At 32.2% G+C, this 57,671-nt stretch carries 42 protein-coding genes (1 of these 42 running past the window's edge); 36 read left to right on the forward strand and 6 right to left on the reverse strand.

The genetic code is table 11. From position 1 onward, the window contains the following. The 6 genes from N4A31_03310 to N4A31_03335 form a co-directional block, all read left to right on the forward strand. The coding region (locus N4A31_03310) for a PT domain-containing protein (protein MCT4635261.1) at nucleotides 1-5,257 on the forward strand (5,257 nt) is incomplete at its 5' end. A 20-nt stretch (nucleotides 5,258-5,277) separates the two neighbouring features. Continuing rightward, complete coding sequence (locus tag N4A31_03315; GenBank protein MCT4635262.1) at nucleotides 5,278-6,090, forward strand: helix-turn-helix transcriptional regulator; 813 nt, start codon at nucleotides 5,278-5,280, stop codon at nucleotides 6,088-6,090. A 362-nt stretch (nucleotides 6,091-6,452) separates the two neighbouring features. Then, nucleotides 6,453-8,147, forward strand: coding sequence for a hypothetical protein (locus N4A31_03320; protein ID MCT4635263.1), 1,695 nt, complete (start codon nucleotides 6,453-6,455; stop codon nucleotides 8,145-8,147). Beyond that, the gene (locus N4A31_03325) at nucleotides 8,131-9,558 is read left to right on the forward strand and encodes a hypothetical protein (protein MCT4635264.1); all 1,428 of its coding nucleotides are present in this window, start codon (nucleotides 8,131-8,133) and stop codon (nucleotides 9,556-9,558) included. Before N4A31_03320 ends, N4A31_03325 begins: the two co-directional genes overlap by 17 nt. Nucleotides 9,559-9,944: 386 nt before the next feature. Continuing rightward, nucleotides 9,945-10,883, forward strand: a complete 939-nt coding sequence (locus N4A31_03330; protein ID MCT4635265.1) for a hypothetical protein — start codon at nucleotides 9,945-9,947, stop codon at nucleotides 10,881-10,883. 23 nt (nucleotides 10,884-10,906) lie between these two features. Then, the gene (locus N4A31_03335; protein ID MCT4635266.1) at nucleotides 10,907-11,401 is read left to right on the forward strand and encodes a hypothetical protein; all 495 of its coding nucleotides are present in this window, start codon (nucleotides 10,907-10,909) and stop codon (nucleotides 11,399-11,401) included. A gap of 255 nt (nucleotides 11,402-11,656) precedes the next feature. Here N4A31_03335 and N4A31_03340 read toward each other — a convergent pair whose 3' ends face one another. From N4A31_03340 to N4A31_03355, 4 genes are all read right to left on the reverse strand, one after another. Next, a complete protein-coding gene (locus tag N4A31_03340; protein ID MCT4635267.1) occupies nucleotides 11,657-11,971 on the reverse strand; it encodes an integrase core domain-containing protein in 315 nt (104 codons plus the stop codon). 661 nt (nucleotides 11,972-12,632) lie between these two features. Next, on the reverse strand, nucleotides 12,633-21,401 hold the full coding sequence (locus tag N4A31_03345; protein MCT4635268.1) for an NACHT domain-containing protein: 8,769 nt from the start codon (nucleotides 21,399-21,401) through the stop codon (nucleotides 12,633-12,635). A gap of 53 nt (nucleotides 21,402-21,454) precedes the next feature. Beyond that, nucleotides 21,455-24,199: a tetratricopeptide repeat protein gene (locus N4A31_03350; GenBank protein MCT4635269.1), complete on the reverse strand. Its 2,745-nt coding sequence runs from the start codon at nucleotides 24,197-24,199 to the stop codon at nucleotides 21,455-21,457. A 172-nt stretch (nucleotides 24,200-24,371) separates the two neighbouring features. After that, entirely contained in the window at nucleotides 24,372-25,736 is a 1,365-nt protein-coding gene (locus N4A31_03355) for a hypothetical protein (protein ID MCT4635270.1), read from the reverse strand. A 477-nt stretch (nucleotides 25,737-26,213) separates the two neighbouring features. On the opposite strand from N4A31_03355, the gene N4A31_03360 reads away from it, so the two are divergent. Continuing rightward, nucleotides 26,214-27,596, forward strand: coding sequence for a glycosyltransferase (locus N4A31_03360; GenBank protein ID MCT4635271.1), 1,383 nt, complete (start codon nucleotides 26,214-26,216; stop codon nucleotides 27,594-27,596). A gap of 93 nt (nucleotides 27,597-27,689) precedes the next feature. Here N4A31_03360 and N4A31_03365 read toward each other — a convergent pair whose 3' ends face one another. After that, entirely contained in the window at nucleotides 27,690-28,391 is a 702-nt protein-coding gene (locus N4A31_03365; protein ID MCT4635272.1) for an IS30 family transposase, read from the reverse strand. Between N4A31_03365 and N4A31_03370 the strand changes: the two genes are divergently transcribed. Continuing rightward, a complete protein-coding gene (locus N4A31_03370; protein MCT4635273.1) occupies nucleotides 28,324-28,485 on the forward strand; it encodes a hypothetical protein in 162 nt (53 codons plus the stop codon). The genes N4A31_03365 and N4A31_03370 overlap by 68 nt on opposite strands. Nucleotides 28,486-28,820: 335 nt before the next feature. Continuing rightward, nucleotides 28,821-29,051, forward strand: a complete 231-nt coding sequence (locus N4A31_03375) for a hypothetical protein (protein MCT4635274.1) — start codon at nucleotides 28,821-28,823, stop codon at nucleotides 29,049-29,051. A gap of 21 nt (nucleotides 29,052-29,072) precedes the next feature. Here the strand turns inward: N4A31_03375 and N4A31_03380 are convergent, their stop codons facing one another. After that, nucleotides 29,073-29,507 carry an XRE family transcriptional regulator gene (locus tag N4A31_03380; GenBank protein MCT4635275.1) on the reverse strand — a complete coding sequence of 145 codons (435 nt, stop codon included), beginning with the start codon at nucleotides 29,505-29,507 and terminating at the stop codon, nucleotides 29,073-29,075. Between the two features lie 239 nt (nucleotides 29,508-29,746). Between N4A31_03380 and N4A31_03385 the strand changes: the two genes are divergently transcribed. The 27 genes from N4A31_03385 to N4A31_03515 all read left to right on the forward strand — a co-directional run. Then, nucleotides 29,747-30,043, forward strand: coding sequence for a hypothetical protein (locus N4A31_03385; GenBank protein MCT4635276.1), 297 nt, complete (start codon nucleotides 29,747-29,749; stop codon nucleotides 30,041-30,043). 299 nt (nucleotides 30,044-30,342) lie between these two features. Beyond that, the gene (locus N4A31_03390; GenBank protein ID MCT4635277.1) at nucleotides 30,343-30,921 is read left to right on the forward strand and encodes a type IV conjugative transfer system protein TraE; all 579 of its coding nucleotides are present in this window, start codon (nucleotides 30,343-30,345) and stop codon (nucleotides 30,919-30,921) included. 19 nt (nucleotides 30,922-30,940) lie between these two features. Further along, nucleotides 30,941-31,705, forward strand: a complete 765-nt coding sequence (locus N4A31_03395; protein ID MCT4635278.1) for a type-F conjugative transfer system secretin TraK — start codon at nucleotides 30,941-30,943, stop codon at nucleotides 31,703-31,705. Beyond that, nucleotides 31,695-33,005 carry a TraB/VirB10 family protein gene (locus tag N4A31_03400; GenBank protein MCT4635279.1) on the forward strand — a complete coding sequence of 437 codons (1,311 nt, stop codon included), beginning with the start codon at nucleotides 31,695-31,697 and terminating at the stop codon, nucleotides 33,003-33,005. Before N4A31_03395 ends, N4A31_03400 begins: the two co-directional genes overlap by 11 nt. Nucleotides 33,006-33,048: 43 nt before the next feature. Beyond that, nucleotides 33,049-33,540 carry a type IV conjugative transfer system lipoprotein TraV gene (traV, locus tag N4A31_03405; protein ID MCT4635280.1) on the forward strand — a complete coding sequence of 164 codons (492 nt, stop codon included), beginning with the start codon at nucleotides 33,049-33,051 and terminating at the stop codon, nucleotides 33,538-33,540. Between the two features lie 81 nt (nucleotides 33,541-33,621). Then, on the forward strand, nucleotides 33,622-35,952 hold the full coding sequence (gene traC, locus N4A31_03410; protein MCT4635281.1) for a type IV secretion system protein TraC: 2,331 nt from the start codon (nucleotides 33,622-33,624) through the stop codon (nucleotides 35,950-35,952). Then, complete coding sequence (locus tag N4A31_03415) at nucleotides 35,936-36,328, forward strand: hypothetical protein (GenBank protein MCT4635282.1); 393 nt, start codon at nucleotides 35,936-35,938, stop codon at nucleotides 36,326-36,328. Before traC ends, N4A31_03415 begins: the two co-directional genes overlap by 17 nt. Further along, complete coding sequence (locus tag N4A31_03420) at nucleotides 36,325-37,032, forward strand: hypothetical protein (GenBank protein ID MCT4635283.1); 708 nt, start codon at nucleotides 36,325-36,327, stop codon at nucleotides 37,030-37,032. The genes N4A31_03415 and N4A31_03420 overlap by 4 nt, the downstream gene beginning before the upstream one ends. 2 nt (nucleotides 37,033-37,034) lie before the next feature. Then, on the forward strand, nucleotides 37,035-38,045 hold the full coding sequence (locus N4A31_03425; GenBank protein MCT4635284.1) for a TraU family protein: 1,011 nt from the start codon (nucleotides 37,035-37,037) through the stop codon (nucleotides 38,043-38,045). After that, nucleotides 38,015-38,584, forward strand: coding sequence for a type-F conjugative transfer system pilin assembly protein TrbC (gene trbC, locus N4A31_03430; protein MCT4635285.1), 570 nt, complete (start codon nucleotides 38,015-38,017; stop codon nucleotides 38,582-38,584). Before N4A31_03425 ends, trbC begins: the two co-directional genes overlap by 31 nt. Next, nucleotides 38,568-39,707, forward strand: coding sequence for a hypothetical protein (locus N4A31_03435; GenBank protein MCT4635286.1), 1,140 nt, complete (start codon nucleotides 38,568-38,570; stop codon nucleotides 39,705-39,707). Before trbC ends, N4A31_03435 begins: the two co-directional genes overlap by 17 nt. Continuing rightward, nucleotides 39,700-40,887, forward strand: coding sequence for a conjugal transfer protein TraN (gene traN, locus N4A31_03440; protein ID MCT4635287.1), 1,188 nt, complete (start codon nucleotides 39,700-39,702; stop codon nucleotides 40,885-40,887). Before N4A31_03435 ends, traN begins: the two co-directional genes overlap by 8 nt. 2 nt (nucleotides 40,888-40,889) lie before the next feature. Then, on the forward strand, nucleotides 40,890-41,696 hold the full coding sequence (locus N4A31_03445) for a conjugal transfer protein TraF (protein MCT4635288.1): 807 nt from the start codon (nucleotides 40,890-40,892) through the stop codon (nucleotides 41,694-41,696). Next, entirely contained in the window at nucleotides 41,693-43,087 is a 1,395-nt protein-coding gene (locus tag N4A31_03450; GenBank protein ID MCT4635289.1) for a conjugal transfer protein TraH, read from the forward strand. Before N4A31_03445 ends, N4A31_03450 begins: the two co-directional genes overlap by 4 nt. 25 nt (nucleotides 43,088-43,112) lie before the next feature. After that, entirely contained in the window at nucleotides 43,113-45,878 is a 2,766-nt protein-coding gene (locus tag N4A31_03455; GenBank protein MCT4635290.1) for a conjugal transfer protein TraG N-terminal domain-containing protein, read from the forward strand. 318 nt (nucleotides 45,879-46,196) lie between these two features. Then, nucleotides 46,197-47,075, forward strand: coding sequence for a transglycosylase SLT domain-containing protein (locus N4A31_03460; GenBank protein ID MCT4635291.1), 879 nt, complete (start codon nucleotides 46,197-46,199; stop codon nucleotides 47,073-47,075). Between the two features lie 5 nt (nucleotides 47,076-47,080). Further along, the gene (locus N4A31_03465) at nucleotides 47,081-48,940 is read left to right on the forward strand and encodes a type IV secretion system DNA-binding domain-containing protein (GenBank protein ID MCT4635292.1); all 1,860 of its coding nucleotides are present in this window, start codon (nucleotides 47,081-47,083) and stop codon (nucleotides 48,938-48,940) included. Beyond that, a complete protein-coding gene (locus N4A31_03470; GenBank protein MCT4635293.1) occupies nucleotides 48,924-49,406 on the forward strand; it encodes a hypothetical protein in 483 nt (160 codons plus the stop codon). Before N4A31_03465 ends, N4A31_03470 begins: the two co-directional genes overlap by 17 nt. An 8-nt stretch (nucleotides 49,407-49,414) precedes the next feature. Next, nucleotides 49,415-50,806 (forward strand): hypothetical protein, encoded by a 1,392-nt coding sequence (locus tag N4A31_03475; GenBank protein ID MCT4635294.1) that lies wholly within the window; start codon nucleotides 49,415-49,417, stop codon nucleotides 50,804-50,806. A 62-nt stretch (nucleotides 50,807-50,868) separates the two neighbouring features. Next, nucleotides 50,869-51,972, forward strand: coding sequence for a Fic family protein (locus tag N4A31_03480; GenBank protein ID MCT4635295.1), 1,104 nt, complete (start codon nucleotides 50,869-50,871; stop codon nucleotides 51,970-51,972). A gap of 246 nt (nucleotides 51,973-52,218) precedes the next feature. After that, nucleotides 52,219-52,494 (forward strand): HU family DNA-binding protein, encoded by a 276-nt coding sequence (locus N4A31_03485; GenBank protein MCT4635296.1) that lies wholly within the window; start codon nucleotides 52,219-52,221, stop codon nucleotides 52,492-52,494. A 91-nt stretch (nucleotides 52,495-52,585) separates the two neighbouring features. Beyond that, nucleotides 52,586-53,506 carry a 3'-5' exonuclease gene (locus N4A31_03490; protein MCT4635297.1) on the forward strand — a complete coding sequence of 307 codons (921 nt, stop codon included), beginning with the start codon at nucleotides 52,586-52,588 and terminating at the stop codon, nucleotides 53,504-53,506. Between the two features lie 148 nt (nucleotides 53,507-53,654). Further along, nucleotides 53,655-53,975: a division plane positioning ATPase MipZ gene (locus N4A31_03495; GenBank protein MCT4635298.1), complete on the forward strand. Its 321-nt coding sequence runs from the start codon at nucleotides 53,655-53,657 to the stop codon at nucleotides 53,973-53,975. 285 nt (nucleotides 53,976-54,260) lie between these two features. Next, nucleotides 54,261-54,923, forward strand: coding sequence for a M48 family metallopeptidase (locus N4A31_03500; protein MCT4635299.1), 663 nt, complete (start codon nucleotides 54,261-54,263; stop codon nucleotides 54,921-54,923). Nucleotides 54,924-55,465: 542 nt separating this feature from the next. Then, complete coding sequence (locus tag N4A31_03505) at nucleotides 55,466-56,203, forward strand: Bax inhibitor-1/YccA family protein (protein MCT4635300.1); 738 nt, start codon at nucleotides 55,466-55,468, stop codon at nucleotides 56,201-56,203. A 650-nt stretch (nucleotides 56,204-56,853) separates the two neighbouring features. Further along, complete coding sequence (locus N4A31_03510; protein MCT4635301.1) at nucleotides 56,854-57,078, forward strand: SWIM zinc finger family protein; 225 nt, start codon at nucleotides 56,854-56,856, stop codon at nucleotides 57,076-57,078. A gap of 308 nt (nucleotides 57,079-57,386) precedes the next feature. After that, nucleotides 57,387-57,671 carry the beginning of an ATP-binding protein gene (locus tag N4A31_03515; GenBank protein ID MCT4635302.1) on the forward strand. It continues 924 nt past the right edge of the window, so 285 of the gene's 1,209 nt are visible here — the first part of the coding sequence; it begins with the start codon at nucleotides 57,387-57,389; the stop codon falls past the right edge of the window.

The raw sequence follows: 57,671 nt of genomic DNA on the forward strand, positions 1-57,671 counted from the left end.
GCCAAGTACACACCCGAGCTCGCAAACATCTGGTCAGCCATCAAATCAACCAAGCGATCAACCATCAACTCAACCAAGTAAGCAGCCTAGTGGTCAACCTACTGGACAACCGAGCGGTCAGCCAAGTATGCAACCTAGTGATCATCCTTCAGGGCAACCGAGTAGTCAACCAAGTACTCAACCAAGTGTACAACCTAGTGATCAGCCAAGTGATCAACCATCAGCTCAGCCAAGTACACAGCCGAGCTCGCAACCATCTGGTCAGCCATCAAATCAACCAAGCGATCAACCATCAACTCAACCAAGTATGCAGCCTAGTGGTCAACCTACTGGACAACCGAGCGGTCAGCCAAGTATACAACCTAGTGATCAGCCAAGTGATCAACCATCAGCTCAGCCAAGTACACAGCCTAGTGGTCAACCTACAGTTCAGCCAAGTGGGCAGCCAAGCGTGCAGCCGTCAGATCAACCTAGCGCGCAACCAAGTGACCAACCTACGGGTCAACCTACTGGACAGCCGAGCGGACAACCAACGGCTCAACCCAGTGTGCAACCTACAGGACAACCGAGTAGTCAGCCAAGTACGCAGCCCAGTGGTCAACCTACTGAACAACCGAGCGGTCAGCCAAGTGAGCAACCTAGTACACAGCCATCAGCTCAGCCAAGTACGCAGCCTAGTGATCGTCCTTCAGGGCAACCGAGTAGTCAACCAAGCAATCAACCATCAGCTCAGCCAAGTATGCAGCCTAGTGGTCAACCTACTGCGCAACCAAGTATACAACCAAGTACTCAACCAACCAATCAACCTTCAACTCGGCCAAGCTCTAAGCCTAGTTTACAACCTTCAGGTGAGCCGAGTAGTGTACCATCAGTAGAACCTACATTCTATCCTACATTTGCTCCTACTATGAGAGAATTAGAAGATATCGACGTTAATTCTCTAGGTAGGCGTGGAGTAACCTTTTCTGGATCCTTTACTGGTAACAGAATAGCCAGTAGTTTTACTTCGATTGGTGATTTAAATGGAGATAAAATTCCTGATCTATTAATTGCCACATCTGATAAAAGCGCCTGTATTATTTATAATATTGAAAATCCACAAAGCAATAAATTAGACGATATAAATCATAAATTCTGTATATATTCTGATAATCCTCTTAATTACGCTTTAGTTGGTGACATTAATGGAGATGGAATCGATGATCTTGCTGTAGCCATTCCTTATCATGACAACCAAAAAGGCCGAGTTAGAGTTATTTATGGCAGAAACACTCCTTTTGAGGATATTGATTTAGATAATGATTTTTCTATAGATGGCTTCAACATTGATGGAACAAATAGTTATGGCCATTTAGGTAAAAAGATTGTTGGTATAAGAGATACTAATAATGATGGTTATAATGATATCTTAATAGCTTCAGATAGATTAGATATAATCTATGTGGTTTTAGGTAGTAATGACAATATAGATATTACTGTTCCCAGCTTCTTAGATAGAGTATTTAGCATAAGTGGTTCAAATTATAAATCGTTATCAAGTAATTCTATTGAGTATATAGGTGATGCTAATGGAGATGGAACCCTTGATTTTGCAATACTATATAATTCCATTGAATATATAGGTGATATTAATGGAGATGGAATTTCCGATTTCGCGATAGCTATTCCAAATGCAGAATCTAAAAGAGGAATAGTTTATGTATTATATGGAAGTAATACTAATAATTTAGACATAGATTTAGATCATCTATCTTTATCTCAAGGATTTAAAATAATAGGAGCTAACATTGGTGATAGAATAGGATGTAGTATCGCCAAGCTTGGTAAAGTCAATGGAGATGATATTGATGACTTTCTATTAGGTTCTTATTATATAGATTCATTTGCGGGTAAAGATTATGTATTTTATGGCCAGACAGAATGGTTTGAAAATAAAACTTTATCAAGTTTTACTATTAGTGATGGATTTACTATTTCAGGAACTACAAATAGCTATATAGGACATTCAGATGCTGGGGGGTTCGATGCTAGCAAAGATGGTAGAGGTGATATTATAATAGGCTCCTTTAGAGGAAGAGATTATTTGATTTATGGTAGCAGAAAATTAATTATACCAGATATATATTTAAATGACTTAAAGCCTGAACAAGGGATCTCTGTCATTGTTTCTAGTGGTTATAAAGGAGGCTATGTTGTAGGTAATATTGGAGATATAGATAATGATGGCTTTGAAGATTTTGCTACAGCATTTCACTATGCTACAGTTGAAGGTATTACATCTTCAGGGGCTGTTTATGCAATTACTAATATTTATGCTAATTCAGCAGATTCTCCTTCTAATTCACCAATTCATACAAATGAGCCAGTTTTAGATCCTAGTATTGCTCCAACGATTCAGTTTTTAAGCGCCTCTCCTACAAATACACCAAGCCATGTTCCCAATGCAACCCCGAGGCCTACTTCTCCAAGTGTTAAACCCAGCTTTAACCCAACTGATTTATCTCCAACTAATCAACCAAGCTCTTTACCATCTAAGCAACCGATTGCTAGTCCTAGTGCTTTACCATCTGTTTTACCAAGTAGAAATCCAACTCCTAACCCTAGCATATTGCCATCTACTCTACCAAGCGGTAAACCAACCACTAGTCCTAGTAATTATCCAAGCATAATGCCAACAATTATATCTACAAATAATTTTGTAAATACAGTCATTACTAAAAATGGTACCTTTTATGGCTCAATTGAAAATGAGCGTTTTATTGTAAACGCTCCTGGAGATATAGTTATCAATTCTAATGGAGGCAAAGATGCTTATATAATAAAGAACTCTATATCTAAAGTAACTATAGTTGGCTTCTTGCCAAAATATCAAACAATAGACCTAACAAAGTTTCATCATATTCATGACATCTTTTACTTTATTGAAGGGCGTAATAGAGATGCTAATATAGTTAGTTATTCGAATCAAAGAAATAAGCAATGTGTTTTAAACTTAAACTCTAATCAGACTATTATAATAAATGATGTAAACATGAATGAATTATCTCAGGATAATTTTATTTTTTACACACCAAGAATTGAAGAAACTATATATAAGAAAGTATCTTTTGCCTTTATAGCTGCTGGGGCTATTTTCGTAACATTATTAGGGCGTAGAATTTACCTAGATCGTGATGATATAAAGAAATATTTTTATAAATCACATAAAATTGGTATTGATGTATTTGTTGATGTGCCTGAAGGTTTATTTGAAGACGTATTATTTAGCAATAAAATACCTAAAAAAGATTTATATAGCTATTACTCCAGAAAAATATCTTCAATATATCCAATTGCAGATAACTCTATAGAAGATAATAATTTAATAAAACAATTATTTAGTTTTGATAAAGGAAGAACAGAAGCTTTTGCAGCTATGAGTAGACTTCAAAATCACCCAAACTTATTTAACCTAAAAAATATCTACGCTCTTTTTAAACTACTTAGTGACAAAAAACATTCAATAAGAGAAGAAGCTTTTAACACACTTGAAGCTTTAATAAATAATAGATCTGATTTGCTTTCAGCACAATTCATAAACTTAATAAAGATACAATTAAGTAGTCCTTCTGGGGAGGTGGTTAATTATGCAATTTCCCTATTCTCATCTGTGTGGGAAAAGAATCCAGATTTAATTACAAATAATATAGAAAGGAAACTAAATAGATTAGCCAATCGATATTATAATAAAAAATTATATAGTCTAATTGGAGATATTGAAGCCAAAAAAGATGAATTGAGAAAAAATGATTTAGAAGCCAATCTTTTATGCAACGAATATAGTTCATCAGAGGAAGATAATGATTTACCAAATAATGAAATGCCATTGGAAGTTTTAAATGAGATCTATGGTTATTTTGTACCCAGTGATGAGGACTCAGATGAATCATCAGAGGAAGATAGTAGCTTATTAGAGGAAGAGAGTAACTCATCAGAGGAAGATAGTGATTCACAAAATAATAATATAATTCCATTAGATGTTTTAAATGAGATCAAGAATATAAATAGCGGTTTTTTATTAAGTGATAATAAGTTCTCAGATGAGTCATCAGATTCAGATTCAACAATTGTTGTAAAATTAGATGGAACTCCTATAAGTGGAGGAGATTTACCAAATGATGATTTATTTAATTTAGAACATACAAGTACAGGTTCTAAGAAGTCAGAAGCTTCTGTTAGCACAACTTTACTCTCTATAGATGCTTCTGGAGAATTAGCACAATTGCATAATTTTGAGCGGTTTGGATTGGAGATCATAGACGTTACAAAAGAAATATATAAAGATATAAAGTATATAAATACTATAAAATATGAACGCTTTACAGGAACTAATAATGATAATTACGTTGAAACAGAAGATTTTATAGGTTTATATGATTCTACAATATTCTTTCTAAATACAAGACAATTCATTGAATATCTACCATTAATGAAATATATAACTCAAGCTACAGGGAACACCTTAGGCTATAACATAACTATGCCTAAAATATTAGATAATAGTGCAGCATTATTGGGAAGTCATATAATCCTTGGCTATACAGGAGTTTATCTTCTACCAAATGGGGATATTTCATGCACTTACGCTTTAACATTATCTTCTGCGGGTAGTGCAAGTTATGCTGTAAGGATAATGTCTATTGATTATCTCAAGCAACAAAAATCAGACATTGCAGATAATTCAACAGAGTTTACATATAAATGCAGTGGAATTATGTTGGCCTATACAATTCCAACACTTGCCAATAATTTAATAAATAAAATGTTAATGCCAGAAGCTGAGATAGAGCTAAACAGCTATAACCTAATGATAAATACAGGCATTGGTGGAGCTGAATGCTACAAATTATATAAATCTTCAATAGAACAAGATTATGAGCAGATCCCAACAACTTCAAATATAGCCATACCTTATATAGCAGATAGCATAGCCCTCCTTCTTATAGTTAGGAGCACGCAATTTGAATATAGTGATAGCAGAAGCAGCATATCTACAATAATGATGGGAGTAAAACAAGCAGTTGCAGTTGCTAGTACAGTAATCACGACTGACTATATGAGCAGAATGACCATGGATCTGATAGCAAATGAGATCAAAGAAGAATATATAGATCCAGTATTTGATTACACTGTGGATGCTTATGAATCAGGGATAGATATAATTTATAATATGGCAGGAGAAATGAAAGATTATTTAAAACAAACTGAGGAACTATAATTTTATAACAAAGGTAAGTGATGAATTGTAACAATAACACTGAAGCCTGGAACAAAATAACTCAAACCCATGATCTCTTCAAGAAGATCATCGCCCCACTAAAGCAACATCTCAACATCAACTTCGGCTATATGATAGTGTTTAATGATGGTCGCTACTACCAGATAATTGAAGATCTAGAATGCCTTAAGAAATGGGTTACCAATGTAGAAACCAGCCACATATTCTGCGCTAGGAATGTTACCACCTATTTTGATCAACCCTACAACTTCACTATTTGGCCAGAAGAGCCAACTTGTCCTGCAATGGAGATATACAAAGAGCATGGTATTTGGAACGGGATAACTGTATCTAAGACCAACAAAGATTATACAGAACTATACTGGTTCACCAAACAAAATGCAGAAGATGGGTGGCATAAGTGGTTCATTAGGAACAAGCAGATTTTATTAGAAGCAATTAAATTTTTTGAAATGAATAGAAATGGTTTATCTATCCCAAATAAGAACCATTCAAATCTATTTCAATTTATTCAAGAATTTAATCTTGCTATGCTTACGTCAGAATATATAAAAAAAGAATCATTAGCTGCTAACAGAGTATTGAGGTTATTTCATTCAAATTCTGCAACTCAATTGAAAAAATTTCTTTCAATACAAGAGTTAAAAGTATTAGCAATGATTTATGAAGGACATACAATAAAAACTGTAGCCCAAAAGTTATGTATTTCTATCAACACAGTATACAGCTACCTTGAACGGATTAGGAATAAAACAGGTTTGAACTACAAATCAGATATGATTCAATTTTATAAAAACAGATTACTTGGATAAATAACTTTGTGGTGATTTTTTACTACAGACAAGCAGTTCTATTACCGTAATATAGTTATGTAGATGCAAGTTTGGCATATCACAAGCTGAGTAAGCTTACTTTAGTTTTGAAATTTTGTATTAATCATTTGTGGATGAGGAAAATTATGAGCGGGATGCAAAGACTAGAGAGTTATGATTACTCTTCAGATGAATAACAAATTACTACGAACAAATTGTTTTAAAGCTACTAATGATGGGGTTATTGATAATATCGTGTCTATACAGGACAGTTAATGGTTATGCTTCAGTTGGCTTTGCGAGTAGTAGTCAACACGCCAAAATTTGCAGTATTATTTATTAAAAATCAATAGGAGGAATTTATGTCAACTTTATCAGTTATTAAACCAGAATTTTTAATTAACTCGAAATATACTGAGGGGACCCAATATGCTGTAAGCTTATACTACTCTACAGAATGCCAAGGTGGCCTAGCAACCTGGGAGTCAGATGAAGAAGATGGTGATGGTTTGGGAATTTACGCAGTGAATATGGATTATTCAGGAAATTTTACGAGTAATCACTATAGAGTAAATCTAAATACAACAGGAGACCAAGTTTTTTGGAGAAATAATGGAGGGAGTGTTTCATTTAATAAAAATACTGATGACGCTGTGTTTGTTTGGGGTACTTATCCAGATGGATTATCTGGTGGGGACAGTGATAATTATGCTTCTGCCTCAATTAAAGCAAGATTGTTCGGTCAGGACCATGAAGTTTTGGTAAGTGAAAATAATGATCTTCCAAATAGAACTCCATTTGTGATCTATTTAAATTCGGCCGAAAAGATTTTAGTATCTTGGAATGAGCACGGAGGAAAAATATATGGGCAGTATCTTGATTATAATGGGAAGAAAATTGATCATAATTTTATTATAGGCGGCAATGTATATGAGGGATCTGACTCTGATATATGTAAGTTTACTTCAGGAGAATACGTTGTTATATGGGGTACAACTGATGGAATTAGTGCAGTAATAAGAGATTCTTTCAGCAATAATACGTCTGAAGAAACAATAATAGCTGGTTCTGGTAGTTACGTTTCTAATTTATCTTGTTTTCCTGATAATAATTTTATAATTACTTATAAATATGGCGATAATATATACTACAAAATTCTTTCAACAGACTTTTCGGAAGCTTATCCTCAAACAAAAATTAACGATATTAGTACTGAGCCTCATGAGCCAGTTGTTACTACACTTGATGAAAATAATTTTATGATTGCGTGGCAAAATGTTTGGACAGGTACGCGTTCTGTTTATCTTAAAGGTTACAACATCGATGGAAGCATAATTATAGATGAACAGAGAGTGAGTCCTGACAATACAAATAGTCATTATCACATTGATGTTAGTAATATGGGATTTGGTAGATTTATGATTGCTTATCAGGATGATGGTTATGATCAGAGTGGAGCATCTGTTGTTGCCAAGATTTTAGAGGTTGATAATATAGCAAATAATACTACATCAAGATCTGAATACTGTTCCTCTAGTGCAGATAATAATATTGCTATAAATTCATTCTGTAGTCCAAAATTTAGTAACAAAATTGTCAACTTTAATAATGCAAAAGGCTCTCAAGGTTGTGATAAATTAATTGGTAATAATAACTCTAATACAATTTTAGGTGGTAAAGGCAATGACTTCATTCAAGGTAGAGGTGGCGCAGATTACCTAGATGGTGGAGAAGATATTGATACCGTGAGTTATGAAGATTCCACTGCGGCTGTGATCATAGATCTAATGGAAGGAACTGGACAAGGAGGTAGTGCAGAAGGTGATACTATTTACAATATGGAAATAGTTATTGGTTCTAATCATTCTGACACAATTATTTGCAATAATGACACAATGGCTGTATATGGCGGCACTGGAGATGATACTGTAATGGTATCGCAGTTAAACATGACAGTTGATGGTGGTGCAGGTGATAATACAGTATCCTTCGAAAATCTTGATCAAGGTGTATATGTTGATCTAGCTGGTGAAGAATTTTATGAGCTTGAAAATTAAAAATGTACAGAATATTATAGGTACTAAATTCAATGATGTTTTGTTAGGTAATGATAGAAATAATCTTATATCAGGAGGTGATGGTGATGATATCATAAATGCTCGAGGAGGAGTTAATACGATTTATGGTGGAAGTGGTAACGACAAGTTTGTCATCACCCAATCTTCTGATAACGTTACAGTTATGGACTTTGAACTTAGTAATTTAAAAGAAAAATTGAATTTTATTGCTTTTGGTCCAGATATTGTTGATGTTTCTCATTTATTTATAACAGAGGTTAATAACTCTTCGGTAATAAAAATTACTGAAGAAATTACTTCCCCCATAATTTATCTACCAGGCGTACAAGCTGATAGATTAAATAATAGTAATTTTCTATTTTTCAAGCAAAGTCTTCAATTTCCAACCGTTGTTCCATCCGTTATCCCAACATTGGAAACAACAGTTATGGTTGAAACTTTTTATCCTTCATCTCATCCTACGACTCTTCCCTCGATAATAAGCATTGGCAGTCCAATACCCACATTTTTACCAAGTTCAGTTCCTTCAAAGTTTGTACCAGTTGAATCTCCAAGTCCTACGGTTCTCCCAACTGAAATCGCAACTGTTGCAAACTCAGAATTGCCTAATTCACTTCCTACTTCACTACCTAGTTTCAGTCCAACAGAATATCCTTATGTAGTAGTAGGAATTATAACTGGTGGTAAGCATAATGGAACTGTAGAGAAAGAAAACTTTATTATAAATGTTACAAGTAGTGTTGAAATTACAAGTGGTGGTGGAGAAGATCTGTTTACAATTCTTCCCCATGCTTCTGTTAATATAACGATTACAGATTTTAATCAATCCAGTCAGGTAATTGATTTAAGACCTTTCACAAATATATTTAGTATAAATGATATCAATATTACAAGTGGTTCTGTAATAGTACATTTACCTGAAGAACAGAAGATAAGATTGTTATATCTTGTACCCTCAGATATAAAATTTGATAACTTTGTTTTTTATTCAACACAGCATCCTACAAGAGCACCAACACAGACTCCAACTGAAATTTCTGCAGAATATCATCCGACTGAGTCTCCAACTCAGATAATTCCAATGCCATCGAGAGTGCCTTCTGTAGCAACACCAATTTTTACTTCTAACCCAACGCTTGAAAAGATTGATTCTGGTGAAAGTGAGAATCAAGATGCATTTAATGCAATTATAGTATCTGTCACTGGAGTATTAACAGCAATATTATGTATTTCATTAGGATATATATTTAAAAGTAAGCTTAAAGAGATATTTAGAAATGATAATAAAATAATTCCTGTGGATGAAGTTGAAGAATTCTTTGATGTAGAGAGCGTAGAAGCATGTGAAGACGTTAGAGAAGAGATGGATTTAGTAGGAGAAATTGAATGACAATAAGATAGATATTTAAAAGGCACCAAATCGTACATTTTTAACTATAATAAACTCTTCCTCTACTCTACATACATTATAAACCCTAAACTTCCAAAACGGAGAATAGTTCGTAATTTGCGCTATCCACTCCGCCAGCTCTAGCTAGGTTTTACTTCAGTCTCTGCTCGATTTTACCCACTAATAAATATAGCGACTTTGCCTCAAAATCTGGCATATAAGTGTGCATTAATGCTGAAATTTTGTGTAGCTGATTGGTTTTTTGAAAGCTCAACTCAAAGCCACCCCTAAAAGTTCATTAATGATTATATTGTAAAAAGTAAATAATCGTTTATAATGCATCATATGTGAATCTAGAACCATAAAAATATAAGATAGTATATAGAATGACTATTGGTTTGCCTAATTTTTTTATTTTTGATAATGAATTTTCTCTTCTGAATTCTTGCGAACAAAGTTTAATTAATAAAAGATTTGGCCATAGTCAAGCAAATTTTAGCCAAATGGGATATATATCTAGAGGAAGAATCAAAGTGGAATTTAGTATGACGGATGCAGGTCAAAGTGTGGCATTGTTTTCTACAGAAAGATACAACAAATTTTTGACAATTGAAAGTTATACAAAAAATAAAACTGAAATTTCAAGTAATGTGATAGCTGAACTTGAGATAGTTCAGACGCCTCGTGCTGAAACTATCGATATCTTCGCTCCCTTTCAACTTTGTAAAGATTATCATTGTCACCAAAAATCATTTAATATTGAATTTATACAAGGTGATGATTTATCTATTTATGACAAACAATCGATTAATTCATCCTCAATAAAAAGCTTTAGCCCAAGCTCCTTTATTCTGGGTTATAATTGTATTGGATGGGCGCTAGGTGTGGAAACATGGATAAATCCTACTACAAAAATACCTAAAACAGCTTTTTTAAATGGAACTAAATTATCAACTTCTGTGGCAAATTTTATAGAAGACCAGACTGAGTACTTCAAAAGAGAGACTCATGCTCATTTAGTGAAGTTAGAAATAATGGAAAATTTTAAAAAAATTTCATGCTTTGAGCCTATCTCACCTATGAATTTTTCAGATGGAGCTGTAGCTTTTTATTTTCAGAATTATGCCATGACTCATGCAGCTCGGTATGTAGATAAAATAGGAGATAAAACCATAAAAGCGTGGACGTCGAAATTAGGACAGTCTTTTTTGGTATGGCACGAATTAAATGATTTAAATGAAGGAAAATACGGAGAACCTTTATGTTATGCCCTGCCAGGGACAATAGAAAATCATTACATAAGTATTGATGGTATTATACAGTAATTTAACTTAATGGGAGAAATGATATGATAGTAAATTTGAAAGGTAAAAAAGAACTGCTAAATCTTTTGGTGAGGGACTTTTTAGACAACTCAAAAAACAAAGATATTATAGACAAATATAATAAATTTGTATCAGACGTTGTGAGAGAATATAATAATAACATTAGTTTATCTAATTTATCATATAAGTACGACATTGGAGAATTATCTCAAAAACTGAAAGCAGAGGCTAAAGAAATCGGTAATTATCCTGGATTTGCAGAAATTGTAGTAAATAAGATGCTGAACCATGATGAATTTGCACTTAATTTCTATACTTTTTTATATGAGGAAACTAATCCTGAGATTGTTTTAAGCAACGGAGCTATATACTCAGATGAAAACTTATTCAAAGCATACAAAGAACATGGGGGTGGTATTGATGCCATTTGTGAAATGAATGCCGAACTATGGATACAAAGCCCTATAGGAGAAACATACTTAGAAAATTCTCTAGAAGACGGAAAAAGCTTTAGCTAAAAAAATAAGAATCAACTAAAACCAAACAATGCTTTTTGCTCTTCCCACAGTGGTTTTGTGGTAATAAAGTGATTTTAAAGATCTTGGATTAGCAGGGCTAGGCTCCGGTTTAGGAATCACTGTTGTATAGTCTTGTGAAGTAAAGTTTGGTAGATATATATTTCACCAGGACACTTCATACCTATAGATTGGTGAGGGCGCTCATTATTATATTCTGCTACAAAATGATCGAATTTTTCCTGCTGTTGTAACAAATTAAAACCAGCTGTTTTTTGTTGCTTCTTTTTTTAAATTTAGATGCATTCTCTCATGTCTTTTATTCTGCTGGGGTTTTCCAGGCTTTATCCGTTCTATTGATATACCTAAACGCAACCTCCAAACTGATAATTTACTCAACCCAAAAAGTGAGTTAGCTGAAGCAAATGGGACACCATTGTCAGTTTTAATTGCGTCTGGTAAGCCAGATTCTTTAAATACTCTTTCAAATACTGTAAAAGAAAAATTCTCTTTTGTTGAATCTAATCCTTCGCAAGCTAAGAGGTAACGAGAACAATAATCAGTTATGGTCAAGGGATAACAATATTGCTTATTTCCTAACGTAAACTCTCACTTGTAATCAGCACACCATAACTGATTAGGACGTTTCGCATCAAATAATTCGCTACTTTCAGCTTTATAGTGTCTATTACGTCTAGGTCTTTTAACCAATCCATGTCTATCCAATATCGTATGAACCGTGCTAATTGTAGGAGTAGGTATCATTGGATACAGCCTAATAAGTTTTTCTTTAATTTTGGGTGCTCCCAAAGGGAGATAGTCTTGTTTGATGCGTAAAATAGCTTTTTCTACTTAGAAAGGTAATTGATTCGCATATCTATAAGGTCTTCTGCTGCATCTTGTAACTCTTCTAAACCACAGTCCTTATATCTTTCCTATATTTTATAGCCCGTCTTACGCGAAATACCAAATTCTCGACAAAAACACTGCCATCTTCTCACCGTCTAACCTTCTTGCTACAAATTTTAGTCTTTCTTCCATAATGTTACTCTCCGTCCATGTCATTTAAAAATTCTTCAAATGACAAAAGTGTAACCTATGTCTCGCTAATTTTCTGTAACCCATCTCTCAGTAAGGACCCCGTCACTTATAGAAGTTCTCTAAAAATTAGAAATAAATCCTAGGTCGCAAATAGGTCGCAGAAAAAATGATTTCAGATGATAGGGTTTTAAAGTTATAAGCTATCAATTTTGTTAACATATGTATTTCCAATAATTATTATATGATCTAACATTTCTTGTTCTTTGTTATAGCAATAATAATGCTCAAGCTCTTCCTCTTTAAACTCTACAACCTCTACACAATGATCATATTCCATCACTTTAATATGTTTTGTTTTAAATCTCTCAGAGTTTTTATTGTTTTGTAGATCATACTTTTCATCTATAACTCGAGAATAAATATGTTCATATAGTTTTTGACCGAATTCACCTTTTTCTTTTTTTAGCTGCTGTTGGGTTTGAAGTTTTTCTTGTTCTAAATTAATATTATTGATTTTTATTTCATATTCTTTTGATACCTTGGCAAAATCATAAAATTGCTGTAATGGCCAAATCGATAGAGTCTTAGTAATATCTCTATATGCAATAGCGGATTTTAATTCAGATTTTTTTGAATTATAATCTAAATAAAATGAATATGCATTTGTTATAGCTATGTATCCATTATAAACTGCCATACTAGCACCGTAAGCAAAACCAATATAAGGTACCTCTGTAAATTCAAGCATAGATGGCAATGCCATATAGAAAGCAGTTGAAGCAGCTTGTTGTGCAGCCTGAACATACTCCCCATGATAACTCTTATAAAAGATATCTACTGCATTTATGTATATTGAATATCCATTAACCCCAGAATACAAACTGTAAATATAAGTGGTATCTAAAGCTAATTTTTTGGTATTATCTAATGTAGGTTCATACAGTAATCTCGCAGTATCAACTGCTGTGTCTATTATTTTGAAACCTATTGTTGTTTTATAAGTGAGGGGTTGAACCTCTTGTATCTTGTCATTTAGCAGTTTATCTATATCTAGATCTTTAGTGAATTTTTCCTGTAAATCTTTTACAAAAGCAAAATCTTCTGTCTTGCCACCTTTATCTGGATGAAGTTTTAGTAATATTGATTTTCTAAAATAAGAATAGTCTTTTAGAATATTTATGGATTGATCAATGCCATTATTTTTGAGTATTGCATTGAATTTAAGTATATCTTGGTAATAGATGAACTTTTTAACTTGCCAAGCCACATCCACTCCATTAAATAGATAACCTACAAAGCTGCTCAACATAAATGAACTTTGAGTTATCTCTGGAACCTCTTGACTATCTACATTATCAGTAGGAGATTCGTTGGAGATAGCATATGGCACAGAATATTTATGGTTTATTACAGCCACAGTATCACTAGTAATCTGTTTTAGTCCTTCAATATGAGATGAACCTACAAGAAAAATTGAATTTCTACCAAAACTTGATATCTCATATAACTTACTAGCTATATATTCTTCACGAGTTGTATGATAATAGGGAGAATTTTTAGAATGCTCCAAGCCTTTACCTTCTATACCTAATACTAATATACCCTTATCTCTCGCAATATTATAAAGCATAGCATCATAATATATGGGAGAACTTGTCAAGCTATTGGGTAATACCACTTCACTATATCGTAATATGTTAGCAAATAGAACTACGTCCCTCATTCCTAAATTATTACCATTTTGCTTTCTCTCCAGACAAATAACAGTATCAGATTCAATCTCATTATGATTTATCATTCTGATAAGTTCTAGTGCGTTATCTTTATGTAATCTATGGCTAGGTTCAGAGAATAAAGTAACAGTAGCAGAATGCTGGCTTGGATCATCTATACTCATCAAACTTCTAGAAACATCAGCTTTAGACATTCTGTAAAAATCTTCTACCTCTGAATATTTCGATAACAATTCCTGTAGTGAATCTATTTCCTTGTAAAACAAAGCTTGCTTCTCATATCTTATTAGGTGAGAGTTGTCATAATCAGCTATTCTTAGAGCAATACCTGTATTTGGAAATATTGGCCTATGTTCAAGATATTGCCTAACTAAAATATCATCTTCTTGGGCTAAGATAGCAGCTCTGATTCCTGCTAGATATAACTCTCTGCTTGATCCAATTTTATAAACCTTCCCTTCGAAAATAATACTAGCTTTATTTGTTGTTGAAGTAGCCACTCCATGTTCTATTGCCTTAATAATGAATTTTCTTTCTACTTCAGTAATTTGCTCAAATCCTAAAACTTTATGAAATAATTTGTTAAAAAACAAAGGAGTTTCATAGGAAAGTTTAAGTAAATCACCATAATTATCAGTTATCCAAATAATTTCTGCTGAAGTTATAGTGTCCAGCTTAAAGTTCAAGACTTTCTTAGCTAAAGTGATTAAATCTTTTTTTTCATTATCATTTGGATCATAAAAGGCAATTATGGAAAATATAGCATCAATTTTTATTATTGATTGTTCTTCATTCGATAATAATAATATAAATATTTTATTAGTAAACCATCTTACGTATTGAGCTGATTCATCAAGCAAGACAATCAGCAACTTAGGTATTGTGAATCCTATAACTATTAGTACTCTAAAGATATCATGGTTAATCTTATCGTGAGCAATTAAATTTGAAGTTAAATAACGTAGAGTCTTAATATCTATGATATCTGGTTTATTGAAAACAATTGCACAAATAACTTTAGATGCGATCTCGCTATACCCGTCATTATTCTTTAGTAAACCTAACAGTCTATATAATGATTCAGAAGAAACAAATAAATCTATACGATTTAATATTATGATATCAGTAACTTGGCTTGACTGCTTGACTATCCTATTACATAACAAAGAATCTATTAGTTTATTTAAAACCTTGAAAGTAATCAAATCAAACCTATTACTAGATATTACTCCTATTGCTTTGGTTGCTGCCTCACGAACCATCAGATCATCGTCATCTAGTCTATGCCCCAAATCATCAATAATTATCGAAGTTATTAAGAATGGAGAGTTAGAAGAAATTTCTTTAAAAACATCTGCTACTGTTTGGCGCTCTTGCCAAGATGCGTGATTTTTTAATTTTTCAAGCAACATATTTATAACAGTACCAGTTAAAAACTCAGGCTGATATAGCGCAATAACACCAAAACATTTTGCTGCTTGAACTCTAACGTTAGAGTATTTATCTCCTAAAATTTTTAATATACTATTCATGATCTTATTATTAAGAGATAAACCTTTTTCTTCTTCTAAAATTTGTAGAATTCTATTAATAGAAATAAGTCTATCTTCATCTCTTCCATTCTCAAGTATAATTGTAAGTTCTGATAGCTCTTCACAATATTTATACGTATCGATGAAGTTCCTTATATTATGTTTATTATGAGTACTTGCTTTTATGTCTGATTTCAGATCTTTGGTATATATTAGGTTTAAAGATTTAAGTATCTTTACTTGTGTATCAAAAGATTTTATAAGTTCATGCTTTTCTATTTTTAATACTTCCCAACCATTAATTATAAATAATTTTTCTATAAGATCATTTAACTTTATGGTTGCTAGTTCAGGTGCATTGCTTAATATTAAACAAAAAGTATTTATCGCTTGAGATTTACAATATTTATGACAGAAATTATTTAGTAGAAAACTAATTACCTCTGAAGTAATAAAACAAGGATTAATAAAATATATTATTTTAATTAGTCCTATAGTAACCGAGGATGGCTCTTTGTTTATTAAGTTATTTACATTTATTAAGCCCTGGTTTTCTGAATATATTGCTTCAAACAAATTAAGAATTTTTCTATCAAGATATTGTACAAGTAAATTTAATTTGTCTGAATTAATTAAGTTCGGATTATTTGATGCTATGTGCTTAAGTTCTTTAATTACTATTGACTCCAGCTCTTCTGTTAGAGAAGTTTTAAAAAGATCAAGAATATGGTCTACCACTGAAGCACTCAGCAAATCAGCTTTTAATGTAGAAATTTCGCTTATGGCAACAACTACAGTTGATTTAATATCATCATTAAGGTTTCTTAAGTTTTCTACAAAATTATTTATCAAAGAAGAATCTAATAATTCAGGTAGATCTATAGCTATTGGTTTTAAAACTTTCCATTGCCAGAAAATATATTCTACTAACTGTGTTTTGGTAATATGAAATATTTCTCTCTTAAAATCTATTCTTCCATTTGCAATAATATGAAGCGTTTCAACACTTATGTCTTTATCTTCAAAATTTTTATTACTAATAGTACAGATTATTTGCCTTATTATAGATAAATTTATTAATTCTGCTTTAATAGTAGCTATCTTACCGATAATGCTTGCTGTTATAGAAACCAGAGCAGAATCATATGAAGATAAATTTTGTTCTAACGTTATGACTAAGCTATCATCAACTATGTCACCTCTATATAAGATTAAAGATTCTAATATCCATGAACAGGAGGCTCTAACATATGCTTCTTTATGACTTATATTTATCAATAAAAATTTTATAATGCTAGGGTTAATCAATTGAATATTATTATCAGAAATAACCGCTCCTAAGATCCTATGATCTTTATTATGTGCCATATTAAAAAATATATTTTGTTGATTATCCAAAATATTTTTTTCAAAATTTTCTATTAACCTTTCTATATTAATTAAATCTATTCTTGCTACTGAAATATTCTTGAGTATTTTAACTGCTATAACTCTAACAGAATTTTTTTTATTAATTACTAAAGCTGCTAATTTTATAATCGTATTACTGCTTACTATATCACTATTTCTTTCTAAGATATTTTGTAATAAATACAATATGTCTTCATTTTGATGATAATGATATTCCTCATTAATTATAGAAATGAAGCTGCTAATTAGACGTTCTGTATCAAAATCATTTCTATTCTCTGATAGAATTTTAATAATATTAAATGCGTCTCTTCTGATGCCACTCCATCTATCTTTCAATAAAGGGAATAAACCAGTAGGCAATAATTTAATTATATAATATTCTAAACATTCTGGTTTTACTTCTACAACTGCTAATATTATTCCTGTTGCCCCGGATCTTATATCTTTGTTGTATCGCTCTTGACCAAAAATGCCGTCTAACACTTTATCGCTAAGTTTTATTAAGTCTGGCCTTACTTTTAAAATAGTAACTATAGTACTCGAAATATGAAAACGCAGGTCATAAGACGAACAAGTTGTATGATAAACGTATTGATTGACTAGACTATCCACTAGTTTAGCTCTAATTAGGTGAGGTAAATACATGGCAACTAATTTAATAAAATTAAATTTTGTGCTAATAACATGAGCGTCCTTATGAACATCAACATCACTTAAAGTTTCTAGTTGAGTAAAATCTATTAGGTTAGGTTTTTTTATTATAATGGTCTCTAATATAGATATTACTTGTTTACCAACGTCTATATCGAGATCATACAATTTTTGAACTACAAAATCACAAAGATCTTTTGTTACTAACTCAAACCTCTCATTTATAAATTTTTTTAGTAAAAAAGCTGCAATATATCTTTGTAACCAATTGTGATGATTAAATTGTATAATTAATGAATTTACTGAATCTTGAGCTACCAAATGAAAATCAGGCAACGCAGGATAATTTTTTATAAATTCCTCTATATTTTTAGCCTTATTTTGTATTGCTACTTGAGTAGTAATTATCCTCACTAAGTATGTGGTAAAACCATCAGGTACTAATTTCTCTATATTTGCTTCAAATAAATCAATTAGGTTAAATACTTCCTCTTTTAAATTATCATCTGTAATATGCCACTGTATTATATTAATGACCTTTTTAGCAATTTCTACGTTAACTTCAATCAGGTTAGATTTGTTTATAATCAATTGTTCAACCATCTTAATTGCTACGCGTTTTACTTGCCAACCTGGATAATGCAAAATTACTAGTATTTTACTCATCAATTCTTGAGCAGCTATATTATTTCTCTTTACTAGCTCTAAAGCCATTTTTATTGCGGTTTGTAGATCAATATTACGTAGAGTTGTAACTCTATCTTTTTCTGATACAATATCCTCTTCAATAAAGTAAATTTTATTCCTAATTAAAACTTCTTTCGCCAAACTTCTAGAAATATCGCTTTGATCAGAGATATTCAAAACTTTCTTTAAATAAAATATTGCGATACTTGTAAACTCCCCTTGAGCCCTAATAACTTCTTCTGCATATTCAATTTGCCATTGATAATTTAAATCAACTATCGCTAGTACAGCTTCTATAATTTTAGGTGAAGAATATCCACTCTGAATAATATGATCATGGAATTTTGTAATGTCTAAAGCAACTACAACATCAATAAGCTCTTTGATTTTTTCTAAATAAGGAATTCTTGAATCTATCTCTCCATCAATCTTGCTTTGCTCAAGCAAATACATCAGTAACGTTATTTTGTTATCTATTCCAATTTCTATAACTCCATCAATGTTACAAAGGATAGCCTCCCAGAATTTCCTCACTGCTAATTCATCTTCTTGATTCGCAATTAAGCCAACTGCAAATTTCAATATATTTAAATATCTTGGTTCATTTCGATGATTTGCTATAAATTCTGCTGCATTTCTTGATCTTAAGTCATCAACAGGTAAAAGTAATTGATCTACTAAATGGTGGGCAGTAAGATATTCTTGGAAACTCAAGTGAATAAATGCATGATCTCGATTAAATAAGTCATTCGGATCTTTTGCTTTTCCTACATTATCTACTCTTAGTAAGCCAAATTTATTAACGTCAACTATGTTAAGCCTAGCAGCTGTAGCTCTTTTTGCTATAAATCTTCCTTCAAATACTGATTTATTATCTATAAAACTATCATAAGCTATGGTTTTAAGCGCCTTAAATACTTCAAATGATTTAAACATCTCTGAATCAAGCACAGCCTGAGGATCTGTATTAACATCAATAACTATTTTAGGGTCTGTTTTAGTTATATACCTCTTGCCAAGCCATATTATTACTTCTTTATAAAGCATTCCTAAATTAAAGTTATGGGTAAATCTATCAATAGCTTGATGCTCATCAGAGGAAATTAAACATAATAACGCTATATTTAGAGGAGTAGCAGCTAACTCTCTAACATTTGAGTTTCTTTCAAGCAAATCTAATAAATGTTGTTTGCGAATTTCTACTTTATCTATTTCTGAAGGATCAGATAAAGTTTTTTTTAGTTTATCAAAGAACTTTTCTATATATTCCCTGGTTCCATCATGGCTGAATCCTTCGTTCTCTATATAGCGATCAAATCTTTTCTCATAATGTGAAGTTAAAGCATTTTTTCTAGAGTCTAATATTATGTATTTTAGTCTAAATATATTAGCTATGATGTTTTTGACTATACCAGTCTGGGTGGTTAATTGGGCAACCTCATCATAACCAGTAAATTGAAATAATGCTTCATTTATATGAGATTGAATTACTGAAGCTACTTCACTTACTGTAATTGTAAGATCTTCTTGTTCAGAAAATAGATGAATATCTTGCATCAAAGAATAATGTATAAAATACTTCAGAGGATTTTTAATAAGATCTTCTCCGGCATATAAATATTCCTTTTTCCAATCGGTTAATAAAAGATTTAACCTAATCTTAAAAGCATATTTAAACTGAGGTAATATCTCTTCCTTGCCCCAACGATGAGCAATATTGCTTAAAAGAGTACTTTTACCAATGCCAGGTCCTCCAAGAATAAGAATTTTTTCTACCTCAATTGGTGAATTCTTTAATCTATCAAATATTGTTTCAACTGTTATAGGAAGTTTGTCTCCACTAGCTTTATCTCCTAGTAGAATCTGGAGATTAATATAATAATCATCCATTTTTTGCTCAGGAACTAATTCATCTTCAATCAAACTTGGAATAATATCTTGTAAGGCATATAAGTGCTTTAATCTTTTACTTAATGATATTGGATTTTCTTCTTCAGTCCTAGAACTAACCAGAGCTTGTTGAATTAAACTTTCATGTATATTTAAGCGCCCCTCATGCTTAGCTATCTGCTCAGAGTGAGACTCTAATATACTTTTTTGTTCTTCTATTGCAGCTTTATATTTCGTGAGCTTTCTTTCTAGTTCAACTAACTCATTTTCATGAGTTAATATAATAGATTCCACTCTATCTATTCTAAATATTTCTGAATCAAACTCATAGCCGTTAAGACCTTTATAACTTATGTCTATCCCCGTCGCTATAATATCTTCTGGAATTTCGCCTTGAATCACGATTTGTATGTCTTCATGAAGCTTATATCGTTGTCTTATAAATGAACTTAAGGAAATACCATCATCTTTGCCACTTAAATAAGCCCTAAGATCTATTGCAGATATAAAGTTATAATTCCTGCTTTCTTTAGCACTAGGTGTCTGGCTTAGGAAAATGCTTTCTAACCACCCTTGTTTTTTACTAACAGCTTCTACAATATATTGTTTGTTTAGTTGATCTACTTCCAAGCTACCGCTTTTTATAATGCCAAACAGCTTTAACATAGTAAGAGCTGCAAGCTTGCTTATATCTTGAGGAACTTTTCCTTCATCTATTGAAGATTCCATTTCAATGGCAATATCTAAGATTGCAGATGATAGAATTTGTTTTATACTAGTTATTTGGTTAAGTGGAAATAGGTTATTTACTATTTTAGTAGCATCACTTCTTTCATTATATGTACGCCGAAAACTATCAAATAAGACTATAAAATCAGAAGTCTCTCTAAGGATTGGAACTCTACTTGTAAAGCGTAAACTGTTTTCTAAAGGAGTAGGGAGATATGGTACATCAACTTCGTCACTTATTTTTCTATTTCTAACTATCTCTTCCAAACAATATTCAATGAATGTATCATGAAATATTTTTAGTTTTTTTATATATGTTAAAATCATCTAAATGCCCCTTATTTACATGGTTGCAATTACTCCTTTAGCTTTTGTTCTTCTTAATTTAGTGGTTCTAGGTAATCGCTCTCTCCTAAAAAATATTTGTAAGTTTCATCTAAAAATTGTGTAATATTTTCAGGAACTAATTCCTCATAAGTGGCTAAAACTAATTTAGTCATGTAATCTGTTATGACTACTGAACTCATCACTACAAAACTTTGTTTTATAAGCATCATTTGCCCCAAAAGAGAGGTGATATCTATTGGATTACTTTGAAGTAATGCGCATCCTGTGCTGATGCCTGCAGCCGCATCAGCAATAAATGTTATTGTTATTTGTGCAAAGGATTGTTCTTTCATTTGATTCTCAGTTTGCTGCTTATATTGCTGATAGCATTGCATTCCACCCACTGCAGCACTGATTGTGATATCATAAATTGTTGGGGTAAATAAAATTCCATTATTTGTGACTACTATAAGAGTTTGCGATAATATATCAGGACCGCATTTTTCTATAAAATCCATTGGTGAGCTTATAGATTTATTCTCAGTATTCTGAAAATGTTCTTGTCTGCTGTCAGATATATACTCATATATTAAAATTTTATTGGCATAATAAAGGCTTGGTGTTAGTGAAGAAGTAAGTTTGAAGCTACCTAAGACAGAAAATGTATCAATATTACAGACTGCATAATGCATAACAATCCAAAGATAATTATTACTAAGAATTTTTGGTAGTTCTATTGAAGGAAGATGGAGCATTTCTTCTAGAAAGTATTTAATTAGTGGAGCCGCTTCAATAGCTTCTTTAAGTGCAAAAGAAGTTAATAACTTTATATTCTGTTGATTTATTTTTTTATATTCTGGCTCTATTGAGATTGGTATATCTTGCTCGTAATCTATTTTAGAATCCAACAACCACACTGCCAGGTCATCTCTGCTATAAAAATATTCTATAATATTGGTTCCTAATATATTGTCAGGAACGTTTCCTAATTCATTTAAAAACCCTTCAATTAAATATATAGTGTTATGATCCCATAGCTTTTTTATCATAATAAACTGCAGATGATGACAATCTGAATAAGTATAAGTTGATACTTTATCTGCAATAGTTCTTGTGACATCTAATGCAGTGTACAAATCGAACTCAATAAGGTTAGAATATTTAATAATTAAAGGATGACCAGTTGGGTAAAGACTTTTCATCATTTTTATTGATTGGTCTAACATTACTAAACAAGTTTTTATATTGTTTATTCCACCCATTACTTTTAGACTATATGCTAAATAACATAAAGATTCAGCGATATCGGGATGGTTTTTATTTGGGAAAAGTGATCTTCTCATGTCAAGAGCCTTCTTATGAAACTCTAAGCTACTCTTATAATCACCCATATCATGGCTTGCTTTACCAAGCTTTATTAATGAAGCTGCAATGGCGGGGTGTTTGGAGCCATACAGCTCTTCTCTCATTTTTAGAGACAATTTTTGGTATTGGGTTCCCTTTTTATATTTGCCAATTTTTATATAATAATATCCTAGATTGTTTAGTGTTCTTGCGGTATCAGGGTGGTTGTTATCTTCATGAAGGGTTTTATATATAGCTAAAGCTTTTTCTAAAAATTGTATTCCTTCGTTTATGTGTTTTAGAATGCAAAGAGAATAACCATAATTATTCAAAGATAACGCAATGGAAGGATGATTGTGTGTGTAAATAATTTTTTTAAGCTTTAGAGTTTTTCCACAGTATTCTTTAAATAATTCAAGGTTTCCTGTTCTTTCATAGGTGTTGGCCAAGTTATGTAGTATATCTGCATAAGCTTCCTCTTCTAAATTTAGCTGCTCATAAATATTATGAGATTGTTCTAAGTAATCTAAGCTTACAAGCATTTTTCCTGCTGCTAGATACACCCTTCCTAAATTACTTAATGCTTCAGCAATTTTTATATGAACTTGTTCTGGATAAACCGTATTTTTAACTACTTCTAATGCTTCTAAGTGCTTTTGCACTCCCCATTCAGAATTGCCTTGTTTCCAATATATTCTTCCTATATTTGTTAGAGATTCTGCAATCTCAAAATGATCCTGAGAATTATGCACATTTTGTTTTATTTCTAAAGCTTTTTTATAAAATTCTAAGGCAGAATTTAGGTTAAATTCTATAATTTCGTAATAATGCCCAATTTTATCATTTAGATAAGCCAGCTCAATAAATAAATTATAACCTTGTTTAGCAAATATAATATTTTGAACCAAAGTATTTGCATGATTTAATAATTTTCCATTTGACAATATTTCATTTCTATCGATACCAGATATCATATTGTTGTTTAACAAAATTACAGTTTGTTTTAGTGGCAGGTCTCCTTCAATTGTTGTTCTAGTAACTTCTTGTATTAATCGATGGATATCAATTAATAAAACGTCTTCTTCTATCTTTATTGAGATTAATGAGTAGCCATGTAAGATAGCAATGGCGGTTGTTTTTTGTTCTTCAGAGAACAGATCATGAAATAAACTTATAGGAATTGCATTTGCATGCAAATAACTGCATGTTCTTAATATACTGATTGCCTCAGGGGATAATGAATCTAGTGTCATTAACATTGTAGCATAAATATTAACCCTATGTCCTGCTTCTATTTCATTTGTTGCGTCCTGAAGGCATATTGGTAAACCTTCCTCTTTTTTAAAAGTGTATTCTTCAATATAGCTCTTAATTGATTTTTGTCTATTTACTATGTAAGCAACACTTTGGGATAAACCAAGAGGTATATTATCAAATAATCCTGCAAGCGCCAAAGCTTCACTTTCCTGATATATTATATGTTGTTCCTCAAGAGATATTCTTATATAATCAAGGGCTTCTTGTTTTGTAAACGGAGTTAATCTTATAACATCTTCATAATTTCTTTTTGGTTGGATACCATATCCTATGGTACTTCTAGTAGTAATTAATACATGATGTTTTACTCTACCTGTTAGAGGAGGGTATGTAGGTTTTAATTAAAGCTCTATCTTGAACATTGTCAAAAATAAGCAATGTTTGTTTCATTTTCTTCTCTAACATTGTTTTTACTAGTATTGCTATTTCTTCATCGCTCTTTTTTTCTATATCTATCTCAAGGTCTTCTGCAAATTTTCTATACGCAGCGTCTATAGTAAACTTACTTTCAGCATCTATCCATCTAACTCTATAGTTATATTCGGATTTATATAGTTCCACATATTTTAATGCGGTTTGTGTTTTACCCATTCCTCCTAAACCGCCAATGATTTCAATAATTTTTTTTCCTTCTGTAAAATGATTATGAATGGATAAAAGTTTATCTTCTCTACCAACAAAACTGTCTACAGGAGTACGTTCTACATTGAAAAAATAAATCTCATTTGATGATTGTAATGCCTTTTGGCGCATCTGGTTTTCTTCTAATTCTATAATTCGTTTCATTAATATTTGGATTAAGTCTTCATGATTATCCAATAAATTGTTATGCTGATATACTGCATTTCTATATTTTTCTAGTTCTTCTTCAAATCCCATTAACTCCTTTCTCTGGGTTGTTAGAGCTGCTTCAGCCCTATCTAATCTAAAAATCTTAGAATCAAACACATAACCATTAAGTCCCTCGTAACTTATGTCTATGTCTGTTATAATTTCTTGAGAGATTTTACCTATTAAAACAATTTGTATGTCATCATGGAGATTGTATTTGGTTCTAATATAAAAGCTTAAAGAGGGTCTAGCTTCCTTATTTTTTAGGTAATTCTGGATATCTTCTTCAGATATAAATTTATAGTTTCTGCTTTCTTTAGCACTAGAAGTTTGACTTAGGAAGATGCTTTTAAGCCATCCATCTTTCTTTGTTATAGCTTCAGTAATTGATTGTTTGTTTATCTTTTTTATTTTGAATTTTCCACTTTTTATATGACCAAATAACTTCAACATAGTTATTGCTGCAAGCTTACTTATATCTTCGGCAGAATTTCCTTCATCTAGAAAGGATTCCATTTCAATGGCTGCATCCAAAATTGCCTCTGATAGAATTTTTTTTATTTGTGTAATGTGGGTAAGAGGGAAAAGATTATTTATTATTTCTGTTGCATCACTTTTTTCATAATATGTTCTTCTAAAGTTATCAATTAAAACTATAAAACTAGAAGTTTCACTAAGTATTGGAATCGTGCTTACATAACGTAGACTATTTTCTAAAGAGCTGGGGAGATGAGGTACATCAATTCCATCACTTTTCTTCCTATTTCTAATTATCTCTTCTAAACAATACTCTATAAATGTGTCGTGAAAATAGGTGAGTTTTTTTCTGTAAGTTAAAGTCATATAAATGTTCCTTATTTACATGGTTGTGGTTACTCCTTTAACTTTATTTATTGCGTTATGGAAAATTTAATTTGTAATAGTAAAAAATAATGATTTGAAAAGGTAATAAGGTTAGAATCGGTAAGTAAATCAATAAATCAAATATAGGATAGGAACTAAAAAGATATTTGCTCCAACAACGTAAAACTAGCTTACCTGCAAGTGATAACATACTTTCCTTCCTACATGCTAAACGCTATAGAATTAAGACGGACACACTGACGTGTATTATACGCGCAACGAGAGAGATAGTAAATAGATAAATTCAATCTATACAAGAGCACTAACTTTAATTCTTTAAATATAAAATATGCTTATAACTGACTTTTAATCAGTCAGGGGTAGTATCAGCTCTAATTTTATCTTTATACTTGCTTGAAGTGTAAACAAGTCGTATAAAGTTAGAAAATGTAAAGTAATATAAGAAGAAGAGAGAGTATGACTAACAATAATATTAAAGATAACTATTTGTATAAAGCAATTTATTGGTTAGAAGAAAAAAATCCTGAATACTCTTTGAGATTATTTATAGAGAGAATTTGTAATATTAATAAGGCCATTATTTATTTAATCATAGCTCTGGTATTAATGTTAATGATAACAATACCTGTAGCATATTCTAATGCTTTAGGAATAATTATTTTTGCTATTCTAAGTACGTTGTACATAACAGTGCAGTTATTTAAATTAGGTTTAGTAGTAACTGGAAGTATGAATAAGGATAGAAACAATAAAAATCTTAATTTACCTTATCAACTACCAATTTATAGTATTTTATTACCAGTAAATAAAGAGGGTAAAGTTTTAGCAAATTTAATAGAATCAATAAAAAAATTAGACTACCCTTCACATCTCCTTGATGTTAAGCTATTAATTGAAGAGTGTGATCAACATACCATAGAAGCACTTAATAAAATTGATTTACCAAAGTTCATTGAAGTAATAAAAATTCCATTTTCTTATCCCTTTACTAAACCTAAAGCTTGTAATTACGCTTTACAATTTACTAAGGGTAAATACGTTACTATCTACGATGCAGAAGATAAACCGCATCCACAACAATTAAAACAAGTAGTTGCTAAATTTGGTTGTAGTAGCAAAGATATTGTTTGTATTCAAGCAAGATTAAGTTTTTATAACCGAAATCAGAATGTACTAACAAATTTATTTTCCTTTGACTATAACTTGTTATATAGCTTCATATTACGTGGTTTAGAAAAATTAGGGCTCCCAATTCCCTTAGGTGGTACTAGCAATCACTTTATTAAGGAAAAGCTTCTGGAACTTGGTGGTTGGGATGCATTTAATGTTACCGAAGATGCTGATTTAGGAATTAGAATTTATCAACAAGGTTTAAAAACAAAAATAATTGATAGTCTAACGCTAGAGGAGGCGCCTATTTCAATGTTTTCTTGGATAAAGCAAAGATCACGTTGGATTAAGGGGCATATTCTAACTAGTTTGCTACATTTAATCAACGGTAATAATTTAAGTTTGAAGGCAAAAATAAGTATAGGTCTATATATATTATTACCAAATGTGCTATATATACCATTTCTGCCATATGTTTTCTTACACTATATATACGCTGACCATTATATGGACTTATTTTATCAACTTAATATTTACTTAGGAATAATCATTCCAATGGTCTATGCTCTAATAATAAAAGTTAAAGAAAAATGGTATGATTGTAAATTTGCAATACTAATTGCTCCAGCTTATCATTTCTTATTTTTAATAGCTAATATTATTGCTTGGTTACAAATATTTACTAAACCTTACTATTGGGAGAAAACAGATCATGGAGCAAGTAATTAGTATATAATTAAGGGTTTATAATAATAAAGTATTATATTGGATTGCCACAATACAAAATTGCTAGTTATGTTAACTTATGGCGGATTCAATAATCTAGCGCAACAAGATGTTTTTATGTAGTGCTTCAAGAGGTGTAAGATAGCCTAACACCTTAAGGGGAGTATTATTAATTATATTTTCCACCCAGTCAATATGTTCTGTAGAAACTCCTCTAACAGATGAGTTTTTTGGTAGCAAAGCCCTTACTCTACCATTCAAATTTTCTATAGCCCCCTTTTGCCAAGTAGAATGTGGATTGCAAAAGAAAGTCTGAGCAGATAATTCATGGTGCTTGGCAAATTCTTTTCCTCTATCAAAAGTGATGGATTTAAACTGATCGGTTAGAGTGTCTAAAGCGGAATTTATTTTGCTAATTACTGGATTACTTCCTTTACTTTGGTTGTACATTAGCTTGCTCCATCTAGTTTTTCTCTCATTGAGAGAAATTATATTTGTTCCTTTTGCTCCAGATATAATGAGTAAATCACCTTCAAAATGCCTAAACTCCGAACGATTGTTTATATATTCAGGTTTGGTCGTTATTGAGGTAAGACCAACAATAGTGTTTCTCTTTTGTTTGCGATGGAAAAATCCTCTAGCTCTCTTCTTGCGTCTAAGATAGGATGGTAAATTCAAAGATACTCCTTCCTCACCAAAAACAAATTTATAGATTGTTTCATGAGATGCTTTGAGTTTTAGCTCAGGAAATGCTTTAATTCGTCCAGAAATAGCTACAGGAGACCACCTAGCGTTAATGATTTTATCAATTACAAAATTGCGTAAGTTGCTGTTGAGAAATAAAGATTTGTTTCTAGATAACCCAGAAATAAATTTTGCTTCTAATAGTTAGGACAATAGATATCATTTATCTTCCCTCTCTTAATTTCTCTGGATATCGTTGATTTTGATCTATTCAAATATTTAGCAATTTTTGTTAGACTGGCTCCCAATTCTAAGTAATGACCAATCTTTTTCCTTTCTTCTAAGCTGAGTCTATTATAGTATTGCATTGTGATAACCTGTTCTTGTTTGTCGACAACTTAGGTTATCACACTTCCTCTCTAATCAAATACCACTTTAAAACTTTTTTGTTGCGCTAGATCTTTGAATTAACCCTTTATTAACTATTATGTGCTACAAACCCTTATCATTAAAATAACATTAATATATTAAGGAAGTAGTTTTATGAAAAGAAATATATGTTTACAGGTTCGTGGAAGAAATAATGTTTTGAAGGTATATAGTCTTTCTCATTATATGAATAATATAAGAAGTAACAAATTAAAGCATGCAGAAATCTTCGCAAAGTATAATTTGAGTCATGACTTAATGAGTTTAGCAAAAGTAATCGAGGTAAAAGAGGATCTCTCTTCAATAGAGCAGGAAATTCTGCTGTCTCTTCAAAAAAAGATTTAGAGTATTAATTAAAACCTATAACTAAAATTTACTGTTCTGAAAGAACCACTCAGCAAATTTTGTATCTAAAGATTGGTTATTATTAGTATAAGAATACTCATATATTTTATCTACTGTTTGTAATACATCTTTTAGTATAAGGTTATTCATTGATATCTTACTTTTACTATATTTTTTATTTATAAAAGTAATAACATCACTATATAACTCACCATTATATGGTAATTCGTTGATTTGTGTTGCAGTTTTTTTACTATCTAAAAGAAGTAAATCATCAACAGAACATCCAAGAGTTTTTGCTATTTTTACAATAGTTTCTAATCCAGGGTTCTTAGATTTATCAGCTAGGATATTGTGAATAGCGTTTCTGGATAACCCAGCTTTTTCCTCAATATTACGAACACTTGAATTTTGTGTCTCTACAAAATTATAAATTTTTTTCTTATCAATAATCATAAACTACTTGACCAACATACCGTTAAGTGCTACATATATGTAGCGCGATGACATACAGGTGTAGTAAATACATCAAATAAATGTAGTGTCACCTCGTTGTTTTTATTTTGCTTGTAAAGATAGCATGGAAGCAAAGGATCTACAACAAATTTTGTATTTATACTAACTATAAAAGGAAGGTTCATATTTTATAAGAAGCTACTTAATATCTTAATTTAATTAAAAGGAAATAACTTCAAATGCAAAAAAATATAAATAAAACAATTCATAAACATATTCTATCTTTTGGGATATGTGTTTCATTAGTCTCGTTCTCTTTAATAAGTCAAGCGACTGATGGCTCTTCGATGGGGTTGGTAAAAAATGTAATGGGTAGTATTACTGAGCTAATAAAAACAGAAGGAAAGCTAGGTTTACAATTTTTATCGGCAGCTGCAGGTGGATTAGCAGCGGCCAAAACTGTTAGCTGGCAACCATTGCTTGTTGGAGCGGGTGGCGCAGGTATAGTTGAGGTGCTATTTCAGGCCATTGGATAACATAAAACTATAGTTTGAAGGGGATAAAAATGCAATTCTTTACTATATTCCAGCACTTAGATGCGCCTAAAAGATACTCAGGTGCTACGCTATTTGAAATAGCTGTGGTTGGGGTAATAGTTTTGGTTGCATTTATCTTTCAATACTTAGCTGTAGGACTTTTTATAAGCTTAATAGCTTTTAGAGTCATAAGGGCGATAAGTCGATCAAGTAAGGTTAGTTATTACAAACGATGGATCTGGCTCTACTTGCAAGATTTAAAATCTGGACCAAATAAAAGTAGGAGGTATTTCTTTTAAATGGAGATTTCAGTTTCTGCAAATAAACAAAAGAGTCTTTTATTGCAGCGTAATATACTAGCTGGGTTGTCTGGAGTTACCTTATTAGGAAATTTAATTCTAGCTATTTGTGTATTTACTCAAGAGAAACAAACTTATGTTATTCCGGCACATTTTAATAAAGAAATGCTTTTAAGTAATAAACGACTATCTGTCAGTTATTTAGAGGAAATGTCAGTATTTTACCTTGATTTATTATTAGGTCTTAATCAAGGAAATATTAGTTATAACTCAAGTCTGATTTTAAGGCATATTCATCCAAGTTTTTATAATCATATAAGTCAATTTTTAGAAGATGAGCAAAAGCGTTATCAAGAATATCGTTTAAGCACGCACTTTAAGTTAACAAAATTAGATATAGACGATGAGAATCTAATTGCTGAGGCGAGTGGAGTACTAATTAGTTACTATGGCAACTCAGGTAAATCATCTGATCAAGTGAAGTATAGAATTGAATATGATTACAGTGCAGGGGTGTTAACTATCAAAAATTTCACGATCGTTAAAGATGTAAATAATAATTCGAGTTCTACAAAATGATATTAAGGAGCTACAATAAATGACATATAAATCATCAAAAATATTCAATCTAATATGTTTATTATCATTTTTACTTACTAGTGCATATGCTCTTGCTCAAGAATATATAATTCCTTTACAAGGTCAGGTAAAAGCGAATATTTCAGATAAAGGCATTAATAGGATCTCTGTTGAGAATGACCGCATAGCTCAAGTAATTGGCAATGAAGAAGAATATATAATTGAAAGTGATGCAAATTTAGGTCAGATATTCTTAACTCCCGCTTTGAAGTCTATAAAAGAAATTAGCCTGAGGCTAATAACTGAAAGAGAGAAGACAATAGATGTTAAATTTATAGTCAAAGATCTGGAGCCACAAACAATATATTTTAAGTATAAAAAAGAACTAGAAGCTCCTATCTATGATGTTAGTTCTTTGTATAGCTCAACTCCATCAACAGGCCATAAACAAGAGTCAAACAACCAGAATCAGAAGGTTATAGAGGCAATTAAGTTAGTTAATGGTAATAAGCTTAAATCAACAGATCTACCTAGTTTAAGCTGCCTTAACCATAATAAAAACTTAAAAGCCATAATGTTAGTAAAGGCTAGCCAATATAGTTTTGCAAAGCAAATGCTAGTTATTAAAGCTGAAGTAATCAATAAAAACAAATCATCTATTTACTTTAAAGAGCAGGATTTCGGTAATTGCATGAGATTCACCAATGCAGTCGCACTAACTAATAATCAACTTGATCCCAAAGAGAGCAGTATAATTTATTTGGTAGGTAAAGATGGAGAATAATGAGCAAAATTCAAACGCAGACGACTTAAGCGAATCAGCAGATTTAGATAATACAACTAGCGTTGACGAAGATAGTCAAGAGGAAGGTTTTGATAGTAGAAAGATCTATAAGGCAACAGTAAAGAAACTAGGGATTATAGGCTTAGTAGGTATTTGTATTATTGCCGTGGGTATGAATGCATTTAAAAGCAAAAAATCTAAAGAAAACCCAATATCAACCAGTCAAACTATGGATCTAGACGCTGGAAGCATGGCTGCAGATACAGATAAGATGTGGAGAAAGAATCTTGAGGATCAGCAAAGCGATCTAGATAAGAATTTAAAGGCTAAAATAGAGACCATTCAAAAAGAAATAAATCACAAAGTAACAGAAAATGACAAAAAAGAAGCTCAAGAAATCAGGTATTTAAAAGAGAAGTTAAATTTTATTCAAGCGGAACTAGATGTTAGGAACAATGATAATAACGATTTAAGCATAGGAGCAGCAGTTGAGAGAATACCAAGAATTACCCGTCATGTGGTTAACTTAAAAGATAGCAAGAATGATAAAGAATATGTGCCGCTAAAAACGGCAGATAATTATATACCAGCAGGAACAATGATTGAAGCTGCCACTTTAAATGGTTTAAGAGCTTCAACTTCAGTACAAAGTATGAGCAATCCGGATGAAATATTAATCCAATTAATTGATTACGGCATTCTGCCTAATAATTTTAGAAATAACTTAAAAGACTGTGTGATTGTTGCAGACGCTTATGGCGATCTATCTAGTGAAACAGTAAAGATACGCACTTCCAAACTTTCATGTATTGAAATTGAAAGTGGTGAATCTATAGAAACTGATTTGGTAGGGATGGTTGTTGGAGGAGATGGTTATGCTGGTATAAAAGGTACTATAGTTAGCATAGATCAAAAATATTTAGCTAATGCCTCTATTTTTGGAATTATGAGTGGAATAGCTGGAGTAGGGGTTAAAGATAGCGCAAGCTACAATCCATTTACTATAGGAACTGGAGCTACTACTGCAATGAGTGACTCAGATAGAGTACAAAACAACCTTCTTCAAGGAACAAGTAGCAGTCTAGATAAGTTATCTGATTATTACATTGCTCATGCAGAAAGAATACAGCCTGTTATAGAAATTGATCGAGGAAGATCAGTAACTGTTGCTGTTCTTAAAGGCGCTTATATTGGTACATCAGCTTTAAAGAAGAATGCTTCTAAAAGAAAAGATATCGAGTTAAAGCGTGCAGCAAATGAGAGTGAGCACAATTTAATAAATAGCATGGAAATAAAATAGAGTTAAAGGTCAGGTTATGGATATCAAATTGAGGGACAGACAAATGAAAAAGGAAAGAATATTAAGAAGCAATATGTTTAGTATTGGTTTAAGAATATTATGTTTAAGTGTCAGTATGCTTACCATAAGTGGATGTAATGTGCATAAGCCATCATTTGATTGTTCAAATGGACAGGGAATGGGCTGTGGATCAATGATTGGAGTACATGAATCTATTAAAGATAATAGTTTTGCTAAAGATAAAGACTCTTCTAAAGCCTTAACGCAAGAACCAGTTTGCAAGAGTTGTCAGAAACACAAACAATCCGATAACGACACAACCTCTTATGCCAATAGCAATTCAATTTTAGTGCAGGAGAATATAAACACAAAAGAACAATTGTCTAATCCTTTGATTTATAGAAGCACAGATAAGGTTATGCGTATTTGGTTTAATAGCTATTTTGATGAGACTAATAATTTCCATGGAGAACAATATATTTACACAGTGATTGAGCCCGCTCAGTGGGTAGTAGATAAGAGAGAAAGCTTATGAGTGCTACTAGCTATATTAAACAAATACTAAATCACTGCCAGAATCCTAATTCGAAGAGTGAATTACTTCCATATTTATTTTATGATAAGGACAATAATTTTTTTTATAAATAAGGGATCAGATGTAGGGTTTCTTTTAGAGTTAAATCCAATTGTTGGGGTAACTGAGGCTCTTTTAAAGCAATTATCTTTATTATTTGATGAGTTTTTGCCTGAGAATAGTTTTCTGCAGTTTATGATGGTGGCTAGTAGTGACATCAATAACATTACATACCCTTGGATGGAGCAGTATAAAGATGCGGATCCGCTGCTTAAGAATATAGCATCTAAGAGAGTAAAATACTTAAAAAGTTTGACTGAAGGAGGAGAGGGAGCATACAGAATCAAGAACTATAAGATTATAGTTAGTTTTTCTCAAAAGATAAAATATTCAAAAGCTGGAATTAAGGAATTAAATGATTTTCGCAGTCAGTTAGAAGCATTATTTTGTTCATGTGGTTTAGCTTTAAGAAGAATGGATGTATACGACTTTTTAAAAGTAACTGGGGATATTATAGCTCCTAAAGCAAAGGTTGGAGTATACAATGAGTATGAAAACTTAAACCAACAAATAAGTAAAGCAAGTCCAATTATGTTTGATGGCTATAAAATCAAGCACGGATCTCAAAAGCAGGGTCGGGGATATCTAAGTAAAAGCTATTGTTTTGAGCAAACTCCTAAAAAGTTCAGTCTTGATCTAATGATTAACTTGTTGGGAGATGCTTTAAGAGATAATTTGCAGATTCCAGGTAAGCTTATCTTAAGCTATACAATTAGTAACGACATATCTAATAAAAAGCAGGAAGTTCTAAAGGATAAGGGTGGAGCGGTTGTTAAGCAGGCAGATTCATATTTTGTAAAATTTGATAATCTCATAAAAAAGGAGGTTAGAGAATGGAGTGAAGCATTAGATTTAATAAATAATGGTAAAAAGCTATTATCTACCTCGTTTTCTATTTTATTGACTGAGAAAGTAGATGATTTTACAAGGGCTGAGCAGTATCTCACCTCTGTTTATGTAACCAATGGATTTAAGTTAAGACCATTAGACGGCTTTATGCTACCAGGATTTTTATCATGTTTACCTTTTGGGCCAAGCAGTGGAATCTTTAATCTTTTTAAGAAGCATGGTTTAGCTCAAACTACATTAAGTACTACTCCACTAGCTTTTTTACCAATTCATGGAGAATGGAAAGGTAATTCTAACGAAGGACTGCTACTTGCGGGAAGAAGAGGTCAGGCATTTACGATTGATCCATTCGTTGGAGAGTCAAATTATAACGTTAATGTAATAGGTCAATCTGGAAGTGGAAAATCTGTATTATTACAAGATATGGTATCTAACTTCTTGGCTAATGACACTAAGGTATTTGTATTAGACATAGGAAGAAGCTATGAAAAGCTCTGTAATTTATGCGGTGGAGACTTTATTGAGTTTAAGATGGATAGCAAGATCTGTCTTAATCCATTTGATAGAGCGATTTTAAACTCCAGTGAGGCTCAAGGTGATTTCTTAAGTTTAATTCTACCTATTTTATCTAAGATGGTAGCGCCTAAACGAGGTACAACAGATATCGAAGATTCTATTCTAGCTAGAGTATTACAGGAGACCTGGATGCTTAAGAAGAATAAGACAACGATTACTGATATTGCAAAAACTCTTCAAGCAGAGGGCACTGAAATATCAAGAGATTTAGCAACTATGTTATTTCAGTATTCAGACCAAGGTAGCTATGGAAGATTCTTTAATGGCAAATCTAATGTTGATTTTAAAAATCGCCTGACTGTTATTGAATTCGAAGATTTAAGAGAAAGAAAAGACTTATTATCTGTGATAATGCAGATGTTATCTGCTCAAATAATGACTCAGGTGTTTTCAGGTAATAGACAACAGCGTTTTGTTATTTTGTTTGATGAAGCTTGGTTTGCTCTTGAGTTATTCCCAGAGCTTTTAGCATCTCTAGCTAGAACTATTAGAAAATATTGGGGCAGTTTGATTTTAGGTACGCAATCAGTAAATGATTTCTATGTAAATGATACGGCTAAATCTATTTTAGAGAATTCAGGTTGGTTATTTATGTTAAAGCAAAAGAAAGAGTCTATCGATCTGTTAAAAGAATCTAAAAGAATGTCTTTAGATGAAGGACAGATAGGGTTAATAAAATCATTAAATGTTGTGCCAGGCAAATATTCGGAATGTTTAATTTCTTCTTCAAGCGGCTATGTGGTTGGCAGACTTATTCTTGATCCGTATTCAAAGATTTTATATTCAACTTCACCTAAAGAATTTGCAGGGGTTCAGAAGCTCGTTAAGGAAGGTCTAAGTGTTCATCAGGCAATAGGGGAGATTGCAGAAAATGTCTACGGAAAATAATAATAAGGATTGGTTCGTAAGATGGAAAAAAGAAACAGCTATTTTTGGCTGTGGGTTATCGATAGGAATATTCTTTATGTATTTGATGGTTGTTTTAAACGTCGTAAAGCCTGAGAGAACAAAATATGTCTATGTAGATGTAGAGCAAGTTATTTCTGTAGTTAATCAAAGTTTAAATAAAGAAATAGAAGCTAAGCGCGTAGGTGAGAGTCAGATTGATGAGAAATTATCTAAGGCAAAGGCTCAATTTGATCTTATTTTAGAAGATTATTCACTAAAAAATAATGCCATTGTAATTAGTTCTCATAAAGTAATAGCAGGGGCTGAGAATATTACTAAACAAATTACAAATAAAATATTAACGGGGATTAAATGAAGTGGTCCTGTATAGCACTCCCATTTGGCGTTTTTGGCATTATTTTAGTGGGTTTACTAATAAACTTTCTTATGAGTCTTGAAGTAAAAGCAGAGGATTTTGGTGTTTGGGGAGAATCTACAAAAATAGCTGAAGAAGGTTTTGAGGATCATATTGTTAAACAATTAGAGGCTTTAGGCGAAGATAAACTAAGAAGCCATCAAGAACTAATTAAGGATAAAATAGTGGCAAGCATAAAAAGACCAAGAGCGGTTGAGAATATTAGTAAAGCTTTGGATTATAGAGCAAGGTTATTTGATCCAGGCTTTGTAGTTGAAGAAAATATCTATGATCATAATAATCGACTGCTTTATCCAAGCGGGATGAGGGTTAATCCTCTAGAAAAGAAAAAATTCGAGGAAATATGGATATTAATTGATGGTGATGATGGGGCTCAAGTAGAGTTTTCTAGAAATTATCATGAGCCAAATACATTAAATAATAAAATAAAGAAGATCATTTTAGTAAATGGAGCTCCTGGAGCTCAGGAAGATGGTAGTTTCTTATTCTTTGATCAGAAGGGAGAGATTAGCAAAAGATTAAATATAACTAAAGTTCCAAGTGTAATTAGACAATCTCCAAATGAGTCTCTGATTCTTATTGAAGAAATAGCTTTAGATGAAGAAGGGAAAGAAGTAAAGAATAGTGAAAGAGAGGAGGTCTAGAGGTGAGAAGACAACTTGGCTTATTCATCATTATTTTATTTGTTAGCCAAGCTTCTTTTGCTCAGACAAGTGCATGTGTTGGCAAATTTATAAATCCAATCACCGATATTTGCTGGAGCTGTATTTTTCCTATTTCTATTGGAGGTTCTAAAATTAAATCTGGTTCTAATCGTCATGATACTAAAAATCCAAGTAATATTATTTGTGGATGCACAAAGAGCGGTATTCCACGTATTGGAATTACTATAGGCTTTTGGGAGCCAGTTCGCTTAATTGATGTTACTAGAAAACCTATGTGTTTAGTTAATATGGGTGGTGTTAGTTTAGGATATGATCGCTATCAAGGAGGACATAATAAATCTTATGATGGTACTGAGAATAACCAGCATTCATTTTATCATACCCATTTATATGTTTATCCGGTGATTGGTTGGCTTAAGCTTATTACCGATCTTGGTTGTGTAACGAAGGGTGATACTATTGATTTAGCTTATATGAGTGAATTTGATCCTACCTATAAAAATGATGCTAATTTTTTAAATCCAGAGGTTTATTTATTTGCTAATCCAGTAGCACAGATGGCATGTAGCGCAGATTGTATTTCTGCTACTACTCATCTTCCTCAAGACCGATTATTTTGGTGTGCTGGATGTTTAGGCAGTATCTATCCATTTTCTGGGAATGTTGCTTCGCATGTTGGAGGAGTACAAGCTTCTAGTTTACTTGCAACTAGAGCCTTAGCTAAATTACATAGAATAGGCTTATCTGGCAAGACTTCTACTAGTGACGGCAGTCTAAATGGTGAACTTTGCAGTAATAAATTAGCGCCAAAGATAATTAAGAGCCAATACCGTTTGCAAATGACTTATCCAATTGCTGCAACTAAAGGACCGCTCACCTGCAATACACTAGGAATGAGTGATGCCTTATATAACTCAGGTAAAGAGTTTTCTTATAAAGGCGAAGATTTTGGTTATTTAGTATGGAGGAAGAAAAATTGCTGTCTTCTATAACTAAACATTTAAAACTTAAAAGTTTAGGTGCACTTGTATTGAGTATGTTGCTTTGTTGTGGCTTAGTAATAAAAGCAGATGCTTCTTCTAATAACAATCAGCAAACAGATTTTAATAATATGTTTAAGAAAGGGGAAGAAGTAAATTTCTATATGTTTGCTTCATTTTCTTTAAGTGACGATCATTTAAGACAAATGATGGATTATGCCAAGACTTATAATGGAGTAATAGTCTTGAGAGGTATTGAGAATAATAGTTTTAAGAAGACGGGTGAACATATTCAAGCTCTAGCTAAAGAGGGAGAAGAGGCTGCAATCATTATAGATCCAACTTTATTTAAAGAATTCCAGGTTGTTCAAGTGCCAAGTTATGTTTTAGCTAGACGTGAAGAATGTCCAGTAGGAATTACTTGTAGAGCCTATTATGACAAAATAATAGGTAGTATAACTCCTAAATATGCTTTAGAGAAATTTGCAGCACAAGGTGATTTGTCTAAGGAAGCGCAAGATTTATTGGAGGCACATGGTGACTCTAAATAGAATCGGATTAATTATTTGTTTATTGATTTTAGGACTATTTAATTCAGTTGCTTTTGCCGCAGCAGATTTTGATGATTCAATACCCTTATCAGAAGTCATTAGAGCAAGACATGAGAATTCTAAAAACCTTGCTCAGGAGGAAAAGAGCACGGAAGAAATACCCGAGTTTTCAGAAATTAAAAAGAATGAGATAGCTCAAGAACTCAATGCTTCTTCTGCGGATGATTTAAAGAAAAAGGGAGCTAAGCTTCGTGATGAATATAGCCAGAAAGATCCCGATGGAATTATGGCAACAATGATAGAGGTTACTGATATTAAAAAAGTGACTGGAGATAATTGCAAGGGCTGTGAGAACTACGGTGAGCTCAAGATGTTTACAGACGCTGATTTATATATGCAGGACCCTATTAGTCAAATGGACTTAATTAAATCTCAAGGTTGCCCAGAGGAAAATGAGAACCAAGGGTTTGTAAAACAAGATAATATTGAGAGTTTCACAGACATAATAGAAGAATTAAGGATATGTGAGCAGCCCAAAACAAAATTTAGTTGTACTAGGACTTTATCTCTTAGCTGTCCCAAAATTGGAGAAGCCAATTATGGAGGGATAGCAAAAGGCTCATTCTCTGGAGGGATGGGTTATAAAGCATCTGAAGGAGGAGCGTTAACTGTTGGTATTGATGCTTTGGGATATTATAAAGGAACCTGTGCTACATTTGAGGAAACAGGAAGTTTCCGTATAGCTAAACTAGATTTAGTTTCAGTTTTTAAGTTAGTTCATATCAAATTTGATGACTATATAGAGGTAAAATTAAATGGCCATATTGTCTATGTGGGTCCTAAAGGGGGAGATTATGTAACAGTACAGCAAGAAAATGGAGAAAATAAAGTTTATAATGGCCGGGAATATACTCCTTGTGAATTAAGTACTCATTGGAACAGTGAAGAAAATGTACCAAAAGTAAATATAGATTTAAAGCCTTACTTAAAGGAGGGAGAGAATATTATCCAAATAAAAATAGTAGTTTCAGGATCAGGAGAGGCTTGGTTAAAAATTGATGCTAAGCAGCAATATTGTAAGGATAATGCTTGGCAAGAAACATGGGTAGAGAGCTGTGAATAATTTCGTTAGAACTATTTTAATATTACTGTGCTTTATGAATTTTGTCATAGCAGCTTCTGCAAGAGATTATGCTGAAGGAGAAGAAGTATATGCTGAGATGCTTACAGAGTTTATACCACAGGAGGTGAGTGCTGATGATATTTGTGTAGATGAAAGAGGCCACTGTCTAGAGGGGAAGGAAGAGAGGATTATTGATGGGATGGTGGTAGAGAGAGATTGTTGGAAATATGAATACATCAAGAACTGCAATAATGGTCCGAGTAAAAATAACTGCCCTAATATTCAGCAAGATGATTTTAGTTTTCTCAAAGATATTTGTCTTAACGTAATTAAAGTAGGAGATAAAAGCCACTGTGTTAATATAAGAAAAGTGTTTTCTAAGCAGACTACTAAGACTGAATATATAAATAGAGGCAGAATTGTTATGGACCCAGATAACAAGAATGCGATCAGAAATGTATTATGTAATGCATTTTGTTTAGATGGGAAGTGTAGTTCAGCTTTTAAAGAATATGAGAAAGCTAATAATGAGATAGCCTCTAGCATTGCACAGCTAGAGATGCTTTCTAATATCCGAAAAGGTTTAGTTGATGAGAATAACCTTAAATTTGATGTTTTTGGATCCACTCCAAGAAAATGTCACGATAAAACAGCTGTTCATAGTAATTGCTGTGATGATTCAGGCTTCTTGAAGAAAACAGGTTTTGCTAGCTGTTCAGAGGATCAAAGGAATTTGGCTAGCGAGAGACGTGCTAATAAATGTGAAGATCTTGGTTATTATTGTGCAAGTAAAAGTAATGATATCACTAAAATAACGGGGAAATGCCTTAGAGAGAGTAGAACCTTTTGTTGTTTTCCTACCATTCTATCAAAGCTCATCAGACTTGGAGCAAGAGATCAATTAGGTAAAGGCTTTGGTAGTGCAGAGCACCCACAATGTGGTGGTTTAACTCTTGAACAAATAGAGAGCCTTGATTTTAGTTTAATAGACTTTCAGGAATTCTTTGATGCTGAAGTTCAGCCGATGATGAGAAGTTATAGCGCTGAAGATAACGAGGCCTTAGTTAAGAGATCGTTCCCAAGCGGATCTCATAATACTGGTACTAATTCATTTTCTAATGGTGCTATGGAAGGCATAAATGAAAAAGTATTTCAAGATATAAAAGGTGAGGGGAGGTGATTATGTATCAGAGACTTCTCAACACATTAGTCTTAAGTGTGGTATTACTTTTATTAGAAGCTAATTCTGCTCTTGCAGGAAATAGATTCTATAATGATCGAGAAAGAGGTTGGTATTATAGAGAATGCATTAATTGTGAAGAGAAAGAAGAGCCTAATAAAACTAAGAAATCAGAAAAGTCTTTAAGTGAGGTGGACTCTAGGCAAGTGCTTGATACTTTAGAATCAGTTCAAAAAGAGCTGCAGGTTAGACAAGCGAGATTTACTTTAGAGCCTACAGTAGAAAACGCTCGTGCATTCTTAGATTATCAACGCCTAATGTTTAATAACGGTACTAAAGCTGGTGAGGCAATGCAGTCTGCATTAATTAAATATCCGTATTTAGACTCGCGAATAGAGAATCCAATTCACAGTCAAGCAATTAGGGCTAAAGAGATAGAGCAAAATAAAGCAAATGATTTGAAAATTAAAGAATTTGCACAAGAGTTTCAGCTTTTATATTTCTTCAAACAGGATTGTCCTTATTGCCATGAATTTTATCCTGTTCTAGAAAACATTAGGAACAACTATGGTTTTGAGATTGAGGCCATTAGCAGTGACGGTGCAAAGCATAGTGACTTCCCAACTAGGATTGATAATGGTTTATCGGCCAAGCTTAACATAACTACCTATCCAACAATTATTGCCTATAACAGTAAGAATGATATTTATCTTCCGGTATCACGTGGCTTTATGCCCGAGTCAGATTTTAAACTAAATATCCTACATGTTTATGCACATATAGTTAAGTTAGCAATGGAGGTAGAATGAGAAGTTATATAAATATAATTTATTTCCTGATGACTCTGGTATTACAATTGGGCACGCCAGTTTATGCTAGTACAGGTGGATTACTAGAGAATTCATTATCTAAGCTTGGGGTGATGTCTAACACTAATCGTCCAGGAGTTATAGATGACCAATTGGGTGGGTATATGACTGGTGGAAGTATACATACACGCAATAGTGTTTCAGATGAAAATTTAATAAACGTTCAGCTACCTTCTTTGAAGATGGGTTGTGGAGGTATTGATCTACATACGGGGGGTTTAGGTTATATTAATAGCTCAAATCTAGAAAAACTAATGAAGAATATAGGAAGTTCTGCAGTTTCCTATGGTGCTATGCTAACTGTTAAGACTATTTCCCCTCAAGTAGCTGATGTGTTATCACAATTAGAGTCTATGGCAAGATTCTTAAATTCTCAAAATATAAATTCATGTCAGATGGGTGCTTTAATAGCATCTGGAGCTTTTCCTAAAACTGCTGCTTCTCAGGAGTTAGCCTGTAATGCTAAGGGTATGGGAGATAACATGGTTGGCAATTACTTTAGTTCTAGGTCCTCATGTTCTTCTACTGATAAAGCTACAGCTAATAGAAATGAATATAAAGGTATATTGGGTACAGAATTTAATTTAGTGTGGCATGCCTTAAGAAAAATGAATCCTAATATGAGTCAGGAAATAATAGAAGATTTAATGAGTCTTAGCGGCACTTTAATTTCTAAGCCCAATGATGATGGTGGAGGGGGAATTATCATTATGCATAGAAACTCTCTTATTAAGGACTCTAAGTTATTGGAGGCTAAGCTTTATGGTGCAGACAACGATAATATTACTGTTTATGAATGTAAAAACAACGACGATAATAAATGTATTAATTTAAAAACAAAACAACAACCAATGACTAGGGAGCAGTCATATTTAGTTCAGACTAAGAAGATTATCTCTAGTATTGCAGATAAATTAATGAAAGAAACCGTTGGGAATTCGGTTACTCTTACTGATGATGAAAAACACTTAGTTCAGACTTCATCGGTACCAATTATTAGTATTATAAGTTTAGAAACAGCTTTAAAAGGTAACGGGATTTCTTTGGCGACTGAAGAATATGCTGAGCTGGTGGCTTTTGATTATTTAATTAGTTACTTAGATTCGATGTTAGATGAGGTGTATAAAGCTTTGGCTAGTTTAGAATATAGTCAAATGGATAGCGAAAATATTAAAAGTTTTAAAGAAGAGATTCGTTACATTAAAGGCTATTTAATTTCAGAAAGGCAAGGGGCCTTTGAGCGTATGAACACCCTGTTATCAGTTAAGCAAAGATTCTTACAGGTTCAACAGATGGTTAAAACAACTTTTGCAGAATATCGCAATAATTAGGCAAGAAGAGTAGGAGAGACTGGTTATGGATAATATTATTTATAGTTACGGTGGAGGCGAAGCTTTATTTAAAGTCTTAAGTGGTATTGCAAGGATTTATAATAGCGATATAAGTAAAGACTTTATATATATGATGACCTTTGTAGGTATGACGTGGGCGGCTTTCCAGGGAGCTATTCAAAATATCTTTACTCCGAAGTTAAGTTGGGTAGCAAAATATGCGCTAATTACCTCACTCTTTATTACTCCTACGGCAAGTTTAGTAGTAACTGATGTGGTTTATAAAACTAGGAAAAAGATAGATGATCTACCAATTGGTTTAGTTCTGCCTGCCTCTGTATTTAGTGGGATTGGCTATTCAATTACAGAAAGTTTTGATCAGGCATTTTCTGATATTGGTGATCATTTAGCTTATACTAAATATGGCCAGAACTTTGGTGCATCATTAATCAGTCAAGCAAGAAACTTTAAAATACAAGATGCTGTTTTTAGGGAGAATATAGAAGGATTTATAGATAATTGTATAATCTATGACGTTATGGTAGGGAGTAAATATAGTGCAAGTGATTTAAGAGATTCAACGAATATTTGGGGATTAGTATCTAAAAACGCTTCGAGCATTCGAATGTTTAATTATCGTGGAAAAAATAAAGAAGATGGAAGAAAACTAGTTACATGTAGAGATGGAGTAAAGCTACTCGAGGATTACTGGAAAACAGACATTGATAAATTAGCAGATAGATATGGAAGCAGTATTTTTGGTAGATATGGAGCTAAGGCGACTCAGTCAATGGAAAATAGCCATACACAAACTTTAAGTAAAGCATTTGAAAGTAATATTGCAGCAGTAACCCAGCTATATAGTAAGAATAGCAATGCTACATTTACCTTAAAGCAAATCATGATGATTAATGCCATGGCAGATATTCCTATGAGTTATGGAGCGGTTAAAGCAAAGCAACAACAGCAAGAATCATGGCTAATATCAGGGCAGTTAGCTAGAGAAATTCTTCCAACATTACACGCGGTGTTTGCCGCATTAATATATGCGTCGTTTATTCTAATTATTGGAATGTTGGTTCTGCCTAATGGGTTTAGAACTTTAGGGAATTATTTTGGTTTACTCATTTGGATAGAGACTTGGCCACCGTTATTTGCAGTACTCAATTTACTAACAAATGTTTCAGCTAAAACATTTGGTGGTGATTTTAGTACAATTACTATGAATAACGCTTCGCAGATTATTAGTCATAATAATAACATCTCTGTGGTTGCAAGTGGGATGATGATGGTATTGCCTTACTTGTCATATAATTTGCTCAAAGGTGGTGCTGGACAGTTTGTTCACTTAGCTAACCAAGTTATGGGTAGTAGTCAAGGCGCTGTTATGGCAGCAAGTAGTGAAGTTACTTCAGGCAATAGAAGCTTAGACAATGTTTCAATGTCAAATGGGCAATGGCATAATAATTCAGGCTTTAAAACTGATATGAATACTTCATTTAGATCAGGGCATCAAGAGCATCAACTCTCTGATGGAATGTTAGTTAAACGCACAGCTAGTGGAGTGGAAATATTACATTCAGGTCCTGGTATAACAGAGTCTGTAGGTGCAGATTCAATGCATATGTCGAAGAGTAATAGTACCCAAGATCATCAATCTTTAAGTAAAGAAATTGCTGACTTGAAAACAAAAGAAGTAAATTATTCAAAATTAGAACAAAAAGGAATTAAAGAGTCAGCTGAGTATGTACAAAGAATGGCGGCTGGTGAATTAAGTGGGGTAAATTATAATTATGACAAAACCACAGCTTCAGGAAAAGTACTGCATGATGCAATAGAGGAGCAGAAGCAAATTCAAATGCATCATGGATATTCTCATAATCAATCCACCTCTAAGGGATTTGGAGTAAAGCTTGGAGCAGAAGCCTCAATGGGTAGTGGTGGTAATAGTGAAGAAAGTGTTCCATCAGGGCTATTAAGTAAGATTCCAGGAGGAAAAGTAAGCGCCTCTCTAGGAGGTGATTTAAGTTATAATGGAAGCCTTAATCATATTAATGATCAGTCTTTAAGTGAAAATAAAGGATCAGGAACTAATATGAATGTGAGTGAACAAGCTGAACATATTGCTAGAGCTGCCAAATCTATGTCTTATGGAGAAACACAACACGAAGAGAAGTCATTAGGAGATTCGCTCATAGGTACGTATGACGAGATGACAGAACTAAGAAGATCTATTTCTGCGCGCCATGAAGAGATAGATAGACATCAAAGCTCTCAAGAGAACATACGAGGTACTAGCTATACTGAAAATAGGGATACTTATCCAGAGAGGCTAGATTATTTTGCGAATAAAAGAGATCAAGATGGATTTAAAATTGGTAAAGTTAGTGCGGCCAGGATAATTAGGGATAAAGGGCCTCAATATGAGGCTCTGGACCAAGAATATATCAGCAAGCATTTACCTACTCAGAGAATGTTAAATTATAATTCTAACTTTGATAAATTGGTGAAAGATAACATTCCTGATGTAGATCTAAAAGAAGGTTATAATAATGTAAAATCTAAAGGAAAAGAGGTAATGGGAGATGATGCCAAGATAAACAAACAAGCAGAAATAGAATATCAACAAGAATCTATGAATAACGTTGCAAATATTGGTATAGCAGAGGACAGAATTTTAGAATCAGGGAATGTTAGACAAGACGAGGTTAATAGGTCTGAAGGGAAAAAAGGCTTTATGAGCGAGAAGTTTGGTGTAAATAAAGATATGAATGAAAAATTCAAAGATTAAGAGGTTTTGTAATATTAATATTTCCGACGATTATTAGTATTGTAAGGTAAATAGGAGTGTCTACCACTAGTAAAATGATCAAGTGAGGTAGAGTGAGTACTAGAGCTTGATGAATGGGTTGGGTAACCAGCAGAAGAGTTGTTTTTAGAGAAGTCTGATATGTCTATAGGTAGGTCTTTATAGAAATAAAGAATATGCCTTAGTAGATAAGTTGCCGAAGAAAACATAAACGCATATAAAACAAAATAAAGAGAAGCATGGTCTGGGAATCTACGTGCTATATAACTTAAAGGTGGGTATGCAATGAGGATAAAAGTAATGACTATAGAGATCACTAAACATATTAATTTCTCTCTGGTAGAGCAGGGGGTAACCTCTTTGCCATCCGCATTGAAATATTGGTACAAAGCTCTTTGTTGTTTTATTTCTAATCCTTCTGGGGTAAATGATTTTATTTTTTTTATTGTTAACTGGCGATTCAAGTTGAACCAAGAAGGGACAAACCAATATACTACTATTACTCCTAGAATACAAAAAAACCAAAGTTCTTCTAATAATGCTGCACAGGATAAAAGAAGAATTATACCACTTCCTGTGGCTGCTGATTTTAAAACAGATTTACGATCATTACTTAGCGGACTTAACATAAAAATCACCATATTCTTAGCTTTAGTTTATAGGCATATAATAGCACAAACACACAAAAAAGTATCTATGTTTTTTACTATTTTAGTATGTTTTTTATATAGTCCGACGGGTTTTGCTAATGAGGAATGCTTAGCAGCAATAGATAAATACGAAAAGCTATATAACATCCCTACAGGGCTACTTAAGGCAGTAAGTAAGATTGAGTCTGAATATAATCCTTTTGTTCTTAATGATGGTTTAAAAACACATAGGTTTAAAACTAAGGAGGAGGTTCTTAATAGGATTAGTTATTTAATAGAGATTGGCAAAACTAATTTTGATGTTGGTTGTATGCAGATTAATTATCGTTGGCACGATAAAAACTTTACTTCCCCTGAAGAAATGCTTGATGTTACTTGGAATGTGCATTATGCGGCTTCTTTAATTTCAGGGTTGTATAAAGACCACGGATCTTGGCAAGCAGCTATAAGACATTACCATTCATATGAACCTAAATTCTATAAACAATATTCTAAGAAAATAGCCTTGGCTTGGCTGAAGGAGCAGTAACTAATATGAGTTTCCTAAAAAATATTACTAGAGGCGGACAACTACAGATTCATCAATTACGGATGTTTCATCAGATATTAAACTTTGCCTTTCTAATTAGTTTAGTTATTTCCGTATTATTCTTTTGTTATCAAGTGAGTGAGGATCTCACAGAGAAAGATAAGCAATATACTATTGCCTATATCAAGGCTAATTGCTTAGTGAGTGTAAATAACCTTATGCCAAAATTAGACATAACTCAGAAGGTACTTATTAACAACAGAGAAATGGAAGTAAAAAGTAGAGATGTAATTAGAAGTAGGGCTTATATTAGATCATATAATAATACAAAGGATTTAGTTTCAATAATGTTTGAGCATAGTTTTATAGTTTTGCTTGGTTCTTTCGTGAGTATTTTTGCTATTTGGTTTTATTATGGTTTTAATCAAAAGAAAACAGATATTACTAAAGGTATAAAGCTAGTTAAGCCTGAAGTCTTAGCCAAACAAATCAGAAAAGAAGGCAACGCCTCTGACATTGTAATAGGTGGCCTTCCTCTGTTAAAAGATGCTGAGAATAGACATATTTTAGTTACTGGCACAACTGGCTGTGGCAAGACAAATCTGTTTGATATTATTATGCCTCAAATTAGAAGGCGTAAGAATAAGGCAGTCATTATCGATATTAAGGGCAAGTATGTTGCTAAATACTATAACCCTGAAATAGATATTATATTTAACCCATTTGATGAAAGGAGTGTAGATTGGGACATTTGGTCAGATTTTCAAACTGAGACTCATTATGAGTCATTTGCACATAGTATAATACCAGAGAATAAGAATAATCATGACGATGTCTGGGATAAGAGCAGTAGAATAGTGTTAGTAGAAGCTTTAAAGAAGCTGTCAATTATAGGAAAAACCAACACAACGGAATTATTTAAAATTATAGAGAAAATGGACTTAGCCAGTCTTGAAGAATTCTTTGGAGATACAAGGGCAGCAAAATTAGTTAGTAAGTCATCAGAAAAAACAACTTTTTCAATTTTAATGAATTTAGTAGCCAGTGTTGCACCATTACTTTACTTAAGAAATTCTATAGGGGCAGTAGAAAAGCGTTTTTCATTTAGAGACTGGATTATAAATGATAATAATCAAGACTCTTGGATGTTTATAACAGCTAGAGCAGACCAAATTGATTCTATTAGAACTCTCATGAGCGCAGCAATTGATACAGCTTTAAATGCTGCTTTAAGTTTAGAAGAAGATAAGAAAAGAAGGATATGGTTTATTGCCGATGAGGTACCTGTATTAAATAAGTTATCTGCTTTGAAAAAAGGATTAACCTTAGGAAGAGAGAATGGCTGCTCAATTATGCTGGGAATTCAAGATATCCCACAACTTCGAAGTATTTATGGGTTTGATGATGCAAAAACAATATTGAATAATATCAATACTCATTTCATTTTCCGTTATCAAGACTCAACAACAGCTAGAGAGATCTCAGAAATGCTTGGAGTTGTAGAACAAGAAAGGCATCATGAAACTCAATCTTATGGGTCTAGTAATATTAAAGATGGAGTTTCTTTCTCAAAGCAGACTCAATCAAGGAGTTTAGTATTGCCAGTAGAAATAGCTAATCTAAAAGTTGGAGAAGCATATGTTAAATATGGGGGATATGACATCACTCATATTAAGATGAGTTTACAAAACGTGCAGGAGAAGAATCCGTGTTTTGTTCTAAAAGAGACTAAATGTAGAGTTGAGAAAATAATAGATTCTAAAGAAGGAGATGTAACCTTAGATAATACTCAAATAGATAATATAGTAGCACTAGTTAATGTAGCAGAAGGTAGGGAGGTAGATAAAGATGAAGAAGATATTTAAATGTATTTTTATAACGTTAATATCAATTCCGATTATTTTAGTTCTAGCGTATTACTTTTTAATATTTATTTATATTAAATGGCATGATTCTAAGGATGATAAAATCCTTAGAATGAATAAGTTTGATCAAGTTCTTTGGTTTGACGAAAACCATAGAGAAGACAGGTCGAAACCTCATCACTATTCTGGTTGTGTTAGAGGTGAAATGTATTATGACTTGATTGATAATTATCTTAAAGTCGGTATGCAGAAAGAGGAAGTATTTGAACTGCTTGGTAAACCAGCGTACGGCTTAAAGTATCCAGAGAATAAGAAAAGACAATATTGTTTAGAGTATAAACTTGGTGGATGTTCTGTAAGTTCTGGATCTGGCAGGATATTATTAGTATGTATTCAAAATAACAAAGTTAAAGAAATATTCCATGATAGTAGAAATAATAACGCTGAAACAATTAACATAAAATAGGAAAAAATATGGTTATAAAAAATAGTGAAGCAGCTGAACTTAGTAAGTTAATCTATGTAAATCCAGTTGAGAGGATTAACAAAGGTTATGATCAAAAATATAGATTTATAGAATCATCAGCACATAAAGATAGCGCAGAAGGGTTCTTTGGAGCGGCCTTTGAAAAAGATAATTCTATAGTTATTGCTTTTAGAGGAACTAATAGTCCTTTTGAGAATCTAAATGGAAAATCTATTATAAAGATGGTAAGACAATCTTCTAAAGATTTAGAAGATGATTTATCCTTTGTATTTAACAGATGGGGAATTTCAAATAGAGCAATGCCGCAATATAAAGAGGCTCTTGAGTTCTCTCAAAAGGTAAAAGAAAAATATTCAACTAATATGGAACTAATTATTATTGGTCATTCATTAGGTGGAGGTTTGGCTCAGTTAGTTGGTATAGCACTAAAAGAGAAGGTGATTAGTTTTGATTCACCTGGGACTCTATCTATTGCGCGTAACTTGTTTAGCCAAGATAGAATTGATTCTCATAAAGATATGATTACTGCTTTTACATCGGGACCTAATCTTTTTAATACTATAGGAAAACAAATAGTTAAACCTATTCAGGTTAGCGTTAAAACCAGCGCCCACAACTTTATTGAACCTAATGCTTTGGGGGTTGTAGGTGAGAAGATTTTGCAAACAATAGAGTTTAGATATTGGCAGTATAGCAAGGAGCAGCATAGTATTGAGAATATATACCAATCATTTAATTCTATAAGCGGAGAGCCAACTATAATAGTTGACTATGAGCAATGGCCAACATGGACTGAGGCTAAAGAGCAATTTTACTCTCATTGTATCCTAGAGAGTAATCCAAGTGAGGAATCTGATGAGAGCTATCCGGACGTGTTTGATGTTCTAGATGTTTTTTCAGATTCTGAAGTAAGTGATCCTAAATTAAGTAATACAGAGCGTTTTCAGAAATTAGCTGAGTCGCAAAGAGACTCAGGTAATGAAGACCTTGAAGAGATCTTTAAACATGCGGCTGATCAAATTCAGGCTGTATTAGATGTTCTTAATAACAAAGAATCCAATAATAATGGTTTTCAATTTGATTCTAGTATTTTTGATCACGCTAAACAAAACTTTAATTTAAATGATTATGTATCCGAGGAGTATCCTTCAAATCCAAATAATAATCCATTATCCTTGTTCCAACATATAATGGATACGGTCTCAAAACAAAGGCACAATGATCCTAGCTTAAATAATATTGATCTTTTGCAGCAGCTTGCAACGGATCAAGAAGCCGATGATGGTCATGGCCTTAGCGATTTGTTCGTTAGTCTATCTGGCCAAACGGCTGCTGCAATGAAGTCTCTTGGTATTGATTTAAATGAGGATGATCTATAGTTTATATTGCTATAGATCAATTAATTAGTTATTATGATCTATAGGTAGGAGGTTTATAGATCATGCAATGGAATTGGGAATTAAAAGATTGGCCACATTTTAGTTATGATAGCAAGGCATTAGAGGTCTTAGAGTTAGAATTTATGAAAAACTCTGGAAAGCTCCTTGGTGCAATAAAGCATATTAATAAAGATGACGAAGAACGACTCCGTGTTGAGTTAGTTAGTGATGAAGCTTTAAAAACATCTAAAATTGAAGGAGAGATATTAGATCGTGATAGTCTTCAATCCTCTGTGCGCAAACAGTTCGGACTTAAAACGGACAATAGAAAAATACCACCTGCTGAACAAGGTATTGCTACTATGATGGTTGATCTTTATAAAAACTGTAACAATCTACTGACAGAGAAAACACTTTGTAATTGGCATAGGATGTTAATGAATAATCGAATAGACGTAAGAGAGATTGGCCGTTATAGAACTGATCCAGAACCTATGCAAATTATTTCTGATCCATTATATAAGAGTGTAATACACTATGAAGCACCACCAGCACGTAGATTAGCAGGTGAGATGAGTAATTTTATTAAATGGTTTAATGCTTACGATAAAAGAGAACAAAAACTATCACCTCTTCTTCGTGCTTCTATTGCTCACTGGTACTTTGTATGTATACACCCATTTGAGGATGGAAATGGACGTATTGCTCGTGCTTTATCTGAATATTCTTTAGCGCAAAGTATAGGTCATCCAACATTAATTGCTCTTGCTTATACAATTGAATTAAACCGTAAAGAATATTATGCACAGTTAGCTAAACATAATAGGTCAAATAAAATTACCGAATGGATTCTATATTTTTCAAATATTATCATTGATGCACAAAAAAACACAGAAAGGCGTATAGACTTTTTAATTTCTAAAGCCAAAGTTTTTGATCTATTAAAAGGTAAAATTAACTCTCGCCAAGAAAAAGTTCTTCTACGAATGTTTAGAGAGGGAATTGATGGTTTCAAAGGTGGGTTGAGTGCTAATAATTATATATCAATAACCAACACAACAACTGCTACAGCCTCACGTGATTTAAAAAACCTTGTTGATCATGGAGTATTTAGGAAAGAAGGAAGCTTAAAGCACACTAGATATCATTTAAATTTATCTAATTAGTGGTTTATAAAGTCAACCTAGGGGGCTGATAATATTTTCTTTCAAAAGGAGCTATAGTGACATTTAATATTACGTTTATTAATGATAATTAATAAAAAGACTTGTAAATGTTTGTGGAGTAAGTAAACTTTAATGCTTGGAGTTGTTGAGTATTTATATATTATAGTATCACGGCAGTTTATAATAAAAAATTTAGTAATAAACAAGAACTAATAACAATATTAATATAAAAAAATAGGAAAATATATGAACAAAGAAGAATTAATAACGGCAATTGCAGAAAAAACTAATTCCACCAAAGTAGATATTAAGAAGTTTTTAGATGGTTACGTTGAGGTAGTAACTACAGCATTACAATCTGACGATCCAGTTCAACTTATTGGTTTTGGTAGTTTTTCAGTTAGTGCTAGAGCTGAGCATAAAGGGCGCAATCCAAGAACAGGTGTAGAAATTACAATTCCTGCTTCAAAGGTTGTAAGGTTCTCTGTTGGTAAACAACTTAAAGAAGCTGTTAATAAGTAAGTTATTAGGTTTTATAGTTAGATTTAATTTAATAAGTGTGAGTAATATGTTGGCTGTTTCTACAATGATAGGAAAAGGAGTTTAGATTATTATGGAAAATAATCAAAAGAATAATAACTTATACCTAGAAGAAATAGCCAATATTCTAGAGAAAAGTAATTCTTATCAAGTACTAAAACGTTTTGAGAAAATAGAGCAATATAATACTTGCAATGGAGAGAAGAAGTTACTTGGAATTTACCTCGATACTGAAACGACTGGCTTAGACTATAAGAAAGATAAAATTATAGAGCTTGCTTTAGTTACATTTGAGTACAGCCTAGACGGTCGTATTTATAAGATATTGGATAGTTATTCTAGTTTTCAGGATCCTGGTATATTACTGAGCGAAGAAGTATCTCGATTAACAGGAATAACTAATGATATGGTTAAGGATCACATTATAGATAATAATCGTATTGAAGAAATTGTAAGGCCTGCCTCATTAATAATAGCTCATAATAGTAGCTTTGATAGAAAGTTTATAGAAAAGCAATTTCCTATATTTCAAGAAAAGCCATGGGGCTGTAGCTATGCGCAGATTCCTTGGAATAAGGAGAACATCTCTACAGCTAAACTAGATTATTTAGCATATAAACTTGGCTTCTTTTATAATGCACATCGGGCCGAAGTAGATTGTTTAGTTGGCATTCATATATTATCACAAATATTACCTGTATCAAAAGAATTAGCTTTTAAAAGTTTGCTAGATAGTTCGTTACAAAGTTCTTATATAATTTGGTCAATTAATGCACCTTTTGCCAGTAAAGATATTCTTAAGAAACGGGGTTATAAATGGAATCCTGGTGATAACGGTAAACCAAGATCTTGGTTCATAGAGGTTCAAGCACAAGATAAAGCATCGGAGCTTGAGTTCTTATCTGAGTATGTTTATAAAAGCAAAGAAACTGGGCAAATAATGCCTATAGTAAAAGAGATTAATGCATTCAATAGATTCTCTATGAGAATATGAGAAAAAGCAATAAAATGAACAACATAGATTACTTAAGAAAATATTTAAGAGAAAAGGGATTTAGGAGTTTTAAACTTTAAGAAGAGTCTAGTACTTGAGGTTTTAAAACTCAACAGCGGAAGCACTCAAATACTAAAGTAAAATATTTATGACACAGACTTATATTATTGTTATTGGAAATGAGAAAGGGGTAGTTGGTAAAACTACGAGTTCTGTTCATTTAATAGTAAGCTTATTGTATTTAGGTTTAAAATTATCTTCTATTGACGCAGATTGTCGTCAACAATCATTATCACGTTATTTGGCTAATCAGGCAAGTTATGCTCTAAAACATAATGCTAACTCGAATGTTTCTAAAATTCATCATCCAAAGCATTTTGCTATAAGTGCTTCACTTGATAGTTTATTAGATAAAAAAACAAACAAGAACAATCTAACGATAACGATGCTGATATCACGTTTAGCATAAGTGATAATGTTAAGCATAATATTCGTTATGATTTACTATCCTATAGGATAGTAAAATTTAAGAAAAAATAGATGACAACACTAAGAAAAGCAATAGAATTTAGAATTAAGAAAGTGAAGCTACAAAATATAAAAAGTGAGAAATAAAAAACAAGAAAAATAAGACAAAAGAAAAAAGTAAGAACAAAAAACTAATAGTGAAAAAATTAAAACTAGTTGATACAGCAAATAATGAGAGCATAAAATTAGAATACCTAAAGAGTGAGAATAATAGAAGCAACATCACATGATACTTAAGACAATGAAGAGTAGAAAGAAAACACCTAAACAACCCATAGAACCTAGATGTTTTTTAGCTAAAAAAGAAAAAATGATTAGTGATAAGCTAAATAGTGTTGCAAAACTAGAAGAAGTTGAATGTAGTAAACTTAAGAATGAAGTTATAATTCCTAAATCTATCCCAATTTTTGCTACGAATCATAAAATAATACTTAATGTAAAAAAATTAGATCAAGCAATTGAAATTATTCCAGGTGAGATATTGGTCTCGTATCTTTTGGATACCCCTAAAGATATTGTTTTTGCTCTTACTATATATCTAAAAAGTTTATTAGAAATTGAAGTAAAAAAATATGTCCAGAGAGTAGCTAAGGAATTAAAGCTAAAATACAACAAAATATATATTAAGGAGCGAGATAATCATTGGAAAAGCAATTGGAGTACCTGCTCGGAAATAAACGATTTATATTTTTCTTGGCGTTTAGTTTTTGCTCCAAGATACGTGATGGAATATATAGTAGTATGTGAGTTATGTCGGCAAATTAAAATAGGAAGCAGATGGAGATTTAGGGGGGCAATAAATATGCTTTGCCCTAAAAATGCCTTGGCTAAACATTGGTTAGAAAAATATAGTAAGAAAATAAACAGTCTTTTAGTTATTAGGAGCTAAACTTTTGAAATAACAACATGAATATACAAGTACTTCAGGTGTTTTAAGGATAATTTGGTGTTTGAGATAGAATTTTTAAGTTTATTTTTAATATGATGTAATATTTAATAAAGGTAAGAAATTTTGAACAACACAATAGATATTAAGATAGGACAAAAGATCAAAGAGAGAAGAAAAAATTTAGACATAACTCAAAAAAACTTTATGAGATGTAGTTGGTGTTACTTATCAACAAATACAAAAATATGAAGTAGTGGATAATAAAACCTCAGCCCATAGGCTTTATCTTATAGCAAAAGCACTAAATGTTCCAATAGAGTTCTTTTTTTAGAATGTAAAACTTAAAGATATACCTGTTCGTGCAAATATAACTAATTTAGCTAAAATCAAAATCCTTTAAGGTTGGAAAAGGATAAGATAGCTAAATATGGAGAAGATTATGATACTTGCAAAGATAAACAGAATTTTTTATTATTGAAAATAAATTAATGTTCTCAGTATTATGAATATTTATTATATAACTTTAAAATAGTAGGAATGATATGAATTGTGTAAATTATGATACAGCTGCAAGGAGACCAAGCTATGATGCAGAGTTGCGCATATATATGCTGCAGATTTTTATTCTTATGGCTATAGCTTTAGCAGTAACTGGATTGTCTGCGTATTTAGCTGGAGATTCAAAAGAGTTTTTGAATATGATATATATAAAATCTGCTGCTGGTATGAGGCTTTCTCCTATTGGCTGGGTAGTGGGGCTTGCTCCGTTATTTATGGTATTTTTCTTATCAAGTCAAATTAATAGAATATCTGTTCTAACAGCGCAAATAATGCTTTTTTTATATTCAGTGCTAATGGGACTTTCTTTAACTCCTATTTTTATAATTTATACAGGTGAGGATATTGCTAGATCTTTCTTTATTGTTTCTTCAGTCTTTGGGGTGATGAGTATTTATGGCTATACAACCAAAAAGAATTTAAGTTCTTTTGGTTCACTTTTGATAATGGGAGTTATAGGGATATTAATGGCTGCTATAGTTAATCTATTTATTGCAAGTTCAGCAATATCACTCGCTATTTCGGTAATTGGTGTATTGCTATTTACCGGACTTACTGCATATGACGTAAATAACCTAAAAAGAATATATCAACAATCAGGGGGGTTCAATAACCAAGCAATTGCTAAGATAGCTATTCGTGGAGCTTTGAGATTATATCTAGACTTTATTAATTTATTTTTAATGTTTCTTCAGTTAACGGGTTCAAAAAAGAGGCGTTAGATAGTTGGTTTTTATTATATTATTATAGAGCTGTTTAGGGCTATTTTTACTAATTATAGATTTAGGAAGTGGAGCTCTTGAATGGAGAAAATTCTTTTTTAATATCATTAAATATATTCCAAAGTGATCATCCATTTATTCTATTAGTTCATCGTTTCTTAAATATGATTTCTAATATATGAAATTACCAAATTTTTGTAACTGCTGACAAACAATCAATTCAAGTAAGTAATGTGATTTTGGGCATTATTCTATTTATTATTGGGCTAAAACTAGCCAAACACTTAAGTCGTAAAATTAAGATTAAATTAAATAAAAGATTTGATAGAAACACCGCCAATCTTTTGGCGAGAACACAGCATTATTTACTATCCTATAGGATAGTAAACATCTTGAATCATTTAGAGATCATAAAAATAGACTACCTATAGGAAGATCATATGTTCGTTATGGGGCAGTAATTAATTTAAGTATTAGTCAAGGAAAGATTCAAGCTTTCGTTAATGGCGCATCAATTATATACAGTTGATATCAGTATTATAGGGATAGAACAACAAAAATGGTAAGCAATTATAAAACAATGTTCTGGAGAAATTGGTTCATTAATTGAATTATTACAAGGAAAAATTTCTTCTCAGGTAATGGATACAATGATTGACCATAAAAATGGGTTATTTCCCTTGCCTGATCAAATAAAGTTTCAATGCTCTTGTTATGATTCAGCTTACATGTGCAAACATGTTGGGGCTACCCTTTATAGAGTTGGGGGGCGTTTTGATGAAAGGCCAGAATTACTTTTTATGTTACGTGGAGTAGACCATATGGATGTTATTAGAAGCGTTGATATTAATGGTAAAGATTCAAGGCAGTGGTAAAGCAAAAACTATTGTGAACCAAGATTTATCTTCGTGGTTTGATATCGATATAGATATAGATAAGAAAGAGGAAAAAACAGAAAATGAATAAATTATTAGGAAGAGTCTCTGTCTAAGGTTCAACATATAAGAAAATCAATAAGCATTAAGAATTATTCTGTGAGAGCACTTATTTAGCAAGCTATTTACATATTATTTGACTTATATAAATGAATTTGAAGCTGACTAATGCAGGACAAATGATAAATTAGTCTTGACCAATCCGTTTTTTATATGTATTGTAGTCGTTTACTTATAGAGGAAATATCATGAAGAGAATATATGATAGACTATTAGAAGAACATTTAGTTAAGTATGAGCAAATGGCTTTTTTAGCTGGGCCAAGGCAAGTAGGAAAAACCACTATTGCACAGAATGCTATTCAGAGCTCGAAATATTCTAAATATCTAAATTGGGATAACATAGATAGTAGAAAAATTATATTATCAGGTAACCAATCAATTGTAGAGAACCTACCAATAGCTACAATACCTAATGTTAAGCCATTCATAATATTTGATGAACTTCATAAATATAAAAACTGGAAGACCTTA

The organism is Rickettsiales bacterium, from assembly GCA_025210695.1.
Classification (GTDB): domain Bacteria; phylum Pseudomonadota; class Alphaproteobacteria; order Rickettsiales; family CANDYO01; genus CANDYO01.

What these genes read in the sequence shown, in the direction of transcription:
- N4A31_03315 (MCT4635262.1), top strand. Translation starts at nt 5,278, where the DNA reads ATGAATTGTAACAATAACACTGAAGCCTGGAACAAAATAACTCAAACC.
- N4A31_03320 (MCT4635263.1), top strand. Translation starts at nt 6,453, where the DNA reads ATGTCAACTTTATCAGTTATTAAACCAGAATTTTTAATTAACTCGAAA.
- N4A31_03325 (MCT4635264.1), top strand. Translation starts at nt 8,131, where the DNA reads ATGAGCTTGAAAATTAAAAATGTACAGAATATTATAGGTACTAAATTC.
- N4A31_03330 (MCT4635265.1), top strand. Translation starts at nt 9,945, where the DNA reads ATGACTATTGGTTTGCCTAATTTTTTTATTTTTGATAATGAATTTTCT.
- N4A31_03335 (MCT4635266.1), top strand. Translation starts at nt 10,907, where the DNA reads ATGATAGTAAATTTGAAAGGTAAAAAAGAACTGCTAAATCTTTTGGTG.
- N4A31_03345 (MCT4635268.1), bottom strand. Translation starts at nt 21,401, where the DNA reads ATGATTTTAACATATATAAAAAAACTAAAAATATTTCATGATACATTC.
- N4A31_03355 (MCT4635270.1), bottom strand. Translation starts at nt 25,736, where the DNA reads ATGACTTTAACTTACAGAAAAAAACTCACCTATTTTCACGACACATTT.
- N4A31_03360 (MCT4635271.1), top strand. Translation starts at nt 26,214, where the DNA reads ATGACTAACAATAATATTAAAGATAACTATTTGTATAAAGCAATTTAT.
- N4A31_03375 (MCT4635274.1), top strand. Translation starts at nt 28,821, where the DNA reads ATGAAAAGAAATATATGTTTACAGGTTCGTGGAAGAAATAATGTTTTG.
- N4A31_03380 (MCT4635275.1), bottom strand. Translation starts at nt 29,507, where the DNA reads ATGATTATTGATAAGAAAAAAATTTATAATTTTGTAGAGACACAAAAT.
- N4A31_03385 (MCT4635276.1), top strand. Translation starts at nt 29,747, where the DNA reads ATGCAAAAAAATATAAATAAAACAATTCATAAACATATTCTATCTTTT.
- N4A31_03390 (MCT4635277.1), top strand. Translation starts at nt 30,343, where the DNA reads ATGGAGATTTCAGTTTCTGCAAATAAACAAAAGAGTCTTTTATTGCAG.
- N4A31_03395 (MCT4635278.1), top strand. Translation starts at nt 30,941, where the DNA reads ATGACATATAAATCATCAAAAATATTCAATCTAATATGTTTATTATCA.
- N4A31_03400 (MCT4635279.1), top strand. Translation starts at nt 31,695, where the DNA reads ATGGAGAATAATGAGCAAAATTCAAACGCAGACGACTTAAGCGAATCA.
- traV (MCT4635280.1), top strand. Translation starts at nt 33,049, where the DNA reads ATGAAAAAGGAAAGAATATTAAGAAGCAATATGTTTAGTATTGGTTTA.
- traC (MCT4635281.1), top strand. Translation starts at nt 33,622, where the DNA reads ATGATAAGGACAATAATTTTTTTTATAAATAAGGGATCAGATGTAGGG.
- N4A31_03415 (MCT4635282.1), top strand. Translation starts at nt 35,936, where the DNA reads ATGTCTACGGAAAATAATAATAAGGATTGGTTCGTAAGATGGAAAAAA.
- N4A31_03420 (MCT4635283.1), top strand. Translation starts at nt 36,325, where the DNA reads ATGAAGTGGTCCTGTATAGCACTCCCATTTGGCGTTTTTGGCATTATT.
- trbC (MCT4635285.1), top strand. Translation starts at nt 38,015, where the DNA reads ATGGAGGAAGAAAAATTGCTGTCTTCTATAACTAAACATTTAAAACTT.
- N4A31_03435 (MCT4635286.1), top strand. Translation starts at nt 38,568, where the DNA reads ATGGTGACTCTAAATAGAATCGGATTAATTATTTGTTTATTGATTTTA.
- N4A31_03445 (MCT4635288.1), top strand. Translation starts at nt 40,890, where the DNA reads ATGTATCAGAGACTTCTCAACACATTAGTCTTAAGTGTGGTATTACTT.
- N4A31_03450 (MCT4635289.1), top strand. Translation starts at nt 41,693, where the DNA reads ATGAGAAGTTATATAAATATAATTTATTTCCTGATGACTCTGGTATTA.
- N4A31_03455 (MCT4635290.1), top strand. Translation starts at nt 43,113, where the DNA reads ATGGATAATATTATTTATAGTTACGGTGGAGGCGAAGCTTTATTTAAA.
- N4A31_03460 (MCT4635291.1), top strand. Translation starts at nt 46,197, where the DNA reads ATGACTATAGAGATCACTAAACATATTAATTTCTCTCTGGTAGAGCAG.
- N4A31_03465 (MCT4635292.1), top strand. Translation starts at nt 47,081, where the DNA reads ATGAGTTTCCTAAAAAATATTACTAGAGGCGGACAACTACAGATTCAT.
- N4A31_03470 (MCT4635293.1), top strand. Translation starts at nt 48,924, where the DNA reads ATGAAGAAGATATTTAAATGTATTTTTATAACGTTAATATCAATTCCG.
- N4A31_03475 (MCT4635294.1), top strand. Translation starts at nt 49,415, where the DNA reads ATGGTTATAAAAAATAGTGAAGCAGCTGAACTTAGTAAGTTAATCTAT.
- N4A31_03480 (MCT4635295.1), top strand. Translation starts at nt 50,869, where the DNA reads ATGCAATGGAATTGGGAATTAAAAGATTGGCCACATTTTAGTTATGAT.
- N4A31_03485 (MCT4635296.1), top strand. Translation starts at nt 52,219, where the DNA reads ATGAACAAAGAAGAATTAATAACGGCAATTGCAGAAAAAACTAATTCC.
- N4A31_03490 (MCT4635297.1), top strand. Translation starts at nt 52,586, where the DNA reads ATGGAAAATAATCAAAAGAATAATAACTTATACCTAGAAGAAATAGCC.
- N4A31_03495 (MCT4635298.1), top strand. Translation starts at nt 53,655, where the DNA reads ATGACACAGACTTATATTATTGTTATTGGAAATGAGAAAGGGGTAGTT.
- N4A31_03500 (MCT4635299.1), top strand. Translation starts at nt 54,261, where the DNA reads ATGATACTTAAGACAATGAAGAGTAGAAAGAAAACACCTAAACAACCC.
- N4A31_03505 (MCT4635300.1), top strand. Translation starts at nt 55,466, where the DNA reads ATGAATTGTGTAAATTATGATACAGCTGCAAGGAGACCAAGCTATGAT.
- N4A31_03510 (MCT4635301.1), top strand. Translation starts at nt 56,854, where the DNA reads ATGATTGACCATAAAAATGGGTTATTTCCCTTGCCTGATCAAATAAAG.